The 56,843-nt window shown below is 67.8% G+C and carries 51 protein-coding genes and 1 tRNA gene (2 of these 52 only partly in view); 34 read left to right on the plus strand and 18 right to left on the minus strand.

Going from position 1 to position 56,843, the window contains the following annotated elements:
* The 3 genes from OF380_RS16005 to OF380_RS16015 all read left to right on the plus strand — a co-directional run.
* Positions 1–422: the 3' portion of a TPM domain-containing protein gene (locus tag OF380_RS16005; RefSeq protein WP_264045643.1), read on the plus strand. The gene continues 211 nt to the left of window position 1, outside the view; 422 of the gene's 633 nt are visible here — the last part of the coding sequence; its start codon lies beyond the left edge, outside the window; its stop codon occupies positions 420–422.
* Positions 423–578: 156 nt separating this feature from the next.
* A complete protein-coding gene (locus OF380_RS16010; protein WP_264045645.1) occupies positions 579–2,645 on the plus strand; it encodes a carbon starvation CstA family protein in 2,067 nt (688 codons plus the stop codon).
* Between the two features lie 5 nt (positions 2,646–2,650).
* Complete coding sequence (locus tag OF380_RS16015; RefSeq protein WP_238275628.1) at positions 2,651–2,875, plus strand: YbdD/YjiX family protein; 225 nt, start codon at positions 2,651–2,653, stop codon at positions 2,873–2,875.
* 267 nt (positions 2,876–3,142) lie between these two features.
* On the opposite strand, the gene OF380_RS16020 is transcribed toward OF380_RS16015, so the two are convergent.
* On the minus strand, positions 3,143–3,592 hold the full coding sequence (locus OF380_RS16020; RefSeq protein ID WP_264045650.1) for a hypothetical protein: 450 nt from the start codon (positions 3,590–3,592) through the stop codon (positions 3,143–3,145).
* Positions 3,593–4,021: 429 nt separating this feature from the next.
* Here OF380_RS16020 and OF380_RS16025 point away from each other — a divergent pair, with 429 nt between their 5' ends.
* From OF380_RS16025 to OF380_RS16040, 4 genes are all read left to right on the plus strand, one after another.
* Positions 4,022–5,185: a helix-turn-helix domain-containing protein gene (locus tag OF380_RS16025; RefSeq protein WP_264045652.1), complete on the plus strand. Its 1,164-nt coding sequence runs from the start codon at positions 4,022–4,024 to the stop codon at positions 5,183–5,185.
* Between the two features lie 595 nt (positions 5,186–5,780).
* Complete coding sequence (locus OF380_RS16030) at positions 5,781–6,899, plus strand: acyltransferase family protein (RefSeq protein WP_264045654.1); 1,119 nt, start codon at positions 5,781–5,783, stop codon at positions 6,897–6,899.
* Between the two features lie 350 nt (positions 6,900–7,249).
* Positions 7,250–7,672, plus strand: a complete 423-nt coding sequence (locus OF380_RS16035; protein ID WP_318784132.1) for a recombinase family protein — start codon at positions 7,250–7,252, stop codon at positions 7,670–7,672.
* 141 nt (positions 7,673–7,813) lie between these two features.
* Positions 7,814–8,488 carry a hypothetical protein gene (locus OF380_RS16040; RefSeq protein ID WP_264045656.1) on the plus strand — a complete coding sequence of 225 codons (675 nt, stop codon included), beginning with the start codon at positions 7,814–7,816 and terminating at the stop codon, positions 8,486–8,488.
* Between the two features lie 229 nt (positions 8,489–8,717).
* Here the strand turns inward: OF380_RS16040 and OF380_RS16045 are convergent.
* Positions 8,718–8,793: transfer RNA gene (locus OF380_RS16045), tRNA-Ile, on the minus strand.
* Between the two features lie 390 nt (positions 8,794–9,183).
* On the opposite strand from OF380_RS16045, the gene OF380_RS16050 reads away from it, so the two are divergent.
* The 5 genes from OF380_RS16050 to gor all read left to right on the plus strand — a co-directional run bounded on the left by OF380_RS16050 (position 9,184) and on the right by gor (position 17,025).
* Positions 9,184–12,408 carry an efflux RND transporter permease subunit gene (locus OF380_RS16050; protein ID WP_264045658.1) on the plus strand — a complete coding sequence of 1,075 codons (3,225 nt, stop codon included), beginning with the start codon at positions 9,184–9,186 and terminating at the stop codon, positions 12,406–12,408.
* Positions 12,409–12,469: 61 nt separating this feature from the next.
* Positions 12,470–13,765 carry an efflux RND transporter periplasmic adaptor subunit gene (locus OF380_RS16055; RefSeq protein ID WP_264045660.1) on the plus strand — a complete coding sequence of 432 codons (1,296 nt, stop codon included), beginning with the start codon at positions 12,470–12,472 and terminating at the stop codon, positions 13,763–13,765.
* Positions 13,766–13,997: 232 nt separating this feature from the next.
* The gene (locus tag OF380_RS16060) at positions 13,998–15,170 is read left to right on the plus strand and encodes an MFS transporter (RefSeq protein ID WP_264045662.1); all 1,173 of its coding nucleotides are present in this window, start codon (positions 13,998–14,000) and stop codon (positions 15,168–15,170) included.
* Between the two features lie 117 nt (positions 15,171–15,287).
* Positions 15,288–15,455 carry a 50S ribosomal protein L33 gene (gene rpmG, locus OF380_RS16065; RefSeq protein ID WP_018044575.1) on the plus strand — a complete coding sequence of 56 codons (168 nt, stop codon included), beginning with the start codon at positions 15,288–15,290 and terminating at the stop codon, positions 15,453–15,455.
* A 172-nt stretch (positions 15,456–15,627) separates the two neighbouring features.
* Positions 15,628–17,025 carry a glutathione-disulfide reductase gene (gene gor / locus OF380_RS16070; protein WP_264045680.1) on the plus strand — a complete coding sequence of 466 codons (1,398 nt, stop codon included), beginning with the start codon at positions 15,628–15,630 and terminating at the stop codon, positions 17,023–17,025.
* 10 nt (positions 17,026–17,035) lie between these two features.
* Here gor and OF380_RS16075 read toward each other — a convergent pair whose 3' ends face one another.
* From OF380_RS16075 to galE, 3 genes are all read right to left on the minus strand, one after another.
* Positions 17,036–18,430: an SGNH/GDSL hydrolase family protein gene (locus tag OF380_RS16075; RefSeq protein ID WP_264045682.1), complete on the minus strand. Its 1,395-nt coding sequence runs from the start codon at positions 18,428–18,430 to the stop codon at positions 17,036–17,038.
* 69 nt (positions 18,431–18,499) lie between these two features.
* Positions 18,500–19,723 (minus strand): lytic murein transglycosylase, encoded by a 1,224-nt coding sequence (locus OF380_RS16080; RefSeq protein ID WP_264045684.1) that lies wholly within the window; start codon positions 19,721–19,723, stop codon positions 18,500–18,502.
* Between the two features lie 10 nt (positions 19,724–19,733).
* Entirely contained in the window at positions 19,734–20,723 is a 990-nt protein-coding gene (gene galE, locus OF380_RS16085) for a UDP-glucose 4-epimerase GalE (RefSeq protein ID WP_264045686.1), read from the minus strand.
* Positions 20,724–20,889: 166 nt separating this feature from the next.
* On the opposite strand from galE, the gene galU reads away from it, so the two are divergent.
* Positions 20,890–21,756: a UTP--glucose-1-phosphate uridylyltransferase GalU gene (galU, locus tag OF380_RS16090; protein ID WP_264045687.1), complete on the plus strand. Its 867-nt coding sequence runs from the start codon at positions 20,890–20,892 to the stop codon at positions 21,754–21,756.
* 501 nt (positions 21,757–22,257) lie between these two features.
* On the opposite strand, the gene OF380_RS16095 is transcribed toward galU, so the two are convergent.
* The gene (locus OF380_RS16095) at positions 22,258–22,473 is read right to left on the minus strand and encodes a hypothetical protein (RefSeq protein ID WP_243911863.1); all 216 of its coding nucleotides are present in this window, start codon (positions 22,471–22,473) and stop codon (positions 22,258–22,260) included.
* 437 nt (positions 22,474–22,910) lie between these two features.
* Between OF380_RS16095 and OF380_RS16100 the strand changes: the two genes are divergently transcribed.
* The 3 genes from OF380_RS16100 (at position 22,911) to OF380_RS16110 (ending at position 25,068) form a co-directional block, all read left to right on the plus strand.
* Positions 22,911–24,071, plus strand: coding sequence for a S1C family serine protease (locus OF380_RS16100; protein ID WP_264045690.1), 1,161 nt, complete (start codon positions 22,911–22,913; stop codon positions 24,069–24,071).
* Between the two features lie 65 nt (positions 24,072–24,136).
* A complete protein-coding gene (locus OF380_RS16105) occupies positions 24,137–24,394 on the plus strand; it encodes a hypothetical protein (protein WP_264045692.1) in 258 nt (85 codons plus the stop codon).
* Positions 24,391–25,068 (plus strand): J domain-containing protein, encoded by a 678-nt coding sequence (locus OF380_RS16110; RefSeq protein ID WP_264045694.1) that lies wholly within the window; start codon positions 24,391–24,393, stop codon positions 25,066–25,068. The genes OF380_RS16105 and OF380_RS16110 overlap by 4 nt, the downstream gene beginning before the upstream one ends.
* Before the next feature lie 105 nt (positions 25,069–25,173).
* Here OF380_RS16110 and OF380_RS16115 read toward each other — a convergent pair whose 3' ends face one another.
* Positions 25,174–26,649: a serine hydrolase gene (locus OF380_RS16115; RefSeq protein ID WP_264045696.1), complete on the minus strand. Its 1,476-nt coding sequence runs from the start codon at positions 26,647–26,649 to the stop codon at positions 25,174–25,176.
* Between the two features lie 307 nt (positions 26,650–26,956).
* Between OF380_RS16115 and OF380_RS16120 the strand changes: the two genes are divergently transcribed.
* From OF380_RS16120 to OF380_RS16135, 4 genes are all read left to right on the plus strand, one after another.
* Positions 26,957–27,409, plus strand: coding sequence for a phasin family protein (locus OF380_RS16120; protein ID WP_264045698.1), 453 nt, complete (start codon positions 26,957–26,959; stop codon positions 27,407–27,409).
* Between the two features lie 276 nt (positions 27,410–27,685).
* Entirely contained in the window at positions 27,686–28,114 is a 429-nt protein-coding gene (gene clpS, locus OF380_RS16125; RefSeq protein WP_264045700.1) for an ATP-dependent Clp protease adapter ClpS, read from the plus strand.
* Between the two features lie 23 nt (positions 28,115–28,137).
* Positions 28,138–30,639, plus strand: a complete 2,502-nt coding sequence (clpA, locus tag OF380_RS16130) for an ATP-dependent Clp protease ATP-binding subunit ClpA (protein WP_264045702.1) — start codon at positions 28,138–28,140, stop codon at positions 30,637–30,639.
* Positions 30,640–30,844: 205 nt separating this feature from the next.
* Positions 30,845–31,108 (plus strand): hypothetical protein, encoded by a 264-nt coding sequence (locus tag OF380_RS16135; RefSeq protein ID WP_264045704.1) that lies wholly within the window; start codon positions 30,845–30,847, stop codon positions 31,106–31,108.
* Positions 31,109–31,124: 16 nt separating this feature from the next.
* Here the strand turns inward: OF380_RS16135 and egtD are convergent, their stop codons facing one another.
* On the minus strand, positions 31,125–32,099 hold the full coding sequence (gene egtD, locus OF380_RS16140) for an L-histidine N(alpha)-methyltransferase (protein ID WP_404810466.1): 975 nt from the start codon (positions 32,097–32,099) through the stop codon (positions 31,125–31,127).
* A gap of 37 nt (positions 32,100–32,136) precedes the next feature.
* Positions 32,137–33,408, minus strand: a complete 1,272-nt coding sequence (gene egtB, locus OF380_RS16145; protein WP_264045706.1) for an ergothioneine biosynthesis protein EgtB — start codon at positions 33,406–33,408, stop codon at positions 32,137–32,139.
* Positions 33,409–33,598: 190 nt separating this feature from the next.
* Here egtB and murI point away from each other — a divergent pair, with 190 nt between their 5' ends.
* Both murI and rpsD read left to right on the plus strand, forming a co-directional pair.
* Positions 33,599–34,474: a glutamate racemase gene (gene murI / locus OF380_RS16150; RefSeq protein ID WP_264045708.1), complete on the plus strand. Its 876-nt coding sequence runs from the start codon at positions 33,599–33,601 to the stop codon at positions 34,472–34,474.
* Positions 34,475–34,711: 237 nt separating this feature from the next.
* Positions 34,712–35,329: a 30S ribosomal protein S4 gene (gene rpsD, locus OF380_RS16155; RefSeq protein ID WP_238275694.1), complete on the plus strand. Its 618-nt coding sequence runs from the start codon at positions 34,712–34,714 to the stop codon at positions 35,327–35,329.
* Positions 35,330–35,439: 110 nt separating this feature from the next.
* Here the strand turns inward: rpsD and OF380_RS16160 are convergent, their stop codons facing one another.
* Complete coding sequence (locus OF380_RS16160; RefSeq protein ID WP_264045711.1) at positions 35,440–35,709, minus strand: hypothetical protein; 270 nt, start codon at positions 35,707–35,709, stop codon at positions 35,440–35,442.
* A gap of 110 nt (positions 35,710–35,819) precedes the next feature.
* Entirely contained in the window at positions 35,820–36,590 is a 771-nt protein-coding gene (locus OF380_RS28710; RefSeq protein ID WP_318784136.1) for a cold-shock protein, read from the minus strand.
* Between the two features lie 381 nt (positions 36,591–36,971).
* Between OF380_RS28710 and OF380_RS16175 the strand changes: the two genes are divergently transcribed.
* The 3 genes from OF380_RS16175 (at position 36,972) to OF380_RS16185 (ending at position 39,441) form a co-directional block, all read left to right on the plus strand.
* Entirely contained in the window at positions 36,972–37,442 is a 471-nt protein-coding gene (locus tag OF380_RS16175) for a response regulator (RefSeq protein ID WP_264045713.1), read from the plus strand.
* 185 nt (positions 37,443–37,627) lie between these two features.
* The gene (locus tag OF380_RS16180; protein WP_264045715.1) at positions 37,628–38,728 is read left to right on the plus strand and encodes a Ppx/GppA phosphatase family protein; all 1,101 of its coding nucleotides are present in this window, start codon (positions 37,628–37,630) and stop codon (positions 38,726–38,728) included.
* Complete coding sequence (locus OF380_RS16185; RefSeq protein WP_264045716.1) at positions 38,725–39,441, plus strand: RlmE family RNA methyltransferase; 717 nt, start codon at positions 38,725–38,727, stop codon at positions 39,439–39,441. Before OF380_RS16180 ends, OF380_RS16185 begins: the two co-directional genes overlap by 4 nt.
* An 11-nt stretch (positions 39,442–39,452) precedes the next feature.
* On the opposite strand, the gene OF380_RS16190 is transcribed toward OF380_RS16185, so the two are convergent.
* The 3 genes from OF380_RS16190 to OF380_RS16200 form a co-directional block, all read right to left on the minus strand.
* Positions 39,453–39,878 (minus strand): DUF779 domain-containing protein, encoded by a 426-nt coding sequence (locus OF380_RS16190; RefSeq protein ID WP_264045718.1) that lies wholly within the window; start codon positions 39,876–39,878, stop codon positions 39,453–39,455.
* A gap of 110 nt (positions 39,879–39,988) precedes the next feature.
* On the minus strand, positions 39,989–41,509 hold the full coding sequence (gene adh / locus OF380_RS16195; protein WP_264045720.1) for an aldehyde dehydrogenase: 1,521 nt from the start codon (positions 41,507–41,509) through the stop codon (positions 39,989–39,991).
* A 176-nt stretch (positions 41,510–41,685) separates the two neighbouring features.
* A complete protein-coding gene (locus OF380_RS16200) occupies positions 41,686–43,089 on the minus strand; it encodes a serine hydrolase (protein ID WP_264045722.1) in 1,404 nt (467 codons plus the stop codon).
* A gap of 353 nt (positions 43,090–43,442) precedes the next feature.
* Here OF380_RS16200 and OF380_RS16205 point away from each other — a divergent pair, with 353 nt between their 5' ends.
* Both OF380_RS16205 and OF380_RS16210 read left to right on the plus strand, forming a co-directional pair.
* Positions 43,443–44,612, plus strand: coding sequence for a multidrug effflux MFS transporter (locus OF380_RS16205; protein WP_264051353.1), 1,170 nt, complete (start codon positions 43,443–43,445; stop codon positions 44,610–44,612).
* 78 nt (positions 44,613–44,690) lie between these two features.
* The gene (locus tag OF380_RS16210) at positions 44,691–45,203 is read left to right on the plus strand and encodes a DoxX family protein (protein WP_264045725.1); all 513 of its coding nucleotides are present in this window, start codon (positions 44,691–44,693) and stop codon (positions 45,201–45,203) included.
* Positions 45,204–45,207: 4 nt separating this feature from the next.
* On the opposite strand, the gene OF380_RS16215 is transcribed toward OF380_RS16210, so the two are convergent.
* On the minus strand, positions 45,208–46,623 hold the full coding sequence (locus OF380_RS16215) for an MDR family MFS transporter (RefSeq protein WP_264045726.1): 1,416 nt from the start codon (positions 46,621–46,623) through the stop codon (positions 45,208–45,210).
* 310 nt (positions 46,624–46,933) lie between these two features.
* Here OF380_RS16215 and OF380_RS16220 point away from each other — a divergent pair, with 310 nt between their 5' ends.
* The 4 genes from OF380_RS16220 (at position 46,934) to panE (ending at position 51,223) form a co-directional block, all read left to right on the plus strand.
* A complete protein-coding gene (locus OF380_RS16220; RefSeq protein ID WP_264045729.1) occupies positions 46,934–47,836 on the plus strand; it encodes a DUF3313 domain-containing protein in 903 nt (300 codons plus the stop codon).
* 165 nt (positions 47,837–48,001) lie between these two features.
* Positions 48,002–49,495, plus strand: coding sequence for an IMP dehydrogenase (gene guaB, locus OF380_RS16225; protein WP_264045731.1), 1,494 nt, complete (start codon positions 48,002–48,004; stop codon positions 49,493–49,495).
* Between the two features lie 275 nt (positions 49,496–49,770).
* Positions 49,771–50,202: an MAPEG family protein gene (locus OF380_RS16230; RefSeq protein ID WP_264045733.1), complete on the plus strand. Its 432-nt coding sequence runs from the start codon at positions 49,771–49,773 to the stop codon at positions 50,200–50,202.
* 73 nt (positions 50,203–50,275) lie between these two features.
* Entirely contained in the window at positions 50,276–51,223 is a 948-nt protein-coding gene (panE, locus tag OF380_RS16235; protein ID WP_264045734.1) for a 2-dehydropantoate 2-reductase, read from the plus strand.
* Here panE and OF380_RS16240 read toward each other — a convergent pair.
* Both OF380_RS16240 and OF380_RS16245 read right to left on the minus strand, forming a co-directional pair.
* Positions 51,217–51,387 (minus strand): hypothetical protein, encoded by a 171-nt coding sequence (locus OF380_RS16240; RefSeq protein WP_264045736.1) that lies wholly within the window; start codon positions 51,385–51,387, stop codon positions 51,217–51,219. The genes panE and OF380_RS16240 overlap by 7 nt on opposite strands.
* 94 nt (positions 51,388–51,481) lie before the next feature.
* A complete protein-coding gene (locus tag OF380_RS16245) occupies positions 51,482–51,643 on the minus strand; it encodes a hypothetical protein (protein ID WP_264045738.1) in 162 nt (53 codons plus the stop codon).
* Positions 51,644–51,727: 84 nt separating this feature from the next.
* Here OF380_RS16245 and OF380_RS16250 point away from each other — a divergent pair, with 84 nt between their 5' ends.
* Positions 51,728–52,840, plus strand: coding sequence for an RsmB/NOP family class I SAM-dependent RNA methyltransferase (locus tag OF380_RS16250; protein WP_264045739.1), 1,113 nt, complete (start codon positions 51,728–51,730; stop codon positions 52,838–52,840).
* A 79-nt stretch (positions 52,841–52,919) separates the two neighbouring features.
* Here OF380_RS16250 and OF380_RS16255 read toward each other — a convergent pair whose 3' ends face one another.
* Positions 52,920–53,147 carry a hypothetical protein gene (locus OF380_RS16255; RefSeq protein ID WP_264045741.1) on the minus strand — a complete coding sequence of 76 codons (228 nt, stop codon included), beginning with the start codon at positions 53,145–53,147 and terminating at the stop codon, positions 52,920–52,922.
* A gap of 165 nt (positions 53,148–53,312) precedes the next feature.
* Here OF380_RS16255 and guaA point away from each other — a divergent pair, with 165 nt between their 5' ends.
* Positions 53,313–54,869 carry a glutamine-hydrolyzing GMP synthase gene (gene guaA / locus OF380_RS16260; RefSeq protein ID WP_264045743.1) on the plus strand — a complete coding sequence of 519 codons (1,557 nt, stop codon included), beginning with the start codon at positions 53,313–53,315 and terminating at the stop codon, positions 54,867–54,869.
* A gap of 285 nt (positions 54,870–55,154) precedes the next feature.
* Positions 55,155–56,843, plus strand: the 5' portion of a protein-coding gene (locus OF380_RS16265) for a hypothetical protein (protein WP_264045745.1). Its footprint extends 678 nt past the window's final position; the window shows 1,689 of its 2,367 coding nt (coding positions 1–1,689); its start codon is at positions 55,155–55,157; its stop codon lies off the right edge, out of view.

A 56,843-nucleotide genomic window follows, 5' to 3' on the forward strand; every position in this document is an offset into this window, starting at 1 on the left:
CCTCGATCGCGTTGACCCAGGCCGCCCTCGGCCTCGCGGTGCTGATGGTCTGCGCCCACCCCCGCATCGCCATCGCGTTGGTGCCGCGCGCGATCCGGCGTGCCCGCGCGCACGAAGCGGCCATTCGCGAGTTTACCACCCGTGGACTGACCCGGACCCAGGGTCGCACCGGCGTCCTCATCTATCTCACGGTCGCCGAGGGCTACGCGGAGATCGTGGCCGATCACGGGGTCGCGAAGCGCGTTCCCGCCGAGGTCTGGGCGGACGCCATCGCCGCGCTTCTCACCTCACTGCGACAGGGGAAACCGGAGGACGGCCTGATCGCGGCGGTCCGTCAGGTCGGCGCGATCCTCGCTGAAACCCTGCCGCCGGAGGCGCAGCCGGCGAACGCGCTTCCCAACCGCGTGATCGTCGTCCCCTGAGGAAATTCCGTCCGGCAACAGAGGGTAACAGAGACGGGATTTGGTCTCTCCGCCTTCATCTTCGGTGATGACGCGCCTCTGGTCCTTTGGGAAAAATCCGGTCAAAAGGACCCTTGACGATCTGCCATCAAGGACAGGTCGCTGGAGCGAGACGTCATGAGTGCGATATCGAGGCATGGGCCCTGGGCCCTCGTAGGAGCGTTGGGAGCCGCTGCGCTCGCCGTCGTCGCGACGACCCGGGGCGAGAACGTCAATGCCCTCTGGCTCGTCGTGGCTGCCGTCTGCGTCTACCTGATCGCCTACCGCTACTACTCGCTCTTCATCTCCGACAAGGTCATGCGGCTCGACAATGGCCGCCAGACGCCGGCCCACACCCACAACGATGGGCTGGACTACGTCCCCACCAACCGCAACGTCCTGTTCGGGCACCACTTCGCCGCCATCGCCGGCGCGGGCCCCCTGGTCGGCCCGGTGCTGGCCGCGCAGATGGGCTACCTGCCCGGCCTGCTCTGGATCCTGGCCGGCGTGGTGCTCGCCGGCGCCGTGCAGGACTTCATGGTCCTCTTCATCTCGATGCGCCGTGACGGCCGCTCGCTCGGAGAGTTGATCCGCGCCGAACTCGGGACCATCCCGGGCGTCATCGCCCTGTTCGGGACCTTCATGATCATGGTGATCCTGCTGGCCGTGCTGGCGATGATCGTCGTGAAAGCGCTGGCCGAGAGCCCCTGGGGCACCTTCACCGTCGCCGCGACGATCCCGATCGCCATGCTGATGGGCCTCTACGCCCGCTACATCCGTCCGGGTAAGGTCGGCGAGGTCTCCATCATCGGCTTCGTGCTTCTGATGCTGGCGATCGTCTACGGTGGCAACGTCGCCGCCGATCCGTACTGGGGTCCCTTCTTCACCTATACCGGGACGCAGCTCTGCTGGCTGCTGATCGGTTACGGCTTCGTCGCCTCCATCCTGCCGGTCTGGCTGCTTCTGGCGCCGCGCGACTACCTCTCGACCTTCCTGAAGATCGGCACGATCGTCGGCCTCGCATTGGGCATCGCCTACGTGGCCCCGCACATGAAAATGCCGGCCGTGACCAAGTTCGTCGATGGCACCGGTCCCGTCTGGGCCGGCTCGCTGTTCCCGTTCCTGTTCATCACCATCGCCTGCGGCGCGGTCTCGGGCTTCCACGCCCTGATCTCCTCGGGCACCACGCCGAAGCTGATCGACCGGGAATCCGACGCACGCTTCATCGGCTACGGCGGCATGCTGATGGAGAGCTTCGTGGCCGTGATGGCCCTGATCTCCGCCAGCGTGATCGAGCCGGGCATCTACTTCACCATGAACTCGCCGGCCGGTCTCGTCGGGACCACGCCGGAGAGCGCCGCCGCCGCGGTGACGAAGCTCGACCCCGCCTTCGCGATCACGGCGGAGCAGATCGCGCAGACGGCCGTGGACGTGGGAGAGCACTCCATCATCTCCCGCGCAGGCGGTGCGCCGACCCTCGCGGTCGGCATGGCGCACATCATCTCCTCCGCCATCGGCGGCAAGACGATGATGGCCTTCTGGTATCACTTCGCCATCCTGTTCGAAGCACTGTTCATCCTCACCGCCGTGGATGCGGGCACCCGTGCCGGGCGCTTCATGCTCCAGGATCTGCTCGGCCTGATCTCTCCACGCTTCAAGGACACCACGGCCTGGGCGCCCAGCATCCTGGCCACCGCGCTCTGCGTCAGTGCCTGGGGCTACTTCCTCTACCAGGGCGTGACCGATCCGTTGGGCGGCATCTACACCCTGTGGCCCCTGTTCGGCATCTCGAACCAGATGCTGGCCGCCGTGGCGCTGACCCTCGCGACCGTGGTGATCTTCAAGATGAAGCGTGAGCGCTACGCCTTCGTCACGATCATCCCGACCGTGTGGCTGCTGATCTGCACGCTCACCGCCGGTTGGCAGAAGATCTTCTCGGCCGACCCCAAGATCGGCTTCCTGTCGCATGCCGATCGGTTCTCGACGGCCATCGCCGAGGGCAAGGTCCTCGCGCCGGCCAAGAACATGGCCGACATGCACAAGATCGTCTTCAACGATCGCATCGACGCGGCCCTCGCCGTCCTGTTCGTCGGCCTGGTCCTGTCCATCGCCACCTTCGGGATCATGGCCTGCATCAAGGCCTACCGGGCCGATCGCTGGACCGCTCTCGAGAGCGGTGGGCCGGCGGCGGTTCCGGCGGAGTAAGCACCATGGCGCTGTCGTCGGCGGAACTGCGAGACCGGCTCAAGACCTTCTCGAAATGCGTCTGCGATGGCGCCCGGCTCATGGTCGGGCAGGGCGACTACGAGGCTTACGCGGCCCATATCCGCAAGACCCACGCGGATCAGGAGCCGATGACCGAGCGGGAGTTCTTCCGCAACCGGGAGAACGCCCGCTTCGGCGTCGGCAATCGCAGCGGGTTTCGCTGCTGCTGAGCGGCTTGTCACGTTAGGCGGCCGCGGTCCGGCGCCGGCACCCCTGTCCGCCGGATCCCGACATGAAGATCGGCGCCGGCGAAAAGCCCTTCTACGACGGGAGAGGGGCAAGGATTTCGGCGGCACCATCACCAGGACGTGGCTGACTCAGCGCCACGGCTTCCTCCGCAACATCCTGACTGCCGACCTCTGCGAAATGGTGCCGGGGCCGGCACCGCGGCGCTCTGAGGGCGGGCGCCGTTCCGACAGGCTCGACCCGGTCCTGGCCTATTGTGTGAGCCAATCTGTCCCGGGACTCATGGCGGAGCGCTGGAGGCTCGATCCCGTGGTTGCCCCGCCCGCCGTCGCGTCGGTCGAGGAGGCCGGTCCGGCCGCGAGCCGCGTCTCCGAAGGCAGGAGGCCCGCACCGGCCCCGACGAGTCCGGCCAGGGCACGAATATCATCGGGTTCGTGCGGATCACGGGATACCCGCTCGGCGTCACGCTGCAGTCGCGTGTTGCACGCCCGCGAGGGGAGGCCTCCGGACGGCGTGCACGCGTCGTGGCGGGCGCAGGCCGCGTCGAGGGCGTCGATGGGCGGACGCGGTGCGTTGTTGCCCGGTCCGCAATAATTGCCGTGCAGGAGCAGGGCGGGCGGATGGTCGAGCGGGATCGGCTGGGCCAGCGCAGGCACCGTGGTGCCGAGGACAAGGGCGAGGCATACGCTCAAGCGGTTCATGGGAGGAAATCCTCTCCAACATTGTTCGGGATTGAAAGGAATCCGGGCGGACGGACGGCTCATAGGCGTCGAAGGTTGGTGGAGGCGCTCAGCACCGTCCGCCCTTGCGTCGGGCGGTGCGACCTGCGTAGCGCCTTCAGTCCTGTGCCCGAGGCTTTTCGTTCACCGCATCCAACCTGGTCTTCTCCCGGGGGGTTCCGAAGCCCGCGCTTGGCAGGAATGCATCTGAAGCAAAGGTATCTTTGATCAAGTTCGACTTCCTAACATCCAGCAATATTCAACCGTCCTCTCCTCCCATCTCCGGTATGTGGGAAATCAAACTGAACGCGAGCGGCCTCTTTCGAGCCAACGAGATTTATGTTTTTAGCCCCGGTTCTTGAGCTCTGCGGCACCCGATGCTGTGCCCGGCTCGACCTGCCGGAGCCATGCATGCAAAACTTGGATCAACCCAACGTGGTCCTGCTCGCCGAGGGTGATCCCATCGTTGGCGTGGACCTGAGTGATGCTCTCGTCCAAGCGTCCTATCGCGTTCTGGGGCCCGCAGACACGACGGCCGAGGCCCTGCGCCTCCTCGAACAGGTGACGCCCAATCTGGCTGTCCTCGTCGTCCAGTTGAAGGACGGTCGCTGCACGCAGCTGATCCGGGAATTGCGCGCCCGCAATGTGCCCATCCTGGTCCATTCCGGTTCCCGGCAGGACCAGCGCCTGAATGGGGACGTCCGCGGCGCGCCCTGGCTCACCAAACCCGCCGTCTCGTGGGATGTGATCGCGGCCCTGGACGAGTTGTCCCTCTCGAGCGCCGCCATCGCCCGTGCGGAGCCAGGCCCGGAGGACGCTCCGCTCCTGCGCCTGGTGCAATCGGCTGACGGGTCGCGCAATCCGCTGGTGCGCAAGCTGGAGCGCTTCACCACCCTGACGGCGACCGATCGGGCGATGCTGGAGCGCATCAGCGCCGGGACGCACGACGTCGCCCCTCACACCGATCTCGTGCGCGAGGGGGAGGCGCCCGAGGGCGTGTTCCTGGTCATGGAGGGCGTGGCCTGCCGCCATAAGCATCGCGCGAACGGTCATCGTCAGATCATGGCCTACCTGCTGCCGGGCGATCTCTGCGACCTCGACGCCGCACTTCTGAAAACGATGGACCACACCATCACCACCCTGTCCGCCTGCCGGGTGGTCCGCATCGCCCCTCCGACCCTGGCCGGCTTGCTGGAGCACCACCCGGCCATCGCCCGGGGCCTCCGCATGAACACGCTGGTGGATGAGGCGACCTTGCGCGAGTGGCTGATGAACCTGGGCGGCCGCTCGCCTCAGGAACGGATCGCGCACCTGTTCTGCGAGCTTCTCGTGCGCTGGCAGACCATCGGCCTGGCGAGCGGACAGAGCTACCTGCTTCCTTTGACCGCCGCGGATCTCGCTGACACCACGGGACTGTCCACCGTTCACGTGAACCGCGCCCTGCAGGCGTTGCGGCACCAGGGCGTGATCGACCTCACGGGCGGGCACCTGACGATCCTGAACCTGCCGCGCCTGAAGGCCCTCGGCGAATTCAGGGCCAACTACCTCCACCTGGGGGACTGCGCGGCGGCCTGAGCCTCCAGCATCAGCCCGCGCAGCCCCGAAGGCGGGCGGCGACCCTGTCAGCAGGCGCGAACAGCGTCCGGGTGTCGATTTTGGTGCGCCTGTCGGACACCGGGACGCGTCCGCCATTCCGGGGAACGCAGAACGGCTGGATCTGTCGCCTTACTGGATCGGCAGGGGAGGGGGGAACGCCTCACCCACGCACGAGACTGATCGCGTCAGCACACAGGCCTGACCTCGTTTCCTCGCGATGTCCCCTCGGGCAAAGCTTCCGCCGGGACATTCCGCAGCCGAGATGCGTGAGGTCGTCGACGCTCGGTCGAGGCTTCAGATGTCGAGCAAGGCCATACCTTGAGCCCGCCATCCTCCAACGGAAGACCGACCAATCTTAGATTTGAAATCTTCGGCGCACCGTAGACAGGGCACGGAAACAAAGTTTCCAGCCAAAATGTAAATTGCTCTTAATCCTCATCGCTCGACTTAGGCTTGCCCCAATATTCCCACTGCTCAGGCGGCGTCTCATACCGATGATTGCGTGGCAATGTCGTTCAAGTTCCTATGCTCCGGATGACAAGCAAGAAACTATAGGTTCGTGAAGGGAGCGTCCATGTCAGGTACCGCCGCCTCCTTGTCCCAGAGGCCTGACCTCAACTGGTTGCGCGCATGTGCTGTGGCTGAGGTCGTGATCACCCACTCGGATCTGGCAATCAAGCATTTTTCTCAGAACATGCTGCGTTCCGGCTCCTACATCCCCTTCTCGGGGGTTGGCGTCGAAATATTCTTCATTCTCTCGGGCTATCTGATCTGCCTGAATGCGCCGACATACCGGAATGCATTGGAATTTCTACGCTCCAGAGCACTTCGTATATTCCCAATGTACATCATCTTCACGTTCATCACGCTGGCAGCGCGGCTGATCAATCCGAGTTGGACATGGAATGGATACGACCTGTCGGTGGGTACGCTACTGCGTTCGTTCCTGATCCTCCCGCAGTCGTGGTTTCCCATCGTGGGGGTGGGCTGGTCGCTCGAACACGAGGTCATCTTCTACGAACTCACGGCGCTGATGATGGCCGGCATCGGCCTCACCAGTGGAAAAAGAATCTGGTTCGGCTTCGGCCTCGTCATCCTTGGCTGGATCGGTCTGGGCTTGGGTTTCCAGCCGATCGACGGGACCTGGTACCATCATCTGTTCAGTGTCCTGATGATCGCGTTCGGACTGGGGTGGCTGTATTGCTGCTACGAGCAGTCCCGCGACGGCGTCGTTCTCAAGATCATAGCGGTTTGCGCGATCGGCACGACTTTGTTGTTGGTAGTGACCGATCCCATGAACACCGAGAAGGTGCTGCGGATCGCAGGCAGTGCTGCTTTCTGCCTGATCGTCGTGCGGCAACGTGGAAGGATCAAACCGGGCGGGCGCGCAGATCGGCTCATCGCTCCGATTGGAGCCGCCGCCTACAGCATCTATCTCTCGCACTGGTTCATCCTCTCCGGTTTCGGCAAGCTCCTGGGCTACCTGCAGATGCCGGCTGAGACGGCTCTCGCCCTACGCGTCTGCGTGATCGTGGTTAGCCTGGGCGTCGGTCTGTTCGTCTATGCCGCACTGGAACGCCCGCTCGATCGCTGGCTGCGCGCCGGGCAAACCTTCCGACAGGCATTCACGGTCTTGAGGATGAAGCCCAATCTTCCTGGGAGAACGGTACCGAAGGCTGTGATCCCGTCCTGAACCCATCACGCCCGGGTGGTTCAGTTTCTGCACATTGAGCGAGTTATCGGCGAACCTCGAAGTTCCCAGGTCGCCATTCTGCCGGCACCCCGGTGTTTGCTTTCGGACCATTGCGAGTCAGAAGTCGCAAGGAGATAATGCCTCGAGCATCTGCGATAGGATCATTCTCGCCACAAGAAGCGGGCTCAGCAGCTGGAGACATCATCTGTTCTTGCCGGCGCGCATCGATGGCGTAATTTCCAACAAACCTTCGTCAGCAGTCCGCTACCTTAGGTGTCACGTGCTTCAGTGACAGTCGCTCAAGAGTCATTAGTGATGCCCGGCCAAATGACATTCTCTTAACAGAGCAGGTGGACAGACTCTCACGTCTTACAGCATCAGATTGGGATAAGCTCAAATCTCAGATTAAAGAACGGTCCATCAGGGTTGTTTCCCTGGACCTTCCAACCTCGTGGCAGATGGCGACCGGCAGACATGAGGATTTTACCGGACGGATGTTCGCGGCAATCAATGAAATGCTTTTAGACATGCTAGCCGCTGTAGCTCGCAAGGATTACGAGGATAGGCGTAGACGACAGGCACAAGGTCAGCAGAAGGGGAAGGCCGAAGGGCGCTACAAAGGTCGCCCCGAGAACGCCAAGCGAAGTGCGGGTATCGCTGACATGATAGCGAAGGGTATTACGTGGTCGCAGATAAAAGCTGGCACCGGATGCAGCCGCGCCACAATCGCTAAAATCGCCAAGCGGTCTGCTTCACAAAAGTTAGGGGTATAAATTCCGATTTGCATAGCCGGCCCTACCGCCAGACTTGCATGCTTATCACGCATTCCATATACAATGCTTTGATTTGTGTCAAAGGCTGCTATATCTGCCTTTAACATCAAATTCAGCGCGCTCAAGGTAGGCTTATTATGTATGAGTGAAAGTATTTTAGGTTTCCCGGCTCCCATAGTTGCGTCGATAATCACGTTAGTTGGAGCCGTCTTACTTGCACCTCTGTTTACAAGATTTCTTGCTCACGTCTTCGAAAAGAAGTCACGTTTGAAGGTGCTGATAACAGCTGCCGATATCGGTAAAAGTAGCTTCTTAAAAGAAAAATTAGCTTACAACGTCCTGTCCGACATGCCTCAAATCGAACAAGACCTGAGGGAAGTTTTCAGACGGCTTCGTGGGTATGTAAATTTGAATATTAGCAACGTTGGAACAACAACCGTAAAAGCTATCACCCTATCGTTTGAGAGCGCGTTACTGGACGTTGCAGTTCAAGTTGGCGAAGAAGATGAAACTAAGTCAATCAAAAACGGAATCCGTCTCACTCTAGGCGATATCCAGCCGGGTCGGTCGGTTAATGTGCACATTTACTTACCGCTCACTACTACAGATTACCATCCAACTTTCTTTACAAGGACGTTTAAAATCTCGGCGGACCAAATCGATAGAGTAGATTATAGCTTTACCATACCAGATTACTTGAGTCGTTCGTTCGACATAAAGAAAAAGCCATTTATTAAAAAATCAACGGTAGCTCTAGTAATATTCGGAGTTGGCCAGATATTTTATGCAGTCTACTCAGCTATACATAAGGTATAATGGCAGTAAACCGCTGATTTGAGCTTTCTCGTAAGCCGTGCGGCAAAACAACGCGCCTATCAGAAGATGCGTGACCGCAATGAGTAATTTTAAGTTGAACTAGGCTGTTCGATTGCTTCCCTTTGCGAGTGCGACCCGCCGACGCAACCGGAAATACAATCGAACAGCTGCCGCTAAACACCGTCGTATTTGTCGCTAAATCGCAACCTAACCCGTTGTGGGAGTTATGTGGTGGGCCCGGCAGGACTCGAACCTGCAACCAGACCGTTATGAGCGGTCGGCTCTAACCATTGAGCTACAGGCCCAAGCTGGGGTCCAGCTTGTACGCGAAGAATGCTTGTCGCAGGCGCGGCTCGAAGAGCGGCGAACGCAACACCGGACATGTCCCACTGCCTACCTCGAAGATCGTGGGGCGACAAGGGATGTCGGACGGGTGGCCTTCCCGGTCCCATTGTTTTCGGCTCCGCCATCTCTGAAAGAGCGCGAGGCGCGGCCATCGAGATTGCGGGGAGGTGTTGGCAGCCGGGAGAGAGCGATACCGCGCTGCTTGATGAAACGCCGCAGGCCGCGCGCCTATGATCTCGGTATCCAGAAACAATGTAGAGATCTGTATGCAGTATCCATGCGTCTCGCGGTCACGGCTGCGCCGCAGGTCGACCTGTGCGACCACGTGAGCGCAGAGTGGCGGAGACGGCATGGGTCTCGTTCAGTACGCGCTGAAGTTCCGGATCACGATCTACGTGCTCGCCGTGCTGATGATGCTCGGCGGGGTGGCGGCGGTCGTCGTGGCGCCCAAGGACGTGCTGCCCACCGTGGATATCCCGGTGGTCGTGGTGGTCTGGACCTATAACGGCCTCTCCACCTCCGAGATGGAGCGCCGCATCACCACCTACGCGGAGTTCTCGCTCTCCAACAACGTCAACAACATCGCCCGGATGGAATCCACCACCCTTCAGGGCACGGCGATCCAGAAGGTCTACTTCGACGGGGCGGTGAGCATCGATCTCGCCATCGCGCAGGTGGTCTCGGCGATGAACTCGATCCGCGCGACGATGCCGCCCGGCGTGCAGCCGCCCATCGTCCTGCGCTTCTCGGCCTCCTCGGTGCCGGTGATCCAGCTCGCGCTCTCCTCCGACCGCGAGAGCCTCACCAAGGTCTTCGACTACGCCCAGTACCGCATCCGCCAGCGCCTGACCCAGGTGCCCGGCTCGACGCTGCCCTCGCCCTTCGGCGGCACCCCGCGCCAGATCATGGTCGATCTCGACCTGCACGCCCTCCAGGCGCTCGGCCTCACCGCCCTCGACGTCACCAACGCGGTCACCGCTCAGAACCTGACGGTTCCCTCCGGCCTCGCCAAGATCGGCGAGCAGCAGTACCCGGTGCAGCTCAACGCCTCGCCCGGGGCCATCGACGCCCTCAATCAGATCCCCATCAAGGTGGTGGGCGGCCAACCGATCCTCGTCCGCGACGTCGCCCATGTCCGCGACGGCGGCCCGCCGCAGGTCAACATCGTGCGCGCCGACGGCCTGCACTCGGTGCTGATGCGCATCTTCAAGAACGGCACCGCCTCGACGCTCGACGTGGTCAACAACGTCAAGAAGGCGCTCCCCGACATCCAGGCCGCCGCCCCCGAGGGCATGAGCCTGAAACCTTTGTTCGACCAGTCGGTCTTCGTCTCGGCGGCGATCGAAGGGGTGATCCACGAGGCCATCATCGCGGCGGCGCTGACCGGCCTGACCATCCTGCTCTTCCTCGGCTCGTGGCGCTCCACCATCGTGGTGCTCGTCTCGATCCCGCTCTCGATCCTGACGTCGCTCGCGATCCTGGCCGCGCTCGGTGAGACCATCAACGTGATGACGCTCGGCGGGCTCGCGCTCGCGGTCGGCATCCTGGTCGACGACGCCACGGTGGCGATCGAGAACACCTACCGGCTGTTCGAGGAGGGAGAGCCGTTCCGCAAATCCGTGGTGGAGGGGGCGGCCGGGATCGCCAAGCCGGCGCTGATCTCGACCCTGTCGATCTGCGCCGCCTTCGTCTCGGTCTTCGCCCTCACCGACACGCCGAAATACCTGTTCACACCCCAGGCGCTCGCGGTCGTGTTCGCGATGCTGACCTCCTACGTCCTCTCGCGCACCTTGGTCCCCGTGCTGATCGACGTGCTGGTGGCGCGCGAATACGCGGAGAAGCACGGGGCGGGCGCCGAGCCCCGGCGCGGGCGCGTCGCCCGGGCATTCGGCTGGGTCGCCGGCCCGGTCTTCCGGCTGGCGGGCTGGTTCCGGCACGGCTTCGAGGCGCGCTTCGCCCGCTTCCATCGCGGCTATCTCAGCCTGCTCCACGTCGTCATCGCACGGCGCGCCCTGACGCTCGGCCTCGTAGCGGTCGTGTTCGTCACCACCGCCGGCCTCTTCACCTTCGTGGGCCAGGATTACTTTCCGCAGGTCGCATCCAGCCAGATGACCCTGCACCTGCGCACCCGGCCCGGCATGCGCATCGAGACGGCCGAGCAGGTCTTCGCCGAGGTCGAGCACGTGGTCCGCGAGGTGATCCCCGAGGGCGAGATCGACCAGATCCTCGACAATATCGGCCTGCCGGCGAACAACTACAACTTCGCCTTCTCGGATGGCTCGTTCGTTGCCTACAACGACGGGCAGATGCTCATCAACCTGAAGGAAGGCCACGGCTCGGTGGCGGACTACACCAAGCGCCTGCGCGAGGTTCTGCGCGAGCGCTTCCCCGACGTGGTGTTCTACTTCCAGCCCTCCGACATCATCACGCAGATCCTGAACTTCGGCACGCTGGCGCAGATCGACATCCAGGTTTCGGGCCGCAACACCGCCAAGGACCTGGAGGTCGCCCAGAACATCGTCCGCCGCCTGAAGGCGGTGCGCGGGGCCGTCGACGTGCACCTGCACCAGATCGTCGGCACGCCGCAATTCTTCGTCGATGTCGACCGGCGCCTCGCCTCCGAGCTCGGGCTGACCCAGCAGCAGATCGCGCAGGGTCTGAACGTCTCGCTGTCCGGCTCCTTCCAGGTCACGCCGAACTTCTGGACCGACCCGAAGACCGGCATTCCCTACCAGCTCTGGGTGCAGACGCCGGAATACCGCAACGCGTCGCTCACCGACCTGCAGAACACCCCGCTCCTCGTCACCGGCAACGCGGATGCACCGGGCGTGCTGACGCTGCTCTCCAGCGTCTCGACCATGCGGCGCGAGGGCTCGCAGACGGTGATCAACCACGTCAACACGCAGCCCACCTTCAACATCTACGCGGCGGTGCAGGACAGCGATCTCGGCTCGGTGGCCAAGGAGATCCGCCAGATCGTCGCCGAGGAGCAGAAGGCGCTGCCAGCGCCGGACAAGATCACCGTGCGCGGCCAGATCGAGAACATGGAATCGGCCTTCTTCCGGCTGCAGGTCGGCCTCGCGATCGCGCTGGTGGCGGTCTACCTGCTGATGGCCGTCAACTTTCAGAGCTGGGGCGACCCGTTCGTGGTCCTGGCGGCGCTGCCACTCGCCTTCTGCGGCATCGTCGCGAGCCTGTTCATCACCGGCACCACCTTCTCGATCCCTTCGCTCTTCGGCGCGATCATGTCGGTCGGTATCGCCTCGGCGAACTCGATCCTTCTGGTGACGTTCGCCAAGGAGCACCGCGAGGCGACGGGGTGCGGCGCGGTGGAAGCGGCCCTGCTCGCCGGCGAGACCCGCCTGCGCCCCGTGCTGATGACCGCGAGCGCCATGTTCCTCGGGCTTATCCCGATGGCGCTCGGCACCGGGGAGGGGGCCGAGCAGAACGCCGCGCTCGCCCGCGCGGTGATGGGCGGGATCGCAGTGGGCACGCCCGCCACGCTCCTCTTCGTGCCGTTCCTCTACACGCTGCTGCGCCGCAAGGCGGTCCGGCCGCTGGAGGATTACGCGTGAGGCGAGCCTGTGGTGCGCGACGGATCGACGGGATAGGGTTCGGGACGGGGATGGGATTGTCGTGACACAGCCGAGCCGCGATCCGAGCGAGTCCCCACCCCCGCCACCCGGGAAGACGCCGTTCGTCCTCACGGCCGTCGCCGCCGTCGGCCTCCTGGCCTGGGGGGGCTATGGCCAGATGGAGCGGCGCGCCGCCGCCGCGGAGACGCAGCGAAAGATGAACAGCTTCGTGCCGAAGCTGCGCACCGCCACCGTCGAACGGGCGGACAAGCCAATCGAGATCACCCTACCGGGCCAGACCGATGCCTTCGCCAAGGCCGCGCTCTACGCCCGCGCCACCGGGTACATCGCCGAACGCCGGGCCGACCTCGGCAGCCGGGTGCGGCGGGGTGACGTCCTGATGCGGATCGCCGCCCCCGACCTCGACCAGCAGCTGGCGCAGGCCGAAGCCCAGACCGGGCAGTTCGAGGCCGCCCTGCTGCAGGCGCGATCCATGGTGGATCAGGCCAAAGCCAACGTGAACCTGGCGAACGTCACCAATTCCCGCACCACCACGCTGGCCGGGCAGGGCTGGGCCTCCAAGCAGAACGCGGACAACTCGCAGGCGAGCGTGCTCAGCCAGGCGGCCAGCCTCGCTTCGGCGGAAGCCGGCGTGAAGGTGGCGCAGGCCAACATCAAGGCCCAGGCCGCCACGGTGGAGCGGCTGCGGGCGCTGACCGGCTTCAAGGAAATCGTCGCCCCCTTCGACGGTGTCGTCACCCAGCGCGGGGTCGACGTGGGCGACCTCGTCCATGCCGACGGGACCGGGACGGCGCTGCTCTCGATCGACCGCGACGATGTCCTGCGCGTCTCCGTCAACGTGCCGCAGAACGTCGCCACCGGTGTCAGACCGGGCGTCGTCGCATCGATCAAGGTGCCGCAAATGCCCGACCGGACCTTCTCCGGCAAGGTCGAGCGCAGTTCGGTGGCCCTGCTCAGTTCGTCGCGCACCCTCACCGCCCAGGTGGACGTGCCGAACCCCGACCGGGCCCTGCGCGCCGGCTTGTACGTCTACGTGACCCTCAAGGTGCCGCGCACCGAGGCGACGATGAAGGTTCCGGCCGAGAGCCTGGTCTTCAACCAGCGCGGGACCCAGGTGGCGGTCGTGCGCGACGATGGGACCGTGCGCTGGCACGGCGTGACGATCCGGCGCGACCTCGGCACCACCGTCGAACTCGCGCAAGGCGCCGCCGACCAGGGACTGGAGGGCGGGGAGCAGATCGTGCTGAGCCCGCCCGCCGACCTGCGCGAGGGTCAGAAGATCGAACGCCAACCGGCACAGACGGACACGAAGCCGCTGAAATCGGCGGCCCGCTAGGGGGTGAGAGCCGACCCGCGCGAGCGCGGGGCCGTGGGTGCGGACTGCGTCGTGGCCATCCGGCGGGCCACGGCCCTGTGTCCCGGCCCGCGAACGTCGCTGAAGGCGCTCCCGCCAAGCAACCCGCATGTCGGATTTCGACCCTCCGCCCGCACCTGCAGTTGCGCGAAGCGGGCGCGGCGTGGACAAGGCGGTCCCGGCGTCGCCCCGGCGACCCGCGATGGACCCCGACATGCCGGCTCAAGCCCAGGGTGAGACCGAGGACGGCTCACGCTTCGCCTCGATTGCCGCCGCTATCACCTGCGTGGCGGTGGTGGGCATCGGCCTCAGCCTGACGATCCCGCTGCTCTCCATCGAGATGGAGCGCATGGGTGCCTCGAGCACGCTCATCGGGATCAATACCGCGGTGGCGGGGCTCGCCGCGATCCTGACGGTGCCGTTCGTGCCGCGCCTGGCCGCGCGTCTCGGGGTGGTGCGCCTGCTCGTCCTCGCCATCGTCAGCGGGGCGGCCTGCCTCGTGGCCTTCAAGCTCCTCCCGGGCATCGCCTGGTGGTTCGTTCTGCGCTTCGTCTTCTCCATGAGCCTCGGGGCGCTCTTCGTGCTCTCCGAGTTCTGGATCAACGCGGCGGCTCCGCCCGCGCGGCGCGGGCTGGTGATGGGCATCTACGCCACGGTGCTGGCGCTCGGCTTCGCTGTGGGGCCGACGCTGCTGGCGATGCTCGGAACCCGGGGCTTCGCGCCCTATCTCGCCGGATCCGGACTGTTCCTCGTCGCACTCATTCCCCTGGTGCTGGCGCGGGGATTGTCCCCCGTGATCGGGCATGGGCGGGGACGCTCCTTCTCGGCCTACCTGCGCCTCGCCCCGGCGGCGACCATGGCGGCCCTCGTCTACGGTGCCGTGGAGACCGGAGGCTTCGCGATCCTGCCGCTCTACGGTCTGCGTCTCGGCTACGACGCGGAGACGGCGGCGGGGCTCGTCAGCGCGCTGGCGCTCGGCAACGTGATGTTCCAGATCCCCTTCGGCTGGCTCGCCGATCGGGTGGACCGGCGCCTCGTCCTGCTCGCGGCGGCCCTGGGTGGTGCCCTCGGATCGAGCCTGATCCCCCTGGCCTCGGGCTCCTTTCCGGCCCTCCTTATCCTGCTGTTCCTCTGGGGCGGCATCGCCGGGACGCTCTACACCGTGGGCCTCGCGCATCTCGGCGCCACGATCCGGGGGCCGGAACTCGCCGGCGCCAATGCGGCCTTCGTGGTGCTCTACAATGTCGGACTGATGCTCGGCCCCCCGATCATCGGCGGCGGCATGGACCTCGTGCCGCCCCAGGGCTTCGCCTATAGCCTCACCCTGCTGTTCCTGGCCTATGCCGGGGTCGTGGCCCTGCGCCTGGTGCAGCAGCCGGAGGCGTGAGGCGCCTTGACGAATCCCGGCGATTGAGGCAATCACGCGCCGGTATTCAGCCGGCCGCCGCCGGCCCTTTTGCGTTTCGCTGATGCGGAATGCCGCGATCACAGGAGCGCCGCGTCCATGGCCAAGGCCGTCACCGTTAAAGTCAAGCTGATCTCGACCGCCGACACGGGCTACTTCTACGTCACGAAGAAGAACTCCCGTACCCAGACCGAGAAGCTTTCCATGAAGAAGTACGACCCCGTCGTGCGCAAGCACGTCGACTTCAAGGAAACCAAGATCAAGTAAGCCCGCCCGGCGCCGTACGGCGCCGGAACGGACACGCAGCCGCCCCCGCAAGGGAGGCGGCTTTTTTGTTGTCCGATTCGCGCTCGGGGCGCGCGTTCCCAGCTCGAAGGTTGATGCGCCGCCGGGTTCGGGCGATGGAGGGCCGAACATCCCCCATTCTCAGGATCGCCCCATGGCTGATGATCTGGCCCGAACCTTCGACGTCGACCTGTTCGTCATCGGCGGCGGCTCCGGGGGCGTGCGAGCGGCCCGCATCGCGGCCGGGTACGGCGCGCGGGTACAACTCGCCGAGGAGTACCGCGTCGGCGGCACCTGCGTGATCCGGGGCTGCGTGCCGAAGAAGCTGATGGTCTATGCGGGGCGCTTCGCCGACGAGTTCGCGGACGCGGCCGGTTTCGGCTGGTCCGTGCCCACACCGACCTTCGACTGGCGCGTGATGAAGGCCCGGCGCGATGCCGAGGTGGCACGGCTCGAGGCGATCTACGACGCCAACCTCGGCAAGGCGGGCGTCACCATCCTGCCGGAGCGCGCGGTGATCGAGGATGCCCACACCGTGCGCCTCGTCGGATCCGGCCGGCGCGTCAGCGCCCGGTTCATCCTCGTCGCGGTGGGCGCCCACCCGGTCAAGGAGCCGCTGATCCCGGGCGCCGAACTCGCGATCACCTCCAACGAGGTGTTCGACCTCGAATCGCTGCCCGAGCGTATCCTCGTCGTCGGCGGCGGTTACATCGCGGTGGAATTCGCAGGCGTCTTAGCGCATCTCGGCGCGCGTACCACCCTGCTGCACCGGGGCGACAAGCTCCTGCGCGGGTTCGACGAGGAGATCCGCGACGCCCTCGACACGGCCTACGCGGAGCGCATGGACCTGCGCCTCAACCGGACGGTGGAGCGTCTCGACAGCAGCGGGAGCGGTATCCGGGTGACCCTCGACGACGACACGACCCTGGAGGTGGACCAGGTTCTGACCGCCACGGGGCGGCGCCCGAACACGGCCGGCCTCGGCCTGGAGGCGGTCGGCATCGAGGCGGACGCGCGCGGCGCGATCCCGGTGGACGCGTTTTCGCAGACGCGGGTGCCGTCGATCTACGCGGTGGGGGACGTCACCGACCGCGCCGCGCTGACGCCGATCGCGATCCGCGAGGGCCACGCCTTCGCCGACACGGTCTTCGGCGGCAAGCCCTGGTGCGTCGATCACGGCCTCATCGCGACGGCTGTGTTCTCAACGCCCGAGATCGGCGTCATCGGCCACAACGAGGATGTGGCCCGCCGGCTCTTCGGCGCCGTCGACGTCTACCGGTCGAGCTTCCGCCCCATGAAGGCCACGCTGTCGGGGCGCGAGGAGCGCGTCCTGATGAAGGTGGTGGTCGATCGCGCCAGCGACCGGGTCGTCGGGGTCCACGTCCTCGGTCACGATGCCGGCGAGATCATCCAGGCGGTGGGCATCGCCGTCACCATGGGCGCGACCAAGGCCGATTTCGACCGCACCATCGCGGTCCACCCCACGGCCGGCGAGGAACTCGTGACGATGCGCAGCCCCGTGGTGACGAAGCACCCCGTCGGGGTCGGCTAGCGACCCGAACCTAGCCCGGCGGCCACTTGAAGTCGTCGGCCCGGCCGGGCTGTGGGGGCGGCGCGCTGCCCCGCACCAGGGCGCGCTCGATCGTCCCCGAGGGATCGGTGTCGCGGGGGCGTCCGCTGATCAGCGTGCCCCCGGGCGTCACCTCGGCGCGGCCGAGCGGCACGACCGGTCCCGCGAGGGGTTTGACGGGCAGGGCGGGAATACCGGGCGGCTCGGGCAGGCTCGGCAGCATCGCGGTGATCTGACGGTCGAGGGCGGCCGCGTCGTCGAGCTTGGGCGCCTCCCCCTGAACGGGCGGGGAGGGTGCGGTGGCGATGGACGGCGCGGTCGGTTCGGCAACCGTGCCCGTCCCCATCAAGCGCTTGAGTTCGACATCCGCGAAATGCGCCATCTTGCGCGCGCCAGCCTTGGTGAAATGCACGCCATCGGCGGTGCGCAGTTTCGCCTCCTGGCCCTCGAGGTCGGGGCCGGTGGCGGCGTAGCGGTTACGGTCGTCCACGAAGCCGGGCCAGATGTCCACGTAGGTCTGCCCGGCCCGGGCGACGCGCTCCCGGAAGATCTCGTTCATCGCCGCGATGTCCTTACTCAGCGATTCGCTGCGCATCGGCGGCGCGCCGACCCAGATCAGCGGCACCTTCGCGTCGGTGAAGACCTTGATCAGGGCGTCCACGCGCTCGGCGTAGAGGGCGCGCCAGCGATCGCTCAGCGGCTCCACGGTCCCGTCGTTCTCACGGATCGGCTGGCGGTCGTTGGCGCCGAGCATCACGAGAGCGTAGCTCGTCTTCGGGTTCGCCTTGAGGAACTCCTCGGCGGAGCGGGGCCAGTCGACCACATCCTTGCGCACGAGGCCGCTATCCGCCTTCGAGCGATCCAGGATGCCGACCTCGGCATTGTCCTCGAAGACGTTGGAGAGGCCGGTCCCGAGATGGTTCGCGAGCGTGTCGCCGAACACCGCGATCCGGGTCGTGGGTTCGACCTTGGGCATGGCGGGTTTCGGCTGGGCCACCACCGGGGCCGGACGCGGCCGGCGCGGGGCCGGACGCGGCTCGCGGGGCGCGCGGGGGTCGTCCGCATAACTGCGGGTGCGGGGGGGCTGCGGACGTGCGCTCGGCACCGGTGCGGGCTGGGCCTGCTGCGGCCGGTCCTCCCAGGGCCAGTAGAATTGCCGGGGCGCCTCCTGCTGCGGTGGCGGTGCGTAGCGACGGACAGCCTGCCGCGCGCCGTAGCCGCCATCGTCGCGATAATATTCGCGGGCCCGCCGGCGCGGCGATTCGTACTCGCCCCGGGGCGCATCGTAGGAATCGCCCCATTGCGCCCGCGCGGGCGCGCCGCCTGCCAGGAGCAGGGCGATGCCTGCGAGCGTACACCAGGCCGTGCGCGATGCCGGCAAGGTCATGGATGGCCTCACGGTTCTGACCGGCGAGCCGATCGGTGCCGCCACCTTAGAGGAGGACGGCGCCGAGGTCTAAGGGGTGGCCCGGAGCCGCTCCAGCAGCGCCGGGGTGGCGTAGCCGTCGGCGGGGAGCCCCTGGTCGATCTGGTACTGCCGGACCGCCTCGCGCAGCTTCGGACCCGCGCGCCCATCGGCTTCGCCCGCGTAGAAGCCGAGCCCGCGGAGGGCGGTCTGCATCGCCTCGAGCCCGGCCTTGTCGAGGCGCGCCGCCTTCGTCGGCCAGGGCGCTGCCAGGGTGGGACCGCCAGCGAGGCGGTCAGCAAGGTGACCGACCGCGAGGGCGTAGGAATCGGCGGTGTTGTAGGCGCGGATCACCTCGAAATTTCCGGTGATGAGGAAGACGGGCCCGCCGAGGCCGCCGGGCAGGAACAGGCTGCCGGTCCCGGCGCCGGGGAGGGGCTTGCCGTCGCTGCGACGCAGGCCGCGCCGCGCGAACTCGGCGATGTCGCCGCGATAGCGCGCGAGGTCGAAGCCCGCAGGGAGGATGACCTCGTAGCCCCAGGACAGGGCCGGGTCCCACCCGAGGTTCTTCAGGTAGGCGGCGATGGAGGCCAGGGCATCGGCCTGCGAGCCCCAGATGTCCCGGTGGCCGTCGCCGTCGAAATCGACCGCGTGGTTCAGGACGCTCGACGGCAGGAACTGCACCTGCCCCATGGCCCCGGCCCAGGATCCTTTCATCCGCTCCGGCGTGACGTCGCCCCGCTGGAGGATCGCGAGGGCGGCGAGAAGTTCGTCACGGAACAGCGTTCCGCGAAAGCCGGCCTCCGCCAGGGTCGCCAGGGCCCGGATCGTTGGCACCGTGCCGCCGCTCGCCCCGAAATCGGATTCGACCCCCCAGAACGCCAGCACGATCCAGCGCGGCACGCCGAAGCGCGCCTCGATCGCCGAGAGTGTCTTGGCGAGACGCGCAGCTTCCGCCTGTCCCCGCGCGATCCGGCCCGGCGAGACGGCCCCGACGAGGTAGTCCCAGACCGGACGGCCGAACTCGCCCTGCCTGCGCGTGCGGGACAGGATTTCAGGATCGGGCCCGGTGATCCCGGCGAACGCCGCATCGAAGGTTGTCCGGGAGATGCCGCGCGCCTCGGCGTCCGGCCAGAGCCGCGCGATGAAGGCCGCGAACCGGGCCCGGACCTCGGGCGAGGCGGCAGCCGCGGCCGGCGCGGATGATGAGGCCGCCAGGGCTGGCGCGGCCAACCCGATCCATCCGGCGAGGCAGAGGCCCGTCGCAACCCGCATCCTCAGGACCTCACGTGCGGTTGCGCCGGGTCAGGGCCTCCTCCCAGGCGAAGGCCTGGGCGACGATGCCGTCGAGATCGTCGTGCTTCGGTGTCCAGCCGAGATCCCGGATGCGCTGGGCTTCGGCGATGATCTGTGCCGGGTCGCCCGGCCGGCGCGGCGACAGGCGCACCTCGAAATCGCGCCCCGACACCCGCTTGACCACCTCGATCACCTCGAGGACCGAGTAGCCCTGTCCGTAGCCGCAATTGAGGGTCAGGCTCTCGCCGCCCGCGCGCAGGTGATCGAGGGCGACGCGATGCGCCTCGGCGAGGTCCGAGACCTGGATGTAGTCGCGCAGGCACGAACCGTCGCGGGTCGGATAATCCGTCCCGAACACCTCGAGATGCGTCCGCTGACCCAACGCGGCCTGCGTGGCCACCTTGATCAGGTGCGTGGCGTTCGGCGTCGATTGCCCGGTGCGCCCACGCGGATCGGCGCCCGCGACGTTGAAGTAGCGCAGGATCACGTAGGAGAAGCCGTGGGCCTTGGCGGCGTCGGCGATCATCCACTCGCTCATCAGCTTCGAGCGCCCGTAGGGATTGATCGGCGCCGGAACCAGATTCTCGGGCACCGGCACGGTCTCGGGCTCGCCATAGACCGCCGCCGTCGAGGAAAAAATGATGTGCTTGACGCCGCAACGCACCGCCGTTTCGATGAGGGCACGGGTCTTTACGGTATTGGCAAGATAGTAATGCAGTGGATCAGCGACCGAATCCGGCACGACGATGCGGGCAGCGAAGTGCGCGATCGCATCAATCCGATGCTGAAGGATGACCTCCGTCAGCAGCGACTGATCGGCCACGTCCCCGACGACGAGTTTGACTTCCGGGGGAAGTGCCCAATCGAACCCCGTCGAGAGATCGTCGAGGACGACAACTTCCTCATGCCCGGCGTCCAGTAGGGCGAGGACCATGTGGCTGCCGATGTAGCCAGCCCCACCCGTCACTAGAACCGCCATCCGACCCACTCCTCTAACGTGTTATCCGCGATGTATCGGAAACCCGGCTTCTCGGTTATGTCCGTCACGTCGATCGGTGCCTTCCGCCTTTAACGGAGTGCGCCTTGAGGTATCGTCAATCCGCTCCGGGTTATTATCAATTTTTCTCGCAACCGGGTCCCGCTCGATGAAACCGATTCGTAAGGCCGTCCTGCCCGTCGCTGGCTTGGGCACACGCTTCCTCCCGGCCACCAAGGCCGTCCCCAAGGAAATGCTCACGGTCGTGGACCGTCCGGTGGTGCAGCACGTCGTGGACGAGGCCCGCGAGGCGGGCATCGAGCACTTCATCTTCGTCACCGGCCGCGGCAAGGCGGTGATCGAGGATCACTTCGACGTCGCCTTCGAGCTCGACCGGATGCTGCAGGAGCGCGGCAAGACGGCGGCCTACGAGGCCCTGAAGCGCGACCTGCCGGCGGCCGGCCAGACGAGCTTCACCCGCCAGCAGGCGCCCCTCGGCCTCGGACATGCCGTCTGGTGCGCGCGCGAGATCGTGGGCGACGAGCCCTTCGCGGTCCTGCTTCCCGACATGCTGAGCCGAGGCTGCATGCAGCAGATGCTCTCGGCCTACGAGCGCCACGGCGGCAACGTCATCGCGGTCGAGGAGGTCAAGCCCGAGGAGACGCACCAGTACGGGATCGTCGGCGTCGGCCAGACCTTCGGCCAGACCTTCGAGATCAACGGCATGGTGGAGAAGCCGAAGGCCGGGACCGCGCCCTCGAACTTCATCATCTCCGGTCGCTACATCCTGCAGCCCGAGATCTTCGACATCCTCTCCCGTGGCGAGGCCGGCGCCGGGGGCGAGATCCAGCTCACCGACGCGATGATCAAGCTCGCGCAGGACCAGACGTTCTACGGCATGCACTACCAGGGGCGGACCTACGACACGGGCTCCAAGCTCGGGTTCCTGACGGCCAACATCGCCTACGCCCTGGAGCGCGAGGACCTCAGCGAGGCCTTGAAGGCCGAGATCGCGCAACTCCTCGCCGATCACTGAGGACGCCGCAGGCGCGGGGGTGAAACGTTTGCGCGTGGCGCGCAGGTGCCATGCTCGGGTCGGTGGCGATACCCGCTGAACGGCCCTTGCTTTTTGTGCGCCGCACTTTACTTTGTGCATTGCGGGACCGCGATGGCGTCGCGGTTCAGTAGCCTTTCTTGGGCGTTTCCTCCCTAGACTTCGGGCCGCTCCTTCATCGGGGCGGCCTTTTTTTCGTGGCGAAACGCGAAGGCTCGCTGAGGCATCTGCGTCCGGCCGATGCAAGGCGCGCGAGCGGACAGGCGGGCCGCTGGCCCAGGCCGGCATCGGATCTTCGAGGAGGAGATCGGGCCCATCGCTCGACCCGGAACTTTCTCGGGGAGCATCGGACGAAACTTGCGGTTCCGTATCCAGAACCGGCCAGCCACAGCGCGGATGTCGGACAATGGCACGCAAGCCGGCCGTGCGTTCGGCGCCGGTCGGCTCGCGGGACGGGCAGCGCGATCGAGCGCGCCGCCGAACTCAGTTCAGGTAGGTGCGGATCCAGTTCGGCGAGAGCACCTCACCGTCCTCGGTGATGATCCAGGGCTGCTTGGCCGGGTCGGCCAGCGCACCGGCGGCGGCCTCGATGGCCTCGCGCAGGGTGCGGTAGCGGGCGGGCTGGGCCAGCGGCGCCGGAACCGGAGCGGTACGCCAGATCGTCAGGTCGGCGGGACGTTCCAGGGCTTGGGTTTCCATCGGTCTCATTCCTTCAATCGGGAGAAGCGTTCCCCGCGATACCGGATGTGCGGCAAGAGGCTCTTACGACCTCCAACCTGAACATTGGCTACGCAGCGAGTACTGAGGGTGTCGGGAAGCATCTCAAATGCAACGCAGCGGTCGTCTCGGACACGAACGAAATGATCATCCGTGGCTGAACGGTCGCCCCCTCATACAAAGCGCACCCTTGCTGAGGAGCGCGCAGAATATGGCTGCTTTTGGACGCTTTCTGGTTCTTCATTGTCAGGGGCACACAATCGATGCGTGCTGTTTATCTTTGGCTGGTGCGGAACTCGGTGTGCTGTCGCACCCGCTTCCGCGCCCGGTACAATCCAGTTGAAGGGCATTGCGTCACCGGCCAGTTAATACGGACGCAGTGCGATACGGATTTCGCCGCATGGTGAAGGGGACGCCACATGCTCCACCGCGGGCCACAGGAACAGCAGGCGGATCGTTTCCTGAGATGGGCTGCGGGCGCGGCCGTGCTGCTGCTGGCGTTCTACGTGGCGCAACCCACGTTGAACGGCTTCCTCTTCGCCGCGCAGGACCCGCGCGCGGTGACGGCGCGGGGTGAACTCGCGCCCGCCGAGACCGCGACCATCGACCTGTTCGCCCGCGCGAGCCCCTCCGTGGTCCACGTCTTCGCCCAGGCCGCCGCGCAGGGGCGTGCGCTGATGGGCGTCGAGGGGGAGGGCGAGGATCAGGGCGGCGGTTCGCAGACGGGCACCGGCTTCGTGTGGGACGCCGCCGGTCACGTCGTCACCAACAACCACGTGGTCGCGGCAGCCGTGCAGGGGGGCGGCTCCATCGCGGTACGCCTGTCCTCCGGCGCCGTCAGCACCGCGACCCTCGTCGGGGCCGCTCCGAGCTACGACCTCGCGGTCCTTCGCCTGGGGCGGAGCGCGGTCGCACCGCCGCCCCTGGCCATCGGGACCTCCGCCGACCTCAAGGTCGGCCAGTCGACCTTCGCGATCGGCAATCCCTTCGGCCTCGATCATACCCTGACCACCGGCGTGATCAGCGCCCTGCAGCGTCGCCTGCCCACCGGTGCGGGGCGCGAACTGTCCGGCGTGATCCAGACCGATGCGGCGATCAATCCGGGCAATTCCGGCGGACCGCTCCTCGATTCGGCCGGGCGCCTCATCGGGGTCAACACCGCGATCTACTCACCCTCCGGCACGAGCGCGGGCATCGGCTTCGCGATCCCGGTCGATGTCGTGAACCGGGTCGTACCCGACCTGATCCGCAACGGCCGCACCCGCAATCCCGGCATCGGCATCATCGCCGGACAGGAAGCCACGGCGGCCCGCCTCGGCATCGACGGCGTCGTGGTCCTGCGGGTCCTGCGCGGGTCCCCCGCCGCCGCGGCGGGCCTGCGCGGCGTCGATCCGCAGACCGGTGAGATCGGCGATATCATCATCGGGGCCGGCGGACGGCCGGTCCAGCGGCTGGCCGACCTCACGGCGGCGATGGAGGCGGCGGGCCTGGGGGCGGGGATCGACCTCACCATCGAGCGCGATGGCCGGACGCGGCGGGTCCGGGTCACGACGACGGACGTCGCCGAGTCGCGCCAGTGAGCGGCGGCCCTCGTCATGCGGCGGGGCGGACGCTAAGGCTGCGGATCGATCCACGAAGGCGCCCCATGGTCCCGTACCCCCATCTCCTGGCCGCGCTCCTCTGGGCCGGCGGCGCCCTCGCCGCCGGGGCCGCCGAGCGGAGCGCAGCACCGCGCCTCTGCCCGGAGGACGCGCCGGAGGGCGTCCGGCTGCCGCCACGCCCCGGATGCACCGGGTCGGCCCAGCGGGCAGGTCCCAAGGAATCGGCAGGGTTCCGCGACGTCGGCGGGGTGAAGCTGCGGATCGGGGGGCGGATCGGCGCTGAGTACGGCGTCGCGCGATGACCCTGCTCGCCGCCGCCGTCGCGCTCCTCATCCTGTGGTGGTTCGGCCGGAATGCGCTGCGCCGGTATCCGGCGGTCACGCAGCGTCTCGTCCGCCAGGTCGCCGGTTACATCGCGCTCGCTGCGGCGGCGCTGCTCCTCGTACGCGGCCGGATCGAATTCGCCGTGCTGGTCGGCGTCGGCGCCCTCTGGCTGCTCGAAGGGACTTCGGGCCTGATGCGGCGGATGCGGAACGTTCGCGCGCGCTACGATCCCCGTCGGCTCACCGGAGCAACGATCCGCTTCGACGCGGCGGGGGAGGGGGTTGCCCTCGTCGGGCCCTTCGCGGGCCAGCCGCTGGGGCTGATCCCGCTGCCCGGCCTCCTGGCCCTGTTCGGCCGGGACGCCCGGACGGCGCGGCGCCTAGAGGCGTATCTGGACCGCCGGCACCCCGGCTGGCGTGTAGACGCTGAGGCTGATCCCCACGCGCGGTCGCGCCGTGCGCCGAACCCAGGGGCGATGTCGGAGCAGGAGGCCTATGAGATCCTGGGGCTTGAGCGCGGGGCGTCCCTGGAACAGGTCCGCACGGCCCACCGGACCTTGATGAAGCGCCTGCATCCCGACCAGGGAGGCACGGCCGAGCAGGCGGCCCGCGTCAACGCGGCCCGTGACAGGCTTAAGAACCGACATCGCTGATACTCCACGCGCGTTGTCAGACAGGATGGGGCGAGGGCTCCCTCCGGCGATACGCGCCGGGGGGAGTCGTCAGGGTCGCCGCGCGGATACTTCGCGCGGAGACGATCAGCTCCGGGTCGCGAAGCAGCTGAAGCCGTTGCGCTTCAGGGCGATGCAGGCATCCTGCGCGCTATCCTGCTCGGCGAAGCCCGAGAAGCGGGCCCGGAAGAGGGTCGCGCCGCCATGTTCGACCTTCACCGTGTAGGGCGAGGCCTTGGACAGGGCGCCGCCGGCGCGGGAACGGGCGTCGGCGAGCATCGACTTCGCCTTGTCCTCGTCGTCCATGGCGCCGAGTTGGATGACCCAGGCGGTCGGGGTGATCCGAGCGCCGGCCACGGGCTTCGGAGGCTCGGCGCGGGGACCGTCCACGGAGGCGAGCCGTGCATCGCTCTTGCCGCCGGCCGGGAAGGCCGCCTGACCGCCGGTGGGCGCGTAGGCCTGGGCGGATCCCGGAAGCGCGCCCGAACGCCACTTCATGCCGGCGCTGCCGGGAGTGGTGGTGCGGGGGCTGATGTCGAGGGGCTGGCCGGCGCGGGCGGTCGAGGCGGTGGTCTCGACGTCCTCGTCATCGGCCGAGGCGACCTGGGTGCGGGTGCGCGAGGCGCCATCGGCCACCACGGCCGGACGGGCGCGCTCGGCGACCTCGGTCGTCGCGGGCGTCTGGCGGGCACCCGCATAGGCGCGGGGCAGGGACTGGCGCACGAGGTCGGCCATGATCCTGTCGCGGCTTGCGCCGGACTTCCCGCCGAGCACGATCGCCACGATCTGGCGGTCGTCGAGCTTGGCTGCCGTCATCAGATTGAAGCCGGAATCGCGGGTGTAGCCCGTCTTGATGCCGTCGACCCCCTGCACGTTGCCGAGCAGCCGGTTGTGGTTGCCGATGACCCGGCCCCGGAAGGCGAAGGAGCGGGTCTGGAAGTACTTGTAGTAGCGCGGGAAGCGGTCCTGGATCGCGCGGGCTAGCACGGTAAGGTCGCGCGCCGTGGTGATCTGGTCGGCGTCCGGAAGGCCGGAGGCGTTGGCGTAGTTCGTCCGCGTCATGCCCAGGGCCTTGGCCTTCTGGGTCATCATCTCCGCAAAGCGCGCCTCCGACCCGGCGATGTTCTCGCCGATGGCGCAGGCGACGTCGTTGGCGGACTTGGTGACGATCGCCTTGATCGCCTCCTCGACCTCGATGGTCGAGCCGGGGCGCAGGCCGAGCTTGGAGGGCGACTGCGATGCAGCGAAGGACGAAATCGTGAGGGGTGAATCGAGGGTGTAGCGGCCGCGCTCCAGCTGCTCGAACAGCATGTACAGGGTCATCACCTTGGTGATGGAGGCCGGGTGGCGCAGCGAATCCTCGTTGATCGCGTGGAGCACCTTGCCGGTCTTCACGTCCACCACCATCGCCGCATAGGGGGGATTGTACCCACCGCCGCCGCTCCGCTTATGATGGCCGCGCCGCGCTTCCGCCGGCGAGGCGAGGGCGGTGAGCACGGCGGCCGCCGCGATCGCGGCGGTCAATGCAGGCACCCGGCCGACGCGGGGAGTTTGGCTACGCATCACGACTCACTGCCTCGACATGCTCGGCCCCGTAACGCCGGCTTGCACTGCAACATCTCAGCGCGGGTGCGGGCCTGCCGCCGTAACCCCGCAACATCTGTCAATCAGGCTAGGCGGACGCAGTTACGGCCCGGTTAATGCCATCTCGGCATTTCGATCTTCATTTCCCTCTTATTGCACCGCATCATTCACTTGACGTTTCATGCTGCATTGCACAATGATGCCGGCAGGACCGCGCGAGGATCCCCGGGGCATACGCCCGACATGTCCGGGCCAGTCCGATCCACACGATAGGAAGGATGACGTCATGACCCAGGTTTTCGAGAAGGCCGCCGAACTCAACCGCACCAACCTGGCGCAGGTGATGAAGGGCGTGAATGCGCTCTCCAAGACCAACCAGAGCGCCGGTATCGAATGGGCGGACTTCGCCAAGGAATCCTACGCCGCCGGCGCCGAGACGATGAAGAAGCTCGCGGGCGCACGCACGCTGCAATCCGCGCTCGAGATCCAGGGCGCCTACCTGAAGGACTCCTACCAGCGTCTCCAGACCCAGGCGAAGGTCGTCGGCGATCTCTACAAGGGACTCGCCGAAGAGGTGGGCGCTCCGCTGCAGGGCAATGCCGCTTTCGATCCCAAGGCGTTCTTCAACTCCAAGGCCTTCTTCGATCCCAAAGGCATTTTCGATCCCAAGGCCTTCTTCGACCCGAAGAATTTCCCCAAGCTGCCCGGCCTTCCGGTGTCGTCCAAGCTCGCCGCCTGATCCGGGGCGACCGGACCGGCCGACCCGGCCGTCCGTGAGCTCGACACAAGCCGGTTATCACGGCCCCGCGCGAGACATCGCACGGGGCCGTTTCTATTGGAGGCCCGGCGGCTGGGGCGCCAACCGGGGCCGCCTCGGACAAGTGCGCGCAGCCGACTGGCGAACCGGCCCATCGCTCTATAGATTGCTGTCGATGCGAGCGCGCCTCGCCGGCGCGACCCGCGGACCAGCAGCTTGACGAGCAGCATGCCGCACCATGGGGTCGATGCGATTCAGATGACCGAGATCCTGCCACGGGGCAGCGAATCGCCGCGCGCGCATGGCGCCGGACCGAGCCTTGCCCAAAGTCACGCCCAGCCGACGCGCGCTTCCGACGACCCCCGCGAGCCCGGGGGCAACGATGACGGTCGCTCCGGAACGGCGATCATCACGCGTACGAAGCCGAAGACCAAGCGGCCGAGCCTCTATCGCGTATTACTACTGAATGACGACTACACGCCCCAGGAATTCGTGGTGCATGTCGTCGAGAAGTTTTTCAACAAATCTCAGGAAGCCGCCTTCCAGATCATGATGCACGTGCACCACAACGGTGTCGGCGAATGCGGGGTGTTCACCTACGAGGTCGCGGAGACCAAGGTGACGCAGGTCATGGACTTCGCACGCAAACATCAACATCCTCTCCAGTGCGTCATGGAAAAGAAATAGGCATCCCACTTAGAGGCCACGCTTTGCCCAGCTTCTCTCGCAGCCTAGAACAAGCTCTCCACCGCGCCCTGGCGCTCGCCGGCGAGCGCCGGCACGAATATGCGACGCTGGAGCACCTCCTGCTCGCCCTTGTGGATGATCAGGACGCGGCCGCCGTCATGCGCGCCTGCAACGTCGAGGTGGATACGCTCAAGCGCAGCCTCGTCGAGTACGTCGACACCGAATTGTCCAACCTCATCGGGGATGGGCGCCAGGACGCCAAGCCCACGGCGGGCTTCCAGCGCGTGATCCAGCGCGCGGTGATCCACGTGCAATCCTCCGGTCGCGAAGAAGTCACCGGCGCCAACGTGCTGGTGGCTATTTTCGCCGAGCGCGAGAGCCACGCCGCCTACTTCCTGCAGGAGCAGGACATGACCCGCTACGACGCGGTCAACTACATCAGCCACGGCATCGCCAAGCGGCCCGGCACCTCCGAATCGAAGCCCGTGCGCGGCGCCGACGAGGAAGCGGCGGCCGAGCGGCCGAGTGGCGAGGACGGCGAAGGCCGGGGCAAGAAGAAGGGCGATGCCCTCGAGGCCTACTGCGTCAACCTGAACAAGAAGGCCCGCGACGGCCGGATCGACCCGCTGATCGGGCGCGAGAGCGAGGTTCAGCGCACCATCCAGATCCTCTGCCGGCGCCAGAAGAACAACCCGCTTCTCGTGGGCGAGCCCGGCGTGGGCAAGACCGCCATCGCGGAGGGCCTGGCCCGCAAGATCATCAACAAGGAAGTGCCGGAAGTCCTCCTGGAGGCCACGGTGTTCTCCCTCGACATGGGGACCCTGCTGGCGGGTACCCGCTATCGCGGCGACTTCGAGGAGCGCCTGAAGCAGGTGATGAAGGAGATCGAGGCGCACCCGAACGCGGTGCTCTTCATCGACGAGATCCATACGGTGATCGGGGCCGGCGCGACGTCGGGCGGCGCCATGGATGCCTCGAACCTCCTGAAGCCCGCGCTCGCCAACGGCTCCCTGCGCTGCATCGGCTCGACCACCTACAAGGAGTACCGCCAGTACTTCGAGAAGGATCGCGCTCTGGTGCGCCGCTTCCAGAAGATCGACGTCAACGAGCCGTCGATCCCCGACGCGATCGAGATCGTGAAGGGCCTGAAGCCGTACTTCGAGGAGTTCCACAAGCTCAAGTACACCACCGAGGCCGTCAAGGCTGCGGTCGAACTGTCGGCGCGCTACATCAACGACCGCAAGCTGCCGGACAAAGCGATCGACGTCATCGACGAAACCGGCGCCTCGCAGATGCTAGTGCCGGAGGCGCGCCGCAAGCGCACCATCGGCGTCAAGGAGATCGAGGCCACCATCGCCACGATGGCACGAATCCCGCCAAAGACCGTGTCGAAGGACGATGCGGTGGTCCTCAAGAACCTGACCGAGAACCTGAAGCGGGTCGTCTACGGCCAGCCCAACGCCATCGATGCGCTGACCTCGGCGATCAAGCTGGCCCGTGCCGGCCTGCGCGATCCGGACAAGCCGATCGGCTCCTACCTGTTCGCGGGTCCGACCGGCGTCGGCAAGACCGAGGCGGCCAAGCAACTCGCTGCGTCCCTGGGCGTGGAGATGCTGCGCTTCGACATGTCGGAATACATGGAGCGCCACACCGTGAGCCGCCTCATCGGCGCGCCCCCCGGCTACGTGGGCTTCGACCAGGGCGGGCTGCTCACCGATGGCATCGATCAGCACCCGCATTGCGTGCTGCTGCTCGACGAGATCGAGAAAGCCCACCCGGACCTGTTCAACATCCTGTTGCAGGTCATGGATCACGGCAAGCTCACCGATCACAACGGCAAGCAGGTCGACTTCCGCAACGTGATCATCATCATGACCACGAATGCGGGCGCCTCCGACCTCGCCCGGTCGGCCTACGGCTTCACGCAGGCCAAGCGCACGGGCGACGATGTGGAGGCGATCAACAAGCTGTTCGCACCGGAATTCCGCAACCGGCTCGATGCGATCATCTCGTTCGGGCACCTGCCCAAGGAGGTGGTGGCCAAGGTGGTGGACAAGTTCGTCCTCCAGCTCGAGGCGCAGCTCGCCGATCGGAACGTCACCATCGAGCTCTCCGACGAGGCGCGCGAGTGGCTGACCGAGCACGGCTACGACGACGCGATGGGTGCCCGCCCGATGGCGCGCCTGATCCAGTCCACCATCAAGACGCCGCTCGCCGACGAGGTCCTGTTCGGGCGGCTCAAGGACGGCGGTGCGGTGCGGGTGGTGGTGCGCAAGCCCGAGGCGGACGACGGCAAGGATGCCCTGGGCTTCGAGTTCCCGGCCGGTCCCGTCACGCCGAAGCCCGAGAAGGACGTCACCAACGCGGCCAAGAAGCACAAGCGCACCAAGGCGAAGGTGTCCGCCCGCAAATCGGGTGACAAGGGCAGCGACAAGGGTGATTGCAAGGGCGACGACAAGGGCGGTCCGAGCGGGGGCCCCGGCGGCGTCCGTACGGTGCCGAAGGTGCCGCTGGTCAAGGCCTGAAGTGCGATAGACGGCCTTCCCGATCAACCGGGGAGGCCGTCCGCCGTCAGGGGCCATCGCGGCGCGATCGCCCCGAAAAGTCGTGCCGATGGTCGACACGTGGCCGCGGGATGGTTAGCAACCGCTGGAACGGAGAGCGGGCACTGCGACAGACCGGCTGGAAACGCCTCCCCATCGCTGAGATCGATCGAGGAGGGGCGTCCCGATGAACGACTTGCACCAGGGTCCGCTCACCCCCGTTTCGAGCACGCAACCGGCGTCGACGAAGCTGACGCGGCGCGAGGAGCGCCGTCTGCGGCGCAGGCGGCGGCGCCAGGGCGAGGAAATCCTGGGCTGGATCCTCGTCCCGCTGATCGTCGTGGGGCTCTACTGGGGCGTCACCGCCGTCTTCGAGTTCCTCGGCACCTCACCGGGGCAGGTCTGGGACCAGCTGATGCAGGTCAAGGCCATGATGGAGAAGCGCGGCTGAGGGCCGCGCACCCCACTCAGTCACGTCGCAGCGCGTGGATCGCGAAGAGCGCATCGGGATCCGTCCACACTTCGCCTGCCACCCAACCCGCTGCCTTCGCCAGCTGGCGAAATCCCTCGATCGTGTATTTGTAGCTGTTCTCGGTGTGGATCGTCTCGCCCTCGGCGAAGTCGATCCGGTGGCCGGCGAGGTGAATCGCCTGCGTCGCTTGGCTGACGAGGTGCATTTCGATGCGCGAGGCTTCGGGGTTGAAGAACGCCCGGTGCGCGAAGGCCTCGATGTCGATATCGGCGCCGAGTTCGCGCTGGATGCGCACGAGCAGGTTGCGGTTGAAGGCAGCCGTGACGCCGGCGGCATCGTCGTAGGCGGCGTCCAGCACCGCCTTGTCCTTCACGAGATCGACCCCGACGATCAGGACCGCGCCGTCGCCGAGCACCCGTCCGAAGTGGCGCAGCAGGCTGGCGGCCTGGGGCGGCTCGAAATTGCCGATGGTCGAGCCCGGGAAGAAGCCCGCGACGGGTCCCCCCGGCAGGCTCGCCGGCAGGGTGAAGGCACGGGTGAAATCGGCGGCCACCGGCATGATGGCGAGGTCGGGAAAATCGACGGCGAGGGCTTCGGCCTCGCTGCGCAGGAAGCTCTCCGAGACGTCGACCGGAACGTAGGCTGCGAGATCCGGCCGGTGGACCATCAGCCGCCGGACCTTGGCGGTGGAGCCGCTGCCGAACTCCACGAGGCTCGCCCGGGCCGGCAGGGCGGCGGCGATGGCGGCGCCCTGCGCGTCGAGGATGCCGAGTTCCGTCCGCGTCGGGTAGTATTCCGGCTGACGGGTGATCGCCTCGAACAGATCGGACCCCGCCGCATCGTAGAAATACTTCGCGGACAGGAATTTCTGCGGTGCCGACAGACCCGCGAGGACGTCGTCGAGGAACTGCCGCTCCGGATCGATAGGGGCAACCGGAACGGCATCCGTAAAGACGGGATTGATGGTCAAGATGGGGCTCCGGATACGCGGACGAGACGGATTGCTCTTAGGAGCAGGCGTCGGACAGGCGCAGGCCCGTGAACTGCCAGCGCTGATGGGGGTAGAAGAAGTTGCGATAGCCGATGCGGGCATGCCCCTGCGGCGTCGCCACGGAGGAACCCCGCAGCACGAACTGGTTCGACATGAACTTGCCGTTGTACTCGCCGAGTGCGCCATCCACCGGCCGATAGCCCGGATAAGCGGTGTAGGCGCTGCGGGTCCATTGCCAGACGAGGCCGAACGCATCCGCCAGGGCGTCCTCGCGGGCAGCAACCTCCCACTCGAACTCGGTCGGCAGGTCACGCCCCGCCCAGCGGGCGTAGGCGTCCGCCTCGTAGTAGCTGATATGGGTGACGGGCAGCGCCGGGTCGACGGCCCGCAGGCCGGCCAGGGTCATGGTCTCCCACCCGGCATCGCCGCGGCGCCAGTAACCAGGCGCCTCCCAGCCCTCGGCCTGGGCCGCGATCCAGCCGTCGGAGAGCCAGAGTTCCGGCCGGGCGTAGCCGCGATCCGCCATGAAGGCGAGCCACTCCGCGTTTGTCACCAGAGCCCTATCGATGCGGCCACCCTGGATCAGCACGTCGTGGCGCGGCGATTCGTTGTCGAACGAGAAACCCTCGCCCGCATGCCCGATCTGCGTGATGCCACGCGGAAGGTCCGCCTGACCCGCCGCCCCCTGGGCCCGAGGAAAGCGCCAGGCGGAGTCGTAGGCCGGCGAAAGGGGGTTCTGCGCGAAGGCGTGCAGGATGTCGGTGACCAGCAGTTCCTGGTGCTGCTGCTCGTGATAGAGGCCAATCTCCAGCACCGGCAGGATTGCGTCGAGGGCTTCGGCCGAGGCCTCGTTCAGGAGGGCGGCAACGGCACGATCCACGTGCGCTCGGTAGGCCGCCACCTCACCGGCGGTCGGCCGGGTGATGAGCCCGCGCATGATGCGCGGCTGACGCGGGCCGGCGGCGACATAGTAGGAATTGAACAGGTAGTGCAGCCGCTCGTCGTAGGGCTGGTAGCCCGGCCGGTGCTCGCGCAGCAGGAACTGCTCGAAGAACCAGGTCGTATGCGCCCGGTGCCACTTGGTGGGGCTGGCATCCGCCATCGACTGGACCTGCTGGTCCTCCGGCGACAGCGGCGCGGCGCGCCGCTCGGTCTCATCGCGCACCTGATGGAAGGCTGCGATCCAGGCCGCACGGTCGACCGGCCGGACGGACAGGCGCGGCGGCGGAAAGGCCGGGCGACCGATCTCCTCCACGGGGATCTCGCGAAACGCTGCCGTCGCTGCCATATCGGCCACTCCCTTCTTAAGTCTTGCTCCGACATATGGCCGCGCGGTCATTCGGCAACGGAGCGCAGGCTGGGCCGTTCGTCGCGGCACTTCACCCGATGCCGTGCCTTTTTGCGGCCACGGTGACATCCCCTTAACCGTGGCGCGCCGACACTTCGCCGTTGATGCGAGGCAGTCGGACCGGACTCGGATGCGGATCGATCTCATGGCAGGCATGTCCACCGGCGCCGCGGCGCGGAGCGTGGCGGCGCCCCCCACCATCCTGGTGTTCGATTCAGGCCTCGGCGGCCTGACCGTCCTGGAGCAGGTGCGGCGGGGGCGGCCCGACGCCGCCTACGTCTACGCCGCCGACGACGCAGCCTTCCCCTACGGCCGGCTGTCCGAACCCGTCTTGGTCGAGCGGGTGCTCGGAGTGATGGAGCGGCTGATCGGCCTGCACGCGCCGGACCTCGTGGTGGTGGCCTGCAACACCGCCTCGACCCTCGTCCTTCCGGCCCTGCGCCAGCGCTTTACCACGCCCTTCGTCGGGGTGGTCCCGCCGATCAAGCCTGCGGCGGAAGCCACGCGCTCACGGGTGATCAGCCTGCTGGCGACGCCCGGCACCGTCGCCCGCGCCTACACGCACGACCTGATCGAGACCTATGCGAGCGCCTGCGCCGTGACCCTCGTCGGCGCGCCCAACCTCGCCGGCTTCGCCGAGGCCGAACTCGCCGGGATGCCGGTGGACGACGTGGCGCTCGCCCGCGAGATTGCGCCCTGCTTCGTGACCCTGCCGGACGGGCGGCGCACGGACGTGGTCTGCCTCGCCTGCACGCATTACCCGCTGCTCCTCGCCCGCTTCCAGGCGCTCGCGCCCTGGCCGGTGCGCTGGATCGACCCGGCCCCCGCCATCGCCCGGCGGGTGACGCAGTTGCTCGGGCCGGGAGACCGCAACGGCCCCGACGCAGCCCCCGTCCTCGGTGCCTTCACGGGCGGGACCGGACTGACGGGGCCGCTGCGCCATTCCCTGGCCGCGCGCGGCATCGCCAGCGTCGCGGTCGAGGCGATGCCCCTCGGACTGCAGTGAACCTGCGGATTCGCCCGACCGCCATGCAAAGCGCCGAGCCGGCTCGCCATTGACGTCGGCGCAGCGCTGCTCTAACGAAGCGTCCGTGACGGGGCTCCGACGAGGGGCCCCGTCACCTTTTCAAGCGCACCCGTGAGTCGGCTTCGGCCGCTCTGTCGTTCCGGGGCAGGCCACAGGGCCGGTCCGGAAAGAGGAGGGCGCGTTCCTCGATAGATCTCCATTGCGAGAGGAACCGCGATGTCAAAACGCATTCAGGCGAAGCATAAGCTCGATCGCCGCATGGGCCAGAACATCTGGGGCCGCCCGAAGAGCCCCGTCAATCGCCGCGAATACGGCCCCGGCCAGCACGGCCAGCGCCGCAAGGGCAAGATGTCCGACTTCGGCACGCAGCTGCGCGCCAAGCAGAAGCTCAAGGGCTACTACGCCAACATCACCGAGAAGCAGTTCCGCCGTTACTACGCCGAGGCGATCCGCCTGCGCGGCGATTCCGGCGAGAACCTGATCGGCCTGCTCGAGCGTCGCCTCGACGCCGTGGTCTACCGCGCCAAGTTCGTGCCGACCCCGTTCGCGGCGCGTCAGTTCGTCAACCATGGCCACGTCAAGGTGAATGGCCAGCGCGTCAACATCGCTAGCTACCTCGTGAAGCCGGGCGACCTGATCGAGGTCAAGGATTCCTCGAAGCAGCTCGAGATCGTCGTCGTGGCCGCGCAGCTCCCCGAGCGCGACGTGCCGGACTACATCGAGGTGGATCACCAGAAGATGACGGCCCGCGTCACCCGCGTGCCGAACCTCGGCGAGGTGCCCTACCCCGTCCAGATGGAACCGAACCTGGTCATCGAGTTCTACTCGCGCTGATCTCTCCGGATCATCGCCGGATACACGAAAGGGCCGCCCGCGAGGGCGGCCCTTTCTCGTTTCGGCGATGTCGCGCCGCCGTCGATGATATTCGATGGCAACGTCCGGCCTCAGCGGGGCAGGGTGCCTGCCCCCTGCGAGGCGCGGTTGCGCGCCTGGAGCGCGCGGGAAGCGCCCTCGGCGCTTGGTGGAAGTGCACGGCCGGGTGCGGTCCCGGACTCGTCGCCGGCCGCTCCAGGTCCGAAGCCCCGCTTGTCCTGTCCACCGGTCTCGAAGGCATAGCCCGCATTCACACCGGCATAGAAGCCGGTGAAGTCCTCGGCCAGAGCCGGCGTGGCGAGGCCCGCAAGGCCGATCAGCGCGAAGAGGGCGGTCCGCATCCCGGTCTCCGAAAGCATGTCGTGTCGCGAAACGCGAAACGGCGGCCCGCAGGGGCCGCCGTTCCAGAATGCCGTGAAAGGTGGCCGCAACGCGGCCACCCGGATGTCGATCAATCGTCGACGTTGATGCTCTGGGCCTCGCGGCCCTTCTGGCCCTCGACGACGCCGAGGACGACCTGCTGGCCTTCGGCGAGGGAATCGAGACCGGCGCGGGAGAGCGCGGACCGGTGCACGAACACATCCTTGCCACCGTCATTGACGGAGACGAAGCCGAAGCCCTTGGCCGGGTCGTACCACTTCACGGTGCCGGTCATCTCGGTGGACGGGCCGCTGGCGAAGCGACCGCCGCCGCCACCGCCGCGATCACCACTGCGGTCGCCGTAGCCACCACCGCCACCACCGCCGTAGCCGCCGCCACCGCCGAAGCGGTCGCCGCCGCCGAACCCGCCGGTGCGGGGCGGACGCGCGTCGCGCATGGGGGCAGCCTCGGCCGTGGAGGTGTCAACGCTGGTGACGTCGGTCACCTGCGGACCCTTCTGGCCCTGGGCGGTGTGAACCGTCAGGCGCGTACCGGGCAGGAGGTCGGCATGGCCAGCAGCTTCGACGGCGCGGATGTGGAGGAAGGCATCGCCCGAACCGTCAGCCAGTTCGACGAAACCGAAACCCTTCTCCTTGTTGAACCACTTGACCGTCGCATCGCGCTCCGGCCCCGAGGGGGCTGCCGCAGCACGCGACGGGCCGCGGTCGAAACCGCCGCCACCGCCGAAACCGCCGCCGTAGCCACCGCCGCTCGGAGGAGCCTGATCCGGCCAACGCGGCTCGGCTCCACCCTCATCGAAGCCGCGCTTCTGCGGCCCCCGAAAATCACGACCACGTCCCATAGAAAGCTCGCAAAAACCGTCCGCCGACCATCAGTTTCGATAACCGCGTGCGCGCCATCCCAGACAGCCCACGCTCCGCACTATCATTACTCCCAGCAGCGGTGACCAAGAATAACGCCTTAGTCCTGACCGAATCCTGTCCTCATCGCAAGATGCTTCTGCACGGTCCGGCGAGAGTTCCGTAACTTTCCTGCGGCAAAGTGCGTAGCATTTGATCGCATCGCCGGACAGCGGGGCCGTGTTGCCCGCCTGTTGAGCAGATCCGGGCGTTCGACATGGAATCAATCCAGTCGGCGGCGTTAGCGAAACACACATGCTTGCCAGGTAGATTCGGTGCAGGGGCAGGGTCGCCCCACCGGCCATGGGCCAGACGCCGAACGCATGATCGCCACACCGAGCTTCCCGGACCTGTCGGCGCTGGTCGTCGACGAGAGCCTCTACATCCGCCGCATCGTGCGCGACATGCTCATGCGCGTCGGCATCAAGCGGGTGCTGGAAGCCCCGGACGGCGCCGAAGCCCTCGGCGTGCTGGCCGAGAGCAAGCCAGACCTGACCATCATCGATTGGGACCTGGCGATCCTCTCGGGCGAGGAGTTCATCCGTCTCGCCCGTACACCCACCACCTCGCCCTCGCCCACCGTGCCGATCATCCTGATGCTGGCCCAGCCGCGCCGGAACGTGGTCGATCGCGCGATCTCGCTCGGCGTCAACGAGATCATCGCCAAGCCGTTCTCGCCCAAGACCCTGTGGTCGCGCCTCGACGAGGTCATCAACCGGCCGCGCCCCTTCTCCCAGGTGAAGAGCCTGCTTCGGCCGGTGCCGCGCATGGCCGCCGCCGGCAAGCTGAGCTGAGCTGAGCTGAGCTGAGCTGAGCTGAGCTGACGGGCGTCGCACGGCTTATCTTGCGTAAACCATCCCGGATCCTCGCGCGGCGGTGATCGAGGCTTTGCAGTTTGCCGGGGAGACCTGTAGCTTCCTTAGGGAATGATGGTCCGGCTATCCGCCTGGGGCCACGATCGAGGATTTCGGCTCGGCCGATGAGGGAAGTGAGAGCCGCGACCATGCCGGCCCGCCCGGCGGGCGGACGGAAGCCTCCGGCGGCACCGCCGCCGCGCGTCGACGCGCCGGGATCCACGGGCCGTTCGCACAAGCGCAACGCCTATGCGGCCCTCGACCTCGGCACGAACAATTGCCGTCTTCTCGTGGCCGAGCCCGCCGCGAACGGCTTTCGCGTCATCGACGCGTTCTCGCGGATCGTCCGGCTCGGAGAGGGCCTGGGCAGTTCCGATCGTCTGAGCGAGGCGGCGATCGAGCGGACGGTGGAAGCGCTGCGGGTCTGCCGCGTCAAGATGCAGGCGCGCGGCGTGGTCCGAGCCAAGGTCATCGCAACCGAGGCCTGCCGGCTGGCGGTGAACGGCGCCGAGTTCGTGGAGCGGGTGCGCAGCGATGTCGGACTCGACCTCGAGATCGTCGACCGTCAGACCGAGGCCTACCTCGCCGTGACCGGCTGCGCCGCCCTGGCCGACCCCTATTCCGAATCGGTCGTGATCTTCGACATCGGCGGGGGCTCGACCGAAATCGCCTGGCTCGACGGCACGGCCACCAACCCGTCCGCCGACCCCACCCTGCGCATCCGCGCCTGGGATTCCCTGCCCGTCGGGGTGGTGACGCTGGCCGAGCGGCATGGCGGCTCGGACGTCACGCGCCTGACCTTCGAAGGCATGGTGGAGGAGGTCGCTGACCGGCTCGCCCGCTTCGCGATCCGGGCCGCGCCCGCCGCGAATGCCCGGCACTTCCACCTGCTCGGCACTTCCGGTACGGTGACGACACTCGCGGCGATGCACCTGCGGCTCGCCCGCTACGAGCGCCGGCGGGTCGACGGTCTCTGGATGAGCGACGCCGAGGTCGGTGACGCCATCGACGACCTGCTCGACACCCGCCTCGAGCAACGGGCGGACAACCCGTGCATCGGTCGCGACCGGGCGGACCTCGTCCTGGCGGGATGCGCTATCCTTGAGGCGATTCGCCGGGCGTTCCCGTCCGACCGCCTGCGCATCGCCGATCGCGGCCTGCGCGAGGGTCTGCTGATGAACATGATGCGTGAGGACGGCGTCTGGCGCCGTGGGGGTTACCGGTGAGTGACAGGCGTGGTGCCGGCGGTGGTTTGCGCGGCGAACTCAAGCAGCGGGTAAAGACCGGACGGGGCCGCACGGCCTCGCAGAAGCGCTGGCTCGAGCGGCAGCTGAACGATCCTTACGTCGCGCGGGCGAAGCGCGAGGGCTACCGCTCGCGGGCGGCCTTCAAGCTCATCGAGATCGACGAGCGCTTCAAGCTTCTGAAGCCGAACCAGCGCATCGTGGACCTCGGCGCCGCCCCCGGCGGCTGGTCGCAGGTGGCGGCCAAGATCGTCGGTCCGAGCGGCCGCATCGTCGGCATCGACCTCCTCGAGATCGAGCCGATGGTGGGCGTCGAGTTCATCACCCTCGACTTCCTGGCGCCCGAAGCGCCGAAGCTGCTGACCGACCTGCTCGGTGGTCCGGCGGACCTCGTCCTCTCCGACATGGCCGCCAACACCACGGGCCACAAGCAGACCGACCACCTGCGCATCATTGGGCTGGCCGAGACGGCGGCCGAATTCGCGCGCGAGATCCTGGCGCCGGGTGGCTCCTACCTCGCCAAGGTGTTCCAGGGCGGTACCGAGGGGACGCTGCTCGCCGACCTGAAACGCGATTTCGCCACCGTGCGCCACGTCAAGCCGAATGCGAGCCGGGCCGATTCGAGCGAACTCTACGTGCTGGCGAGCGGCTATCGCGGCCCCACCGGCGCGGCGGTCGACCCGCACGCCGGCTGATCGAACGCGCGTCAGATCTTGCAGGCGCCCGCGAGCGCCGTGTTCTCGGCCTCCGTGAACAGGCGCGAGCGAATCAGGAACCGCTTGTCGCGGCCGTTCTCGAGGGAGAACATGCCCCCGCGTCCCGGCACCACGTCGAGGATGAGGTGCGTGTGCTTCCAGACCTCGAATTGCGGACGGCTGATCCAGAAATCGGCGCCCGCGACGGTCCCGAGACGCACGTCGCTGTCGCCGGTGAGGAAGTCGCCCACCGGGTAGCACATGGGCGAGGAGCCGTCGCAGCAGCCCCCGGACTGGTGGAACATCACCGGGCCGTGCTCCGACCGCAATTCTTCCACGAGCGCGATGGCGGCCGGGGTCGCCGTGACGCGCAAGGGGGTGCCGTCGGCACCGGCCTGGTCGACGGTGGTGGGATCGAGGGCGGCGGTCTCGCTCATGTCTTCCTCCGTGGACGGGTCTTTCCGCACAGATAGGGCGGGGAACGAAAAAGCCCCGGCCGTTGCGGGCCGGGGCGAGTCTCACTCGGGTTTGGACGGGTCGGCGCGGATCAGAAGAAGCCGAGCTTCTTGGCCGAGTAGCTCACCAGCATGTTCTTGGTCTGCTGGTAGTGGTCGAGCATCATCTTGTGGTTCTCGCGGCCGATGCCGGACTGCTTGTAGCCGCCGAAGGCCGCGTGGGCGGGATAGGCGTGATAGCAGTTCGTCCAGACGCGGCCGGCCTGGATGGCGCGGCCGAAGCGGTAGGCGCGGGTCCCGTCGCGGGTCCAGACGCCGGCGCCGAGGCCGTAGAGGGTGTCGTTGGCGATCGAGAGCGCGTCGGCGTCGTCCTTGAAGGTCGTCACCGAAAGCACGGGGCCGAAGATTTCCTCCTGAAAGATGCGCATCTTGTTGTGGCCGCGAAACACCGTCGGCTTCATGTAGTAGCCGTCCGCGAACTCGCCGTCCTTCAGGTTGCGCTCGCCGCCCGTGAGGCACTCGGCGCCTTCCTGCTTACCGATATCGACGTAGCTGAGGATCTTCTCCAGCTGCTCGGAGGAGGCCTGGGCGCCGATCATCGTGGCGGGGTCCAGGGGGGATCCCTGCGTGATCGCCTCGACGCGCTTGATCGCCCGCTCCATGAACCGGTCGTAGATCGATTCGTGCACGAGGGCGCGGCTCGGACAGGTGCAGACCTCGCCCTGGTTCAAGGCGAACATCGTGAAACCTTCGAGCGCCTTATCGAAGAAGTCGTCGTCCTCGTTCGCCACATCCGAGAAGAAGATGTTCGGCGACTTGCCGCCGAGTTCCAGCGTCACCGGGATCAGGTTCTGCGAGGCGTACTGCATGATGAGCCGGCCCGTCGTCGTCTCGCCCGTGAAGGCGATCTTGGCGATGCGGGGGGAGGAGGCGAGCGGCTTGCCGCATTCGAGACCGAAGCCGTTGACGATGTTGAGCACGCCGGGCGGCAGCAGGTCGGCGATGAGTTCGGCAACCACCAGGATCGAGGCGGGCGTCTGCTCGGCGGGCTTCAGCACGACGCAGTTGCCGGCCGCGAGCGCGGGCGCGAGCTTCCACACCGCCATCAGAATCGGGAAGTTCCACGGGATGATCTGGCCGACGACGCCGAGAGGCTCGTGGAAGTGGTAGGCAACCGTGTCGTGGTCGATCTCAGAGATCGAACCTTCCTGTGCGCGCACGCAGCCAGCGAAGTAGCGGAAGTGATCGATGGCCAGCGGAATGTCCGCATGGGTCGTCTCGCGGATCGGCTTGCCGTTGTCCCAGGTCTCGGCGAGCGCGATGAGATCGAGGTTGTCCTCCATCCGGTCGGCGATCTTGTTCAGAATGCGGGCGCGCTCGCCCGGCGCGGTGCGGCCCCAGGCCTCCTTGGCGGCATGGGCGGCGTCCAGCGCCTTGTCGAGGTCGGCGGCGTCCGAGCGGGCGACCTCGCAGATCACCCGGCCGGTGATGGGCGAGGTGTTCTCGAAGTAGCGGCCCGCGACGGGCGCGACCCACTGGCCGCCGATGAAGTTCTCGTAGCGGGCCGAGAACGGGGCCTTCGTGCCCTGGCTGAGAAATTCCGGCTTGTTCATCGCGTATCCTCCTGGTTGTTTTTTATAGACCGCAGCCAAGGCCAGGCGCGGCCTCGAATCAAGATAGACTTTTGGCCAACGGGCGGCCCGACGATCTTCGCACGCAGCCGGAATGGCGTTCCGGCATGGCCCCGATGGTAGACTCCCTGACGCGGATTGGCGACCCGGCGGAGGGCTCAGCGCGGGGTCAGGCGAGCGAAGCGGCGCGCCAAGATGCGCCGGGCCGTCCGTGCGTCGATGCGTGGCCCCGAGGCCGTGACACCCCCGGCATCGACGAGGAGTCCGGTCGCGCGGCCATCGGACTCGATGTCCAGGGCGACCCGGGATCCGTCCTCGGCCACGAAGACGCGGTCGCTCTCGGGCGTCAGGACGAGGCCGGGGAGGCCGATTCCCCGCGCCACGAGCCGGTCGCCGTTGCGGGTCAGGGCCACCGCCGTCCGGGGACCGGTGCGGTAGATGCCGACGTATCGGTCGAGCACATTCGACGGAACCGTGATCCCGGTGGCTTCCGGTTGCCCAAGCGCGAGGGCGCCAAGGCGGCGCGACAGGGTCTGGGCCGGCGTGGTCTCGGTATTGCCGAGGACCACGATCGTCAGGCCGAGATCCGGATAGGTATCCTTGATCGCCGCGAACCCGTCGAGAAATCCGCCATGCGACCACAGGCGTTGGCCGTAGGCGCGCCCGAGATACCATCCGAGTCCGTAGCCGTAGCCGCGATCCTCCACCATGGTCGCGAGGGAGGCCGGCGCGAGGACGCGGCCGGACAGAAGGGCCCGGTCCCATGCGACAAGGTCGTCGAGGGTCGAGACGAGCCCGCCGGCGCCGGCAACCGCCGCCGCCACGACGGGCGGCGCGTTGCGCCAGGTCCCGTCCGCCCGGTGATAGCCGCTGGCGCGCTGCGGAAGCACCCGCTCCGGATCGGCGTCCCCGGTCGCGGTGAGCCCGGCGGGCCGAAGGACGAGAGTCCGCACCGCATCCGCGAATCCGAGTCCCGTGATGCGCTCGACGATCGCCGCAAGGAGGATGTATCCGGTGTTGCTGTATTCCTGGCCCCTGCCCGGCGGGAACAGAAGATTTTCGGCGAAGAGCCGGGCGACGACCTGCATCGGCGTGCGCGCGGTCCGGGCGATCGCCGTCGGGTAATCCGGCAGGGCCTTGACGTTGGGCAGGCCGGAGGTGTGGTCGAGGAGCATGCGCAGGGTGATCGCCCCCCAGCCCGGCGGCAGGCCCGGCATGTGGCGCGCGGCCGGATCGTCGAGGGAGAGTCGCCCCGCCTCCTGCAGGGTCAGGATCGCGGCGGCGGTGAACTGCTTCGTCAGAGAGGCGATGCGGAAGCGGGTATGGGGCGTGTTCGCCACCGACCATTCGCGGTTCGCCGCCCCGTAGGCGCGGCGGAACAGGACCACGCCGTCACGCGCGACGATCACCGCCCCGGAGAAGATGCCCGCGCGGGCATAGGGCTGCACGAGAGCATCGGCGCGCTCGGCGAAGCTCAGAGCGGGTTCCGCTTGCGCGGCGCCGGGTCTCGCGAGCACCAGGAGGAGCAGGGACAGGGCGATGCGACGTCGCGGCTTCGGCACCTTCGCATCCTCCCGGTCCAACGCCGCACGCCCCGCAGTCAGGCCCAAACACCCGCGATGGAATCAGCCACCGCAGCGTGGCCGTGGACGCTTGTGCGGGATTGTGGCGGCACCGTGCCGGACACCCTGCTTGGCTGCCATGCGGGTTCGCGGATTGCCGGGCCATCGCGCCGGCACGATGTGAGACCCGGGAACGTTCTTCTCCGACGAGCCCGAACGACCGCATGATCTTCTGAGGACGGCCCCTGGTGAGCAGCACTCCGGTAGCGCGTACGCTGGCCAGACCGCAGCCGGTGGAAGGCCCTGTCTGGACGGGGCCGGGGTTCGGCGAGTTCGTGGGTATCGTCGCGCTGATGATGGCGGTCACGGCGATCTCCATCGACAACCTGCTGCCGGCCTTCCCGGCGATCCAGGCCCAGTTCGGCGTGCCCGACGCCAACAGCCTCCAGCTCCTCGTCTACGTCTACATGATCGGCTTCGGGGCGGCGCAGATCGTCTACGGACCGCTCTCGGACACCTATGGCCGCCGCTCCGTCCTGCTCGCGGGTCTGGCGATCTACGGTGTCGGGACCTGCCTCGCGATGGTGGCCCCGTCCTTCGGCTGGCTGCTCGCCGCGCGCGTCATCCAGGGCATCGGCGCCGCGAGCGGCCGCGTCCTCTCCACCGCGATCGTGCGCGACCGCTTCGCCGGGCGCGAGATGGCGAGCGTGATGTCGCTCATCATGATGGTCTTCCTCATCGTGCCGATGATCGCGCCGGCCATCGGCGGGGCGATGCTGCTGTTCGGCTCCTGGATCTACGTCTTCGTCTCGATGCTGGCGCTCGCCGGCATCCTGATGGTCTGGTTCAGCTGGCGGATGCCCGAAACGCTGCATCCGCAGTACCGGCGGCCCCTCTCGATCCGGGCCGTGGCGCAAGCGGTGGGGGTGACCTTCCGCAACCGCGTCGCGGTGGGTTACGCCACGGCGCTCGGCCTGCTCACCGGCTGCATCATGGGCTATGTCGGCTCCGCCCAGCAGGTGTTCGATACGGGGCTCTACCATCTCGGCGCCCTGTTCCCCCTGGCCTTCGGTCTCGTTGCCGGATCGATGGGCGCCGCAACCCTGGTCAATGCGCGCCTCGTGCGCCGCCTCGGGATGCGGCCGCTCTCGCATGCGGGTCTGAGCCTGTTCGTCGTGGTGGCGGTCCTGCAGGTGGTGGTGGGCCTCGCCTATCACGGGCACCCGCCGCTCGCGGTGTTCCTGTCGATCCTGGCGGCGAACCAGTTCCTCATCAGCTTCGCCATGCCGAACTTCAACGCGCTCGCCCTGCAGCCCCTCGGCGAGATCGCCGGCACCGCCTCGTCCTTCCTCGGGTTCTACACGACGATCCTGGGCGCATTCTGCGGCTACCTCATCGGGCAGGCCTTCGACGGATCGGTGCTGCCCATCGGCATCGGCTACGCGCTCCTCGGAAGCCTTGCCCTGGCGGTGGTCGCCTGGACCGAGCGCGGACGTCTGTTCCGGGGCGGCGTCTCCGGTTGAGGGCCGCGCGTCCTTAACGCCGTCTTCAGCCCGTCCCCACAATGCTCCGCACCCGACTTCCCAGACGGAGCCCGATACGTGACCGGCCGTGCCCAAGACGGAACGCTTCTCCTCGCGCGCCTGCTCCTTGCCGCTGCGCTCCTACCAACCGGCATCGCCCGCGCGCTGAACGTCTCGGGTTTCGCCCTGACGCTCGCCGGTACCGGCCTGCCGTCTCCGAACGCCGTCGCCACGGCCGCGGTGATCGTTCAGGTCTTCGGCCCCCTGGCCCTGATCCTCGGCGTGCTGCCGCGCCTCAGCGGCCTCGCGCTCGGGATGTTCGTGGCGGTGATGGCCGTCCTGCTCCACCCCTTCTGGCAGTATCTCGGCCCGACCGCCGTCGCGGAGCGCACGCTGTTCCTCGCGGATCTCGGGCTGGCGGGCGGCTTCCTCCTCTACGCGATGACGGGCCCGGGGAACTGGAGCTGGATGGGCTGGCGGCAGGGCGCACGGATGCCCGGCAAGGCCGCCCCGGCCAAGCCGGCCGCGCGCGCGTCGGGCGCGAAGCCGAAGCGCTCCGCCGGACGCGGCCCCGTCCGGGCCGCCGCCTGAGACCCTACGGTGTCGCGGTCGGGGGCTCCTCGGCGAGGCGGCGCTGCCCCGAGACCTCGGCCCCGGCATCGGGCCGGAGTCGGCGGAAGGCAAGGAACGAGGCCAGCGAGATCGCCGCGACGGTGAAGAACGCCGGCCCGAAATCGCCGGCCTCGATCTCGTGGCGCCCCTGGGCCGCGGCGGATGCCTCGAGCGCCAGGGCGCCGATGGACACCCCGAGGCTGAGGGAGAGCTGCTGGGCGACGCTCGCGAGGCTCGTGGCCGCGCTCATCGCGCGCGTGTCGAGTTCGGCGTACGCGATCGCGTTCACGCAGGTGAACTGCAGCGAGCGCACGCAGCCCCCGAGCAGCAGCGCGCAGACGATGAGCGCGTGCGGGGTCTCGGCGGTGAAGAGCCCGTTGACGGCCAGGAAGCCGGAGGCGACCACCGCGTTGACTAGCATCACGCGCCGGAACCCGTAGGTCCGCAGGATGCGGGGCCCGATGATCTTGATCAGCAGGGCCCCGGCCGCCGCCGCGAAGGTGAGAAGGCCCGATTGCAGCGGGTCGAGGCCGAACCCGATCTGCAGCATCAGCGGCAGCAGGAAGGGAATTGCACCGGTACCGATGCGGAACAGGCTGCCCCCCGTCACGGCGGCCCGGAAGGTCGGGTAGGACAGGAGGTCGAGCCGGATCACCGGGTGGGCGACGCCGCGCGAATGCCGCAGGTAGAGCGCCAGCAGGACGATGCCCGCCGCGAGGCATCCCCACGATACGCCGTTCGGCAGCAGATGGCGCCCCGTCGAGGCGATGCCCAGCATCAGCGCGGCGAGGCCGAGCCCCGAGAGCAGGAAGCCCAGGACGTCGAGGGGCGGGCGCTCCGCCTCGCGGACGTTCTCGAAATACAGGGTCGCCAGCACGATCCCGGCGATCCCGATGGGAATGTTGATGAAGAAGATCCAGCGCCAGTCGAGATAGGTCGTGATCAGGCCGCCCAGCGGTGGGCCCATGATCGGCCCGATCAACGCGGGGATCGTCAGATAGGCCAGGGCGCTGACGAGTTCGGCCTTCGGCACGCTGCGCAGGATGAGGAGGCGACCCACCGGCACCATCATGGCCCCACCGAGTCCCTGCAGGAAGCGGGCGCCGACGAAGCCGGTCAACGAACTCGCGGCGGCGCAGGCGAGGGACCCCGCCATGAAGACGCCGAGCGCGATCCGGAACACCGTGCGCGTCCCGAACCGGTCCGCCGCCCAGCCGCTGATGGGGATGAAGATCGCGAGGCTCACGAGATACGCCGTCAGGGCGAGCTTAAGGGCGATCGGATCCTCGCCGAGGCTCCGGGCGATGGTGGGAAGGGCGGTAGCGATGACCGTCGCGTCGGTATTCTCCATGAACAGGGCCGTCGCGACGACGAGGGGGACGATCTGGGAGGCACGCATGCGCGGGGATATAGGCGACCGCGCGCCGCTCGGATGCCCTGCCGTCATCGAAAGCCGAACGCGATTCGTACGCGGGCCGACAATTTTCATGAGGTCGCCGGATGAAAGGGGCCATGCCCAACGTGCAGGGCGCATGGCCGAATCCGCCGTGGCTCTGCGGCCACATCGGACCGGCAACCGACCCGGGCGGCCCCGGGCGGCGTTTCACACGGTTCCCGGAGCCGCTAAGCTCGCCCTACGTTTCGGTCGACGCATGCCCCTTCGGCGGGATGACGCACGGCCGCTGATCCAGTGCCTGAGAAAGTCATCGATGCGTCCGAGGTTCGAACATCGTCGCAGGTTGCCGGGGATCGCCGCATCCGCCGCCCTCGGCCTCGCCGTCGCGGGCTGCGGCACGGTGGTGCTCACCGAGACCGGCGTGCTGACCCGGTACGACCACCTCGCCTCCAGCGACGAGACGGCCAGTTCCTCGCGGATCTTCGTCGATCCCGCCGCGCTCGCCGCCACCCGCACCGTGCGCATCGTGCCCACCAGCTTTCCCGAGGGGGTGGCACCGGGCCTGACCCCGGCGGAGCGCAAGCTCGTGGCGAACGCGGCCGACCGGGCGCTCTGTTACGAACTCTCCCTGCGCTACGACGTCGTCTCCACGCGCAAGGCCGACCTGACGGTCCGCTCGGCCGTGACCCGGATCGACCTTACCAACGTCCCGGCCGCCGGGGCCACGATCGCGACTTCGGCGGGCATCACCATCGCGTCGCAGCTCGGTGCCGGCTTCGCCACCACCGTCGGCCGCATCCCGATCCCGCGCATCCCGATCGGCCTGGGCAGCCTCACGGTGGAAGCCGAGGCGCTGGACGAGCGCAACCGGCAGCGCGCCGCGATGGTCTGGGGCGGGGCGACCAACGCCTTCACCAACCAGGCGCGGTTCTCGCCGGCCAGCGACGCCTACGACCTCGCGGGCGAGTTCGGGCAGGATTTCGGGTTCTACCTCGCCACCGGGCAGGACCCGTTCAAGGCGCCGCTCACCCTGCCGACATACGATCGCGTCCGCGTCACCACGCTGGGTGAAGCACCGCTGGACCCGGATTGCGAGGCCTTCGGCCGCGCGCCCGGCCTCGATGGCATCCTCGGCGACTATGTCGGCGCCCCGCCGGACTGGACCGACAAGGGACCGGCCGAAGGGCTGCCCGGCGCTCCCCGGGCCGTGCGCTAGGCGCAACCCCCACCGGACAACGGCGTCACCGACGCATTTTCCTGTGGCGCCGGGCGCTTCGCCGCTTTGCGCCGCTTCCCCGCGCATGATACTGGCCCGTGCCAACCCGATGACGCCGCGATGCCTGACAAGGCCCGGCTCAGGCCCCTGTTTCGGAGTTGGTTCATGGCCCGCATCACCGCAGATTCCATTATCGAGGGTCTGACCTTCGACGACGTTCTGCTTCGTCCCGCAGCGTCCTCGGTGATGCCCGCCGACGTGAAGATCGCGAGCCGGCTCACCCGTACGATCCACCTCAACCTGCCGATCCTGGCCTCGGCCATGGACACCGTGACCGAGGCGCCGATGGCGATTGCCATGGCGCAGAACGGCGGCATGGGCGTGATCCACCGCAACCTCGAGCCGCCGGAGCAGGCCGAGCAGGTCCGCCTCGTGAAGAAGTACGAATCGGGGATGGTGCTCAACCCCATCACCATCCACCCCGACGAGACTCTGGCCGACGCGTTCTCGCTGATGAAGCAGAACCGCATCTCCGGCATTCCGGTGGTGGAGCGTGGGCCCAACGGCTCGCGCGGCAAGCTGGTGGGCATCCTCACCAACCGCGACGTGCGCTTCGCCACCAACTCGTCGGAGACGGTCGCCGACCTGATGACCCGCGACCGGCTCATCACCGTGCGCGAGGGCGTGAGCCAGGACGAGGCCAAGCGCCTGCTGCACCAGTTCCGCATCGAGAAGCTGCTCGTCGTCGACGACCACTACCGCTGCATCGGCCTCATCACCGTCAAGGACATCGAGAAGCAGGTCGCTTATCCGGGCGCGGTCAAGGACGAGCAGGGCCGCCTGCGGGTCGCGGCTGCCACCACCACGGGCGACAGCGGCTTCGAGCGGGCCGAGCGCCTGATCGATGCGGGCTGCGACGTCATCGTGGTCGACACCGCCCACGGGCACTCGATCAAGGTGCTCGACGCGGTGCGCCGCGTGAAGCAGCTTTCCAACGCCGTGCAGGTGGTGGCGGGCAACGTCGCCACGCGCGAGGGTGCACAAGCCCTGATCGATGCGGGTGCCGACGCGATCAAGGTCGGCATCGGCCCGGGCTCGATCTGCACCACGCGCATCGTGGCCGGCGTCGGCGTCCCCCAGCTCACCGCCCTGATGGAGGCCGTCGAGGCGGCGCAGAACGCCGACGTGCCGGTCATCGCCGATGGCGGCATCAAGTACTCGGGCGACCTCGCCAAGGCGATCGCGGCCGGCGCCTCCGTCGCCATGCTGGGCTCCCTGCTGGCCGGTACCGACGAGGCCCCCGGCGAGGTGTTCCTGCACCAGGGCCGCTCCTACAAGAGCTATCGCGGCATGGGTTCGGTCGGCGCGATGGCGCGCGGCTCGGCCGACCGCTACTTCCAGGCCGAAGTCAGCGACACGCACAAGCTCGTTCCCGAGGGCATCGAGGGGCAGGTGCCCTACAAGGGCCCGGTCGCGGCCGTGCTGCACCAGCTCGCGGGTGGCCTGCGGGCGGCCATGGGCTATGTCGGCGCGCCATCGATTCCCGAGTTCCAGGAGAAGGCGCAGTTCATCCGCATCACCAATGCGGGCCTGCGCGAGAGCCACGTGCATGACGTGACCATCACCCGCGAGAGCCCGAACTACCCAGGCCGCGCTTGATCTCGCCTGACGGTTCGATCCGCGTCAGTTCCTGCTTCGGTCGGTGCTGGCGCGGATAGACCTCGGCGCTGTAACCACGCACGATATCCGGGCGGTGCGAATTGCCTTCACAGGCGGGGGACTCCATCGCGGGGTACGGATGCTCTCCAGCGCCGTGATCCTGCGACGTCCCCTGAGCGGCAAATGCTTCCCCATCAACGTCATCGGCTGCGCGATGTTCGTCGCGCATCTCGGCCTCGTCATCCCGCAGGGGTGATCCGCGCGAAAGATCCGCCGTGACCGTGCAAGCCATACTGGCACCCGCCTTCGCGCAGGTGTTCCTCACCTTCGCGCTCCTGCTCTGGACCGGCCGGGCACGCCTCCGGGCCGTGCGGGGCGGGGACGCGAAGGGGCGGGAACTGACCCTGGGTCAGCGCAACTGGCCGGCGCCGGCCCAGCAGGCGGCCAACACGTTCTCGAACCAGTTCGAGTTGCCCGTCCTCTTCTACGTGCTGACCGGGTTCGCCCTGGCGACGCGAAAGGCCGACCTCGTCTTCGTCATCCTGGCCTGGGTCTTCGTGGCCTCGCGCATCCTGCATGCCGGGATCTATCTCACCTCCAACCACGTGCCGCACCGCTTCCAGGCCTACCTGGTCGGTTTCGTGGTGCTGCTGGCGATGTGGATCCTCTTCGCGATCCGAATTTTCCTCGCCCCGGTAGGCGTCTGATGCAAGGCCGCGATGGATCGACGGGGGTCGCGTCCGTTACAGAAGACCGGTTGAAGAAGCGAAGGACCTGACCATGCGCGTTCTCGTCGTCGGCGCCGGGGCCACCGGTGGATATTTCGGGGCGCGCCTGGCCGAGGCCGGTCGCGACGTGACCTTCCTGGTCCGGCCCGCGCGCGCGGAGAAACTCGCCTCGGCCGGCCTCGTGGTGGAGAGCCCGCTCGGCAACCTCCACCTGCCCGCGCCGCGGACCGTGACAGCCCGCGACCTCGCGGCGGGTGGAGGAAGCGGGTTCGACATCGTGCTCTTCTCCTGCAAGGCCTACGACCTCGACGCCGCCATCGCCGACGTGGCCCCGGCCGTCGGACCGGACACCGCGATCCTGCCGCTGCTCAACGGCATGCGCCACCTCGACGTCCTCGACGCGGCCTTCGGGGCGGAACGGGTGCTCGGCGGCTCCTGCGCCATCGCGGCGACCCTCGGACCCGCTGGCGAGATCCGCCAGATGAACGCGCTCCACACGCTGACCTACGGCGAGCGCGCCGGTGGCCGTTCGGCGCGGGTCGAGGCCATCGAGGCCCTGATGCGGGGCGTCAACTTCCAGCCACGCCTCAGCGAGCACATGGTGCTGGAGATGTGGGAGAAGTGGAGCTTCCTGGCGACGCTCGCGGGCGCCACCTGCCTGATGCGCGCGACCATCGGTGACATCGTAGCATCGCCGGGCGGCCTGTCCTTCATCGAGGCGCTGATGGAGGAATGCCGGGGGATCGCCGAGGGGGCGGGCTACGCGCCCCGCCCGGAGGTGATGGCCAACACCCGCAAGACCCTGACCACCGAGGGATCGGCCTTCACGGCCTCGATGCTGCGCGACATCGAGGGACGCGCGCGGATCGAGGCCGACCACATTGTCGGCGACCTGATCGCGCGGGCGCCGGACACGGTCGCGCACCCGATGCTCGACCGCGTCTACACCCACCTCAAGGCCTACGAAGCCCGCCGAACCCGCGAGACCGCCGCTCAGTAGCGCGGTCCGGGGGACGGAGGCGGCGACCCGTATTCGAGCTGGGTCTTGGCATCGAGGCGGCGCGGGGGCGGCGCCGAGAGGTCGGGGGCGGCCGGAGCCGTGGAGCAGGCCGCGACGGCGAGCAGGAGAAGGCCGGCGACGGTGAAGTGGATGACGGACGACATGGGGTTCTCTAAAGCTCCGGATCACCGCTCCGCGCGGCACCGTCGCACAGGCTCGTCCCCGAACACGCCCGAAGCTCGGCCGTAATGTGACCGGTCACCGCCCGAAGCGTGACCGTATCGCGGCGCCCACCGCCATTCCGAGGATCTCGCCCTGACCCCCCCCGCCCGACTCTCCGCCGCCATCGAGGTTCTCGCCGACATCGCCGCGCGCCGCCGCCCCGCCGCCGACGCCCTGAAGGATTGGGGCCTCGCGCATCGCTTCGCCGGGTCCGGCGACCGCGCCGCCATCGCGAGCCTCGTCTATGATGCACTTCGCCGCCGTGCCTCGGCCGCCTGGATCATGGGGGACGAGAGCCCGCGCAGCCTCGTCATCGGGATGCTGCGGCTCCAGTACGGACGCGCCGCGCCCACCATCGCGGAGATGTTTACGGGCGAGCGCTTTGCGCCCGAGCCCCTGACCTCGGTCGAGCAGCAGCGCCTGACGGTAGGGACGCTCGACGATGCACCCCTTCACGTTGTCGGAGACGTGCCCGGATGGGTGCTGCCGTCTCTGGAAACCACGTTCGGTGAGGCGACTCGTGACGAATTGCGGGCTTTGGCCCGGCGCGCGCCCCTCGATATCCGCGTGAACACCCTGAAGCGCAGTCGGGCGGACGCGCAGGCCGGCCTCGCTCATCTGGCGCCGGTTCCCACGCCGCATGCGCCGAACGGCCTGCGGATTCCCCTCGGCGAGGACGGGCGCGGCCCCGCCCTGCACGTGGAGCCCGAATTCATCGACGGCTGGTACGAGATCCAGGACGAGGGATCGCAGCTCGCGAGCCTGCTCAGCGGCGCGCGGTCCGGCGAGACCGTCATCGACCTCTGCGCGGGCGGCGGCGGCAAGACCTTGAGTCTCGCGGCCCAGATGGGCAATGCCGGCCGCCTCATCGCCAGCGATGACGATCCACGCCGGCTTGCCCCGATCCACGAGCGCCTTCGCCGGGCTGGGGCCACGGCCGAGATCCGCACGCCCCGCGCCGGCAAGGCCCGCACCGACGTCCTGGCCGACCTCGACGGGACCGCCGACCGGGTGCTCGTGGACGCGCCCTGCACCGGCTCCGGCACCTGGCGTCGCAACCCGGACGCCAAGTGGCGGATGCGCCCGAACGCCCTCGACACCCGGATCACAGACCAGGCCGCCGTGCTCGACCGGGCCGCACGGCTGGTGCGGCCGGGCGGGCGGATCACCTACATCACCTGTTCGCTCCTGCCCGAGGAGAACGATGCCGCGGTGGCCGGCCTACTCCGCCGCCGTCCCGAGGACTTCGCTGTGGTCGGCGCCGGATCGGTCCTGGCCGAGCGCGCGCCCGAGCTCACAGCGTCCATCCGCCTGACGGATCACGGCCTGCAGATGAGTCCGGCCCTGACCGGCACCGACGGGTTCTACGTCGCGACGCTTCAGCGTCGGGGCTGAAACGAGACATGGCCCCGCGAGGGGCCATGTCGGAGCGAACGATCACCGCGCCCGCTCTCAGGCGCAGCGGTGCTTGATCTCAGAAGCAGCGGCGCTTGCGCACCACGACCGTGCGGCCGAACGGCCCCCGGCGCTTGGTCACGACGGTCGTGCAGCGCGGTCCGCGGACCACGCGGCGCTCCACGATCCGGACCTGCTCGATTCCGTTCGCCGGCGCGATGCCGGTCGCGAAGGGCAGGGCGGAGGCCGAAGTGGTGCCGAGGCCCGTGAGGGCGAGGGCGGCGATCCCGAAGATGGTGGCTCTCATGGCTGAGGCTCCTGTTCGTTGCTGGGGGGGCACCGTCTCGCCCCACGACGATGAACAGGACGTTAAGGCGTTCGCGCTCCGAATCCCCAGCCCGATGCGGTTCGCGGGGCGGCTCTGCGGAGCGATCCGTTGCACGGGGCCGAGGCCTCGTCTAACTCCGGTTCCATGACGACAGACCACGACAAGATCCTCATCGTCGATTTCGGCAGTCAGGTGACTCAGCTCATCGCACGCCGCGTGCGCGAGGAGGGGGTCTATTGCGAGATCGTACCCTTCACCAAGGCGGCCGAGGCCTTCGCCGAGACGAAGCCCAAGGGCGTGATCCTGTCGGGCGGCCCGGAATCGGTGACCACCGAGGCCTCGCCCCGGACGCCCCAGATCGTGTTCGAATCGGGCGTGCCCGTCTTCGGCATCTGCTACGGGCAGCAGACGATGGCGGCGCAGCTCGGCGGCGAGGTCGAGGGCGGCCACCATGCCGAATTTGGCCGGGCGGAGATCGAGATCCTGTCCGACTGCCCCCTGTTCAAGGGCGTCTGGCATGTCGGCGAGCATTACCCCGTCTGGATGAGTCACGGTGACCGGGTCACCAAGCTGCCCGATGGTTTCACCACCGTGGCCATGTCGAAGAACGCACCCTTTGCGGCAGTCGCCGACGAAGCTCGCAACTACTACGCGGTGCAGTTCCACCCCGAGGTGGCGCACACCCCGCACGGCGCCCTGCTGATCCGCAATTTCGTGCGTGACATCGCGGGTTGCTCCGGCGACTGGACCATGGGCGCCTACCGCGAGGAGGCGATCGAGAAGATCCGCGCGCAGGTCGGCACCGAACGGGTGATCTGCGGCCTGTCCGGCGGCGTGGACAGCGCCGTGGCGGCCGTGCTGATCCACGAGGCGATCGGCGAGCAGTTGACCTGCGTGTTCGTGGATCACGGCCTGCTGCGCATGGGCGAGGCCGAGGAGGTCGTGCGCCTGTTCCGCGACCACTACAACATCCCGCTCGTCCACGTGGAGGCGCAGGACCTCTTCCTCGGCGAACTCGACGGCGTCAGCGACCCCGAACAGAAGCGCAAGACCATCGGCCGCCTGTTCATCGACGTGTTCGAGGCGGAATCGAAGAAGATCGGCGGCGCCGCCTTCCTCGCGCAAGGGACACTTTACCCGGACGTGATCGAGAGCGTCTCGTTCACGGGCGGTCCCTCGGTGACGATCAAGAGCCACCACAACGTGGGCGGCCTGCCCGAGCGCATGAACATGCAGCTCGTCGAGCCCCTGCGCGAACTGTTCAAGGACGAGGTCCGGGTGCTCGGCAAGGAGCTCGGCCTGCCCGAGGCCTTCGTCGGCCGCCACCCCTTCCCGGGCCCGGGCCTCGCCATCCGCTGCCCCGGCACGATCACGCCGGAGAAGCTCGAGGCCCTGCGCAAGGCCGACGCGATCTACCTGGAGGAGATCCGCAAGGCGGGCCTCTACGACACGATCTGGCAGGCCTTCGCGGTGATCCTGCCCGTGAAGACGGTGGGCGTGATGGGCGACGGGCGCACCTACGACCACGTCTGTGCGCTCCGCGCCGTGACCTCCGTCGACGGCATGACCGCGGACTTCTACCCCTTCGACATGGCCTTCCTCGGCCGGGTCGCCACCCGCATCATCAACGAAGTCAAGGGCATCAACCGGGTGACCTACGACATCACCTCGAAGCCGCCCGGCACCATCGAGTGGGAGTGAGGGGCTGCTTCCCAGCAACCGATCGTCCGACCGAGACGCCCCGTCTCCGGTCGGGCCGGGCGTAGCCACCGAACCGGTCCATCACGGGTCGCGGACGCACGCACCCGCATGACCGATCAGACATTGTGAGAAAAACTTGGCTGGGGCGCCAGGATTCTGACCCAGCGGCCAACTCCGCGCAAACCACTGATTCCTCGGCGGAATCCGGGTCGCATCTGAACATGTCGTACAGAAATGTGTGACGCCGATCAAGGCCCGATCCGCCGCTGCTGATATTGCCTGTCCATGGGCACGTCTCACGTGTCACGAACCATTGCTGAATCCTACGGATGTCCCGGCGGACTTCAGATCGGGCACGCCCGCACCTATCTGCGCAGGATGGCCAGTTCCGACATCCCAATCCGCCTCGAGAAGCTGCGCTTTCTCGTCGACGACCTGCGGCTAACGTCCGCGCTGTCCGGCGCCGCGCCTGATGCCTGGTCCGGCCGACTGATCGCGCGGCACGTCCTGGTGCGCGCCTACGACGTCGTCGCCCACAGCCGCGGGCTGCGCCGGCTCGTCCAGCCGTTCGGATCGATCCAGGCCTTCAACGAAGCCAAGGAGACCTACGCCACTTGGTTCGACGAGTACTTCAAGACGACCCGGCACAAGCTCAGCGCTCACGTCCAGGATCTCGACTTCGGGCGTCGCATCGAGCTGTGGAACGACGTGGAGGCCGGCAAGATTGGTGTCTTCGTCGACGGCGCCGCGCAAATCTACGAGGCGTTGTCAGGCCTCGGGCTGCCGGGCTACGCGCCGCTGCCCGCGGCTCCGGCCGAAATCGGCGACGCCGCCTTCGCGGCCGCGCTCATAGATTTTCGCGCGTCCGCCGCTGCCCCGCGCGCGGAGTTCGCCGCCGACCCGCTCGGGATGACGCGGCCGGGGACGCTCAGCGGCATGGGAACGACGCCGCTCCACGAGCGGGCATCCCAGCTCGCCCTGATCGCGCGCTGGATTGCCTGGGATCAGGCGGTGCTCGATCGGTTCTCGGCGTTCCCTCGGGTGCGCAGAATCCTTCAGGCGCGGCTCGTCACGGACGTCGTCAGCTTCGCCGACTGCCTCGTGACCCGGCCGGTCGCCGCGGGGGCGCTGCAGGCGTTGACGGGTCTCGACGACCTGCTTGCGGCTGAGGGAGGCCCCTCGGAGCCTCTGACGGCCTTCCTACGGACGTATCGTTTCGAACAGGCGGTCGATCGCCTGCGGCCGGCGCGCAACAAGTTCGGGGCGCATCTCGACGACGATCCGACGATGGGACTGTCGGACGTGCTCGCCCTCTTCGACGCGCTGGATTGGTCGGACGTGCCCGCCGTCGCCGAGACCCTGCGGACGGCCTTTCGCGCCGCCTGCCACGAACGCGTCTACCTGATCAGCTATCTCGCGGACGGCGAGGAGATCCGCGGCGCGGTGCCGCGGCCGAGCGATACCGTGACGGCTTACGACCCGACGGCGCCCGCCGCGGCGTGGCCTCGACTCACGCGACCCGGCGACCGGTCGGAAGGCGATCTTCGCGCGGCCCTAAGCGACTGGCTCGGCCCGGACGCGGACCGCGCAGAGGTCGCGGCGGAGATGTTCCGGGCCGTCTGCTCCGGCAATACCGGCGAGGCGTTCGTACTCGAACACGCTATCGGCAGCGGCCAAAGGTGGGAACACCATACGTTCACGCGTGGCCATCGTGTCCTCCTCGACGAACTGTCGAACGCCCGCACCCCAGAGGAGGTCGGGCGGCTGCTGGAACTGCTCCTGCGGGCCAGCCGCAATCACCCCGTCCGAGCCGCCGAGGTTCTGGTCCGCTTCGCCGCGGAGCCCGGTGCGCAATGGCAGTGGCCAGGCTTCTGCCGGGCGCTCGGCGAGGTCGCCGCTTGGGATGCCCCGTCGCACCTCGGACCCCTGCGCGCCGCAGCCAGGCCCGACGAACCCTGGGACCTGCGCCGCGCG

It is taken from the genome of Methylobacterium sp. FF17, from assembly GCF_025813715.1.
Lineage (GTDB): Bacteria > Pseudomonadota > Alphaproteobacteria > Rhizobiales > Beijerinckiaceae > Methylobacterium > Methylobacterium flocculans.

Excerpts from the sequence above, each read along its gene's own strand:
- OF380_RS16175 (WP_264045713.1), top strand. The coding sequence starts at position 36,972 with ATGATCGCCACACCGAGCTTCCCGGACCTGTCGGCGCTGGTCGTCGAC.
- OF380_RS16115 (WP_264045696.1), bottom strand. The coding sequence starts at position 26,649 with ATGCGTAGCCAAACTCCCCGCGTCGGCCGGGTGCCTGCATTGACCGCC.
- OF380_RS16180 (WP_264045715.1), top strand. The coding sequence starts at position 37,628 with ATGAGGGAAGTGAGAGCCGCGACCATGCCGGCCCGCCCGGCGGGCGGA.
- OF380_RS16080 (WP_264045684.1), bottom strand. The coding sequence starts at position 19,723 with ATGCGGGTTGCGACGGGCCTCTGCCTCGCCGGATGGATCGGGTTGGCC.
- gor (WP_264045680.1), top strand. The coding sequence starts at position 15,628 with ATGGCTGATGATCTGGCCCGAACCTTCGACGTCGACCTGTTCGTCATC.
- clpS (WP_264045700.1), top strand. The coding sequence starts at position 27,686 with ATGACCGAGATCCTGCCACGGGGCAGCGAATCGCCGCGCGCGCATGGC.
- panE (WP_264045734.1), top strand. The coding sequence starts at position 50,276 with ATGCGCGTTCTCGTCGTCGGCGCCGGGGCCACCGGTGGATATTTCGGG.
- OF380_RS16120 (WP_264045698.1), top strand. The coding sequence starts at position 26,957 with ATGACCCAGGTTTTCGAGAAGGCCGCCGAACTCAACCGCACCAACCTG.
- OF380_RS16075 (WP_264045682.1), bottom strand. The coding sequence starts at position 18,430 with ATGACCTTGCCGGCATCGCGCACGGCCTGGTGTACGCTCGCAGGCATC.
- galE (WP_264045686.1), bottom strand. The coding sequence starts at position 20,723 with ATGGCGGTTCTAGTGACGGGTGGGGCTGGCTACATCGGCAGCCACATG.
- OF380_RS28710 (WP_318784136.1), bottom strand. The coding sequence starts at position 36,590 with ATGGGACGTGGTCGTGATTTTCGGGGGCCGCAGAAGCGCGGCTTCGAT.
- OF380_RS16100 (WP_264045690.1), top strand. The coding sequence starts at position 22,911 with ATGCTCCACCGCGGGCCACAGGAACAGCAGGCGGATCGTTTCCTGAGA.
- OF380_RS16215 (WP_264045726.1), bottom strand. The coding sequence starts at position 46,623 with ATGCGTGCCTCCCAGATCGTCCCCCTCGTCGTCGCGACGGCCCTGTTC.
- OF380_RS16190 (WP_264045718.1), bottom strand. The coding sequence starts at position 39,878 with ATGAGCGAGACCGCCGCCCTCGATCCCACCACCGTCGACCAGGCCGGT.
- OF380_RS16245 (WP_264045738.1), bottom strand. The coding sequence starts at position 51,643 with ATGCGCGAGGCCCCAATCCTTCAGGGCGTCGGCGGCGGGGCGGCGGCG.
- OF380_RS16135 (WP_264045704.1), top strand. The coding sequence starts at position 30,845 with ATGAACGACTTGCACCAGGGTCCGCTCACCCCCGTTTCGAGCACGCAA.
- OF380_RS16015 (WP_238275628.1), top strand. The coding sequence starts at position 2,651 with ATGGCGCTGTCGTCGGCGGAACTGCGAGACCGGCTCAAGACCTTCTCG.
- egtB (WP_264045706.1), bottom strand. The coding sequence starts at position 33,408 with ATGGCAGCGACGGCAGCGTTTCGCGAGATCCCCGTGGAGGAGATCGGT.
- OF380_RS16160 (WP_264045711.1), bottom strand. The coding sequence starts at position 35,709 with ATGCGGACCGCCCTCTTCGCGCTGATCGGCCTTGCGGGCCTCGCCACG.
- guaB (WP_264045731.1), top strand. The coding sequence starts at position 48,002 with ATGGCCCGCATCACCGCAGATTCCATTATCGAGGGTCTGACCTTCGAC.
- OF380_RS16025 (WP_264045652.1), top strand. The coding sequence starts at position 4,022 with ATGCAAAACTTGGATCAACCCAACGTGGTCCTGCTCGCCGAGGGTGAT.
- OF380_RS16240 (WP_264045736.1), bottom strand. The coding sequence starts at position 51,387 with ATGTCGTCCGTCATCCACTTCACCGTCGCCGGCCTTCTCCTGCTCGCC.
- OF380_RS16110 (WP_264045694.1), top strand. The coding sequence starts at position 24,391 with ATGACCCTGCTCGCCGCCGCCGTCGCGCTCCTCATCCTGTGGTGGTTC.
- galU (WP_264045687.1), top strand. The coding sequence starts at position 20,890 with ATGAAACCGATTCGTAAGGCCGTCCTGCCCGTCGCTGGCTTGGGCACA.
- OF380_RS16010 (WP_264045645.1), top strand. The coding sequence starts at position 579 with ATGAGTGCGATATCGAGGCATGGGCCCTGGGCCCTCGTAGGAGCGTTG.
- OF380_RS16060 (WP_264045662.1), top strand. The coding sequence starts at position 13,998 with ATGCCGGCTCAAGCCCAGGGTGAGACCGAGGACGGCTCACGCTTCGCC.
- OF380_RS16020 (WP_264045650.1), bottom strand. The coding sequence starts at position 3,592 with ATGAACCGCTTGAGCGTATGCCTCGCCCTTGTCCTCGGCACCACGGTG.
- murI (WP_264045708.1), top strand. The coding sequence starts at position 33,599 with ATGCGGATCGATCTCATGGCAGGCATGTCCACCGGCGCCGCGGCGCGG.
- guaA (WP_264045743.1), top strand. The coding sequence starts at position 53,313 with ATGACGACAGACCACGACAAGATCCTCATCGTCGATTTCGGCAGTCAG.
- OF380_RS16105 (WP_264045692.1), top strand. The coding sequence starts at position 24,137 with ATGGTCCCGTACCCCCATCTCCTGGCCGCGCTCCTCTGGGCCGGCGGC.
- rpsD (WP_238275694.1), top strand. The coding sequence starts at position 34,712 with ATGTCAAAACGCATTCAGGCGAAGCATAAGCTCGATCGCCGCATGGGC.
- OF380_RS16030 (WP_264045654.1), top strand. The coding sequence starts at position 5,781 with ATGTCAGGTACCGCCGCCTCCTTGTCCCAGAGGCCTGACCTCAACTGG.
- OF380_RS16040 (WP_264045656.1), top strand. The coding sequence starts at position 7,814 with ATGAGTGAAAGTATTTTAGGTTTCCCGGCTCCCATAGTTGCGTCGATA.
- OF380_RS16050 (WP_264045658.1), top strand. The coding sequence starts at position 9,184 with ATGGGTCTCGTTCAGTACGCGCTGAAGTTCCGGATCACGATCTACGTG.
- rpmG (WP_018044575.1), top strand. The coding sequence starts at position 15,288 with ATGGCCAAGGCCGTCACCGTTAAAGTCAAGCTGATCTCGACCGCCGAC.
- adh (WP_264045720.1), bottom strand. The coding sequence starts at position 41,509 with ATGAACAAGCCGGAATTTCTCAGCCAGGGCACGAAGGCCCCGTTCTCG.
- OF380_RS16205 (WP_264051353.1), top strand. The coding sequence starts at position 43,443 with ATGATGGCGGTCACGGCGATCTCCATCGACAACCTGCTGCCGGCCTTC.
- OF380_RS16095 (WP_243911863.1), bottom strand. The coding sequence starts at position 22,473 with ATGGAAACCCAAGCCCTGGAACGTCCCGCCGACCTGACGATCTGGCGT.
- OF380_RS16220 (WP_264045729.1), top strand. The coding sequence starts at position 46,934 with ATGCGTCCGAGGTTCGAACATCGTCGCAGGTTGCCGGGGATCGCCGCA.
- OF380_RS16255 (WP_264045741.1), bottom strand. The coding sequence starts at position 53,147 with ATGAGAGCCACCATCTTCGGGATCGCCGCCCTCGCCCTCACGGGCCTC.
- OF380_RS16250 (WP_264045739.1), top strand. The coding sequence starts at position 51,728 with ATGGGGGACGAGAGCCCGCGCAGCCTCGTCATCGGGATGCTGCGGCTC.